This window comes from Tateyamaria sp. syn59 (assembly GCF_007995245.1).
Taxonomy (GTDB): domain Bacteria; phylum Pseudomonadota; class Alphaproteobacteria; order Rhodobacterales; family Rhodobacteraceae; genus Tateyamaria.
In genome coordinates, this window is sequence record NZ_VCBA01000017.1 from 1 (window position 1) to 55,768 (window position 55,768).

Annotated in this window: 34 protein-coding genes; 15 read left to right on the forward strand and 19 right to left on the reverse strand. The window is 61.1% G+C overall.

Annotated features, from left to right (window positions below; all coding sequences use genetic code 11):
- Together FD715_RS20090 and FD715_RS20095 are read left to right on the forward strand one after the other, a co-directional pair.
- Window positions 1–618, forward strand: a 618-nt coding sequence (locus FD715_RS20090) for a sugar transferase (protein WP_370455430.1), incomplete at its 5' end; no start/stop codon positions are given.
- 241 nt (window positions 619–859) lie between these two features.
- The gene (locus FD715_RS20095; RefSeq protein ID WP_189799573.1) at window positions 860–3,199 is read left to right on the forward strand and encodes a tetratricopeptide repeat protein; all 2,340 of its coding nucleotides are present in this window, start codon (window positions 860–862) and stop codon (window positions 3,197–3,199) included.
- A gap of 22 nt (window positions 3,200–3,221) precedes the next feature.
- Here the strand turns inward: FD715_RS20095 and FD715_RS20100 are convergent, their stop codons facing one another.
- From FD715_RS20100 to FD715_RS20120, 5 genes are all read right to left on the reverse strand, one after another.
- On the reverse strand, window positions 3,222–4,397 hold the full coding sequence (locus FD715_RS20100) for an ATP-binding protein (protein ID WP_147114275.1): 1,176 nt from the start codon (window positions 4,395–4,397) through the stop codon (window positions 3,222–3,224).
- A gap of 161 nt (window positions 4,398–4,558) precedes the next feature.
- The gene (locus FD715_RS20105; protein ID WP_147114278.1) at window positions 4,559–7,387 is read right to left on the reverse strand and encodes a hypothetical protein; all 2,829 of its coding nucleotides are present in this window, start codon (window positions 7,385–7,387) and stop codon (window positions 4,559–4,561) included.
- 389 nt (window positions 7,388–7,776) lie between these two features.
- A complete protein-coding gene (gene asnB, locus FD715_RS20110; RefSeq protein ID WP_147114280.1) occupies window positions 7,777–9,726 on the reverse strand; it encodes an asparagine synthase (glutamine-hydrolyzing) in 1,950 nt (649 codons plus the stop codon).
- A 1-nt stretch (window position 9,727) separates the two neighbouring features.
- Window positions 9,728–10,978, reverse strand: coding sequence for a glycosyltransferase family 4 protein (locus FD715_RS20115; RefSeq protein ID WP_147114283.1), 1,251 nt, complete (start codon window positions 10,976–10,978; stop codon window positions 9,728–9,730).
- 140 nt (window positions 10,979–11,118) lie between these two features.
- On the reverse strand, window positions 11,119–12,033 hold the full coding sequence (locus FD715_RS20120) for a glycosyltransferase family A protein (protein ID WP_147114286.1): 915 nt from the start codon (window positions 12,031–12,033) through the stop codon (window positions 11,119–11,121).
- 131 nt (window positions 12,034–12,164) lie between these two features.
- Between FD715_RS20120 and FD715_RS20125 the strand changes: the two genes are divergently transcribed.
- On the forward strand, window positions 12,165–12,884 hold the full coding sequence (locus FD715_RS20125) for a WecB/TagA/CpsF family glycosyltransferase (protein ID WP_147114289.1): 720 nt from the start codon (window positions 12,165–12,167) through the stop codon (window positions 12,882–12,884).
- Window positions 12,885–12,902: 18 nt separating this feature from the next.
- On the opposite strand, the gene FD715_RS20130 is transcribed toward FD715_RS20125, so the two are convergent.
- From FD715_RS20130 to FD715_RS20160, 7 genes are all read right to left on the reverse strand, one after another.
- On the reverse strand, window positions 12,903–13,709 hold the full coding sequence (locus FD715_RS20130; RefSeq protein ID WP_147114292.1) for an SDR family NAD(P)-dependent oxidoreductase: 807 nt from the start codon (window positions 13,707–13,709) through the stop codon (window positions 12,903–12,905).
- Window positions 13,693–15,306 carry a GMC oxidoreductase gene (locus FD715_RS20135; RefSeq protein WP_147114295.1) on the reverse strand — a complete coding sequence of 538 codons (1,614 nt, stop codon included), beginning with the start codon at window positions 15,304–15,306 and terminating at the stop codon, window positions 13,693–13,695. The genes FD715_RS20130 and FD715_RS20135 overlap by 17 nt, the downstream gene beginning before the upstream one ends.
- A 3-nt stretch (window positions 15,307–15,309) precedes the next feature.
- On the reverse strand, window positions 15,310–17,325 hold the full coding sequence (locus FD715_RS20140) for an acyltransferase family protein (RefSeq protein ID WP_147114298.1): 2,016 nt from the start codon (window positions 17,323–17,325) through the stop codon (window positions 15,310–15,312).
- 355 nt (window positions 17,326–17,680) lie between these two features.
- Entirely contained in the window at window positions 17,681–19,696 is a 2,016-nt protein-coding gene (locus tag FD715_RS20145) for a hypothetical protein (protein ID WP_147114300.1), read from the reverse strand.
- Between the two features lie 4 nt (window positions 19,697–19,700).
- Window positions 19,701–21,683, reverse strand: a complete 1,983-nt coding sequence (locus FD715_RS20150; protein WP_223275000.1) for a hypothetical protein — start codon at window positions 21,681–21,683, stop codon at window positions 19,701–19,703.
- Between the two features lie 367 nt (window positions 21,684–22,050).
- On the reverse strand, window positions 22,051–23,664 hold the full coding sequence (xrtD, locus tag FD715_RS20155; protein ID WP_147114307.1) for a VPLPA-CTERM-specific exosortase XrtD: 1,614 nt from the start codon (window positions 23,662–23,664) through the stop codon (window positions 22,051–22,053).
- A gap of 74 nt (window positions 23,665–23,738) precedes the next feature.
- Window positions 23,739–24,596, reverse strand: coding sequence for a class I SAM-dependent methyltransferase (locus FD715_RS20160; protein WP_147114311.1), 858 nt, complete (start codon window positions 24,594–24,596; stop codon window positions 23,739–23,741).
- A 607-nt stretch (window positions 24,597–25,203) separates the two neighbouring features.
- Here FD715_RS20160 and FD715_RS20165 point away from each other — a divergent pair.
- From FD715_RS20165 to FD715_RS20180, 4 genes are read left to right on the forward strand one after another with little or no spacing between them, the layout of a single operon-like run.
- Window positions 25,204–31,617 carry a type I polyketide synthase gene (locus FD715_RS20165; RefSeq protein ID WP_147114314.1) on the forward strand — a complete coding sequence of 2,138 codons (6,414 nt, stop codon included), beginning with the start codon at window positions 25,204–25,206 and terminating at the stop codon, window positions 31,615–31,617.
- Window positions 31,614–32,633: a glycosyltransferase family 2 protein gene (locus FD715_RS20170; RefSeq protein WP_147114317.1), complete on the forward strand. Its 1,020-nt coding sequence runs from the start codon at window positions 31,614–31,616 to the stop codon at window positions 32,631–32,633. The genes FD715_RS20165 and FD715_RS20170 overlap by 4 nt, the downstream gene beginning before the upstream one ends.
- Before the next feature lie 16 nt (window positions 32,634–32,649).
- Window positions 32,650–37,320: a MupA/Atu3671 family FMN-dependent luciferase-like monooxygenase gene (locus FD715_RS20175; RefSeq protein WP_147114319.1), complete on the forward strand. Its 4,671-nt coding sequence runs from the start codon at window positions 32,650–32,652 to the stop codon at window positions 37,318–37,320.
- Complete coding sequence (locus FD715_RS20180; protein ID WP_147114322.1) at window positions 37,317–37,970, forward strand: 4'-phosphopantetheinyl transferase; 654 nt, start codon at window positions 37,317–37,319, stop codon at window positions 37,968–37,970. The genes FD715_RS20175 and FD715_RS20180 overlap by 4 nt, the downstream gene beginning before the upstream one ends.
- A gap of 4 nt (window positions 37,971–37,974) precedes the next feature.
- On the opposite strand, the gene FD715_RS20185 is transcribed toward FD715_RS20180, so the two are convergent.
- Complete coding sequence (locus FD715_RS20185) at window positions 37,975–39,195, reverse strand: glycosyltransferase (RefSeq protein ID WP_147114325.1); 1,221 nt, start codon at window positions 39,193–39,195, stop codon at window positions 37,975–37,977.
- Between the two features lie 119 nt (window positions 39,196–39,314).
- Between FD715_RS20185 and FD715_RS20190 the strand changes: the two genes are divergently transcribed.
- Entirely contained in the window at window positions 39,315–40,259 is a 945-nt protein-coding gene (locus FD715_RS20190; RefSeq protein WP_147114328.1) for a hypothetical protein, read from the forward strand.
- Here FD715_RS20190 and FD715_RS20195 read toward each other — a convergent pair whose 3' ends face one another.
- From FD715_RS20195 to FD715_RS20210, 4 genes are read right to left on the reverse strand one after another with little or no spacing between them, the layout of a single operon-like run.
- The gene (locus FD715_RS20195; RefSeq protein WP_147114331.1) at window positions 40,260–41,624 is read right to left on the reverse strand and encodes an oligosaccharide flippase family protein; all 1,365 of its coding nucleotides are present in this window, start codon (window positions 41,622–41,624) and stop codon (window positions 40,260–40,262) included.
- 44 nt (window positions 41,625–41,668) lie between these two features.
- Window positions 41,669–42,457: a CpsD/CapB family tyrosine-protein kinase gene (locus tag FD715_RS20200; protein ID WP_147114334.1), complete on the reverse strand. Its 789-nt coding sequence runs from the start codon at window positions 42,455–42,457 to the stop codon at window positions 41,669–41,671.
- 39 nt (window positions 42,458–42,496) lie between these two features.
- A complete protein-coding gene (locus FD715_RS20205; protein WP_147114337.1) occupies window positions 42,497–44,035 on the reverse strand; it encodes a Wzz/FepE/Etk N-terminal domain-containing protein in 1,539 nt (512 codons plus the stop codon).
- Complete coding sequence (locus FD715_RS20210; protein WP_147114340.1) at window positions 44,032–44,931, reverse strand: ExeA family protein; 900 nt, start codon at window positions 44,929–44,931, stop codon at window positions 44,032–44,034. The genes FD715_RS20205 and FD715_RS20210 overlap by 4 nt, the downstream gene beginning before the upstream one ends.
- Before the next feature lie 499 nt (window positions 44,932–45,430).
- Here FD715_RS20210 and FD715_RS20215 point away from each other — a divergent pair, with 499 nt between their 5' ends.
- On the forward strand, window positions 45,431–47,038 hold the full coding sequence (locus FD715_RS20215) for an O-antigen ligase (RefSeq protein ID WP_147114342.1): 1,608 nt from the start codon (window positions 45,431–45,433) through the stop codon (window positions 47,036–47,038).
- A 1-nt stretch (window position 47,039) separates the two neighbouring features.
- The gene (locus FD715_RS20220; RefSeq protein ID WP_147114347.1) at window positions 47,040–48,005 is read left to right on the forward strand and encodes a glycosyltransferase family 2 protein; all 966 of its coding nucleotides are present in this window, start codon (window positions 47,040–47,042) and stop codon (window positions 48,003–48,005) included.
- A gap of 15 nt (window positions 48,006–48,020) precedes the next feature.
- On the opposite strand, the gene FD715_RS20225 is transcribed toward FD715_RS20220, so the two are convergent.
- On the reverse strand, window positions 48,021–48,713 hold the full coding sequence (locus tag FD715_RS20225; RefSeq protein ID WP_147114368.1) for a DnaA N-terminal domain-containing protein: 693 nt from the start codon (window positions 48,711–48,713) through the stop codon (window positions 48,021–48,023).
- A gap of 383 nt (window positions 48,714–49,096) precedes the next feature.
- On the opposite strand from FD715_RS20225, the gene FD715_RS20230 reads away from it, so the two are divergent.
- The 5 genes from FD715_RS20230 (at window position 49,097) to FD715_RS20250 (ending at window position 55,072) form a co-directional block, all read left to right on the forward strand.
- Window positions 49,097–50,407 carry an AAA family ATPase gene (locus tag FD715_RS20230; RefSeq protein WP_370455432.1) on the forward strand — a complete coding sequence of 437 codons (1,311 nt, stop codon included), beginning with the start codon at window positions 49,097–49,099 and terminating at the stop codon, window positions 50,405–50,407.
- On the forward strand, window positions 50,404–51,468 hold the full coding sequence (locus FD715_RS20235; RefSeq protein WP_147114354.1) for a ParB/RepB/Spo0J family partition protein: 1,065 nt from the start codon (window positions 50,404–50,406) through the stop codon (window positions 51,466–51,468). The genes FD715_RS20230 and FD715_RS20235 overlap by 4 nt, the downstream gene beginning before the upstream one ends.
- 373 nt (window positions 51,469–51,841) lie before the next feature.
- Window positions 51,842–52,501, forward strand: a complete 660-nt coding sequence (locus FD715_RS20240; RefSeq protein ID WP_223275001.1) for a polysaccharide biosynthesis/export family protein — start codon at window positions 51,842–51,844, stop codon at window positions 52,499–52,501.
- Window positions 52,464–53,885 (forward strand): hypothetical protein, encoded by a 1,422-nt coding sequence (locus tag FD715_RS20245; protein ID WP_147114360.1) that lies wholly within the window; start codon window positions 52,464–52,466, stop codon window positions 53,883–53,885. The genes FD715_RS20240 and FD715_RS20245 overlap by 38 nt, the downstream gene beginning before the upstream one ends.
- Before the next feature lie 482 nt (window positions 53,886–54,367).
- On the forward strand, window positions 54,368–55,072 hold the full coding sequence (locus FD715_RS20250; RefSeq protein ID WP_147114363.1) for a VPLPA-CTERM sorting domain-containing protein: 705 nt from the start codon (window positions 54,368–54,370) through the stop codon (window positions 55,070–55,072).
- A 468-nt stretch (window positions 55,073–55,540) separates the two neighbouring features.
- Here the strand turns inward: FD715_RS20250 and FD715_RS22865 are convergent.
- Window positions 55,541–55,768 (reverse strand): hypothetical protein (locus tag FD715_RS22865; protein ID WP_223275002.1); only part of this gene is annotated, 228 nt, incomplete at its 5' end.

A 55,768-nucleotide genomic window follows, 5' to 3' on the forward strand; every position in this document is an offset into this window, starting at 1 on the left:
GATCATCTTGACAGCTTCTATCACAAGTATGCAAAGCGGTGCCTGGACCTTGTGCTGGTGATCGCGGCCGCGCCCATTGTGCTGCCAGTGATGCTGATGATGATCCTGATGGTGTACCTGGACGGCGGCAAGCCGATCTACTCGCAGATGCGCCTGGGCCGGAACGGTCGAGCGTTTCGCATCTGGAAGATCCGGACGATGACTGTCGATGCGGACGCGCGTCTGAAGGATTACCTTGCTGCCAACCCGAAGGCCCGTGCCGAGTGGGACGCGACGCAAAAGCTGAAGAACGATCCGCGCATCACAAAGACCGGTTGGTTCCTGCGCAAATCCTCGATGGATGAGCTGCCGCAGCTGCTGAACGTGCTGACCGGTTCCATGTCGCTGATTGGACCGCGTCCCATGATGGTGTCGCAAAAGCGGCAGTATCCCGGCGTTGCCTACTACAAGCTGCGTCCCGGCATCACGGGCCCGTGGCAGGTGTCGGATCGCAACAACTGCAACTTTGCCGACCGCGTGCATTTCGATGATCAATATGCGCGCACGGTGTCGCTGCAAACGGATGTGAACTTGCTGGTCAAGACCGTCGCGGTCGTGCTGAAAGCCACCGGATACTAGGGCATGGCACCTTGTCCCGACATTGCCTCGTCTTGGGGTAAAGGGGGCGGTGCAGCCTGACTTGAACTGCCCAGCAATAACAATGTCAGTGTCGGCGCGGGAACGTGCCGGCGCTTTGTGTCAGTACGGATGTTATATGTTTAGATATGTGCGCAAATTCGGGGTTGCCGTTGGACTAAGCCTGGTCCTAGTAGCCTGCCAATCGGCGGAAGAAAAAGCCGAGAAATACCTGGCCTCAGCAATGGAATTGATAGACGCGGGGGACCCCGACCGCGCCGTGATCGAATTGCGCAACGTGTTTGCGTTGGTGCCCAATCATATCGAGGCGCGCGAAACGTTGGCGGCGTTGATGCTGGAGCAGAATGACGAGGCCGCTGCCTACGGTCATTACCTGCGCCTGGTCGAGCAGGTGCCAGACCACTGGACGGGCCGCACGATCCTGGCGGAAATCGCATTTGAGGCGCGCAACTGGGAAGAGTTCGTGCGTCATGGGAAGGAAGCGGTTGCGTTGGCGCCTGACCATCCACGCAGTCAGATCATCGACCTCGCGTTGCAGTATCAGAAGACCATCGAGGATCGCGACGGACCTGCGCGCGATGCTTTGCGTGACCGGGCCACTCTGCTGGCAGCCGACACGCCCGATAGCGGTGTGTTGCAGCAGGTTTTATTTGACGCGCACATGCGTGACCGCAGGTTTGACAAGGCGCTGGAGCAGTTGAACCACGTGATTGCCCGGCAGCCGGACAATCCCAGCCTCTATCGCAAGCGTCTGGATTTGCTGACCCAGCTTCAGGATTTCGCCGCGGTTGAGGCCGGGCTGAAGGAGATGATCGCGCGCTTTGTTGATGATGAGCGGCCGAAAGAGGACCTGATCCGCTTTTACCTGGCCCGTGACGAGGTCAACAAAGCCGAGGCGTTTTTCCGCGATATTGCCGATCCGACCGATCCGAACCCGCGCTTTTTCCTGGGCCTGGTGCAGTTCCTGGCCGAGATACGGGGGAAAGAGGCCGCGCGTGCGGAGTTGATGGCTGCCGTTGATGTCGCGCCGGAGCCGGAGCAATTGCGCATGCGGCTGGCGATCATGGATTTCGAAGCGGGTGCGCAGGACAAGGCCGTTGCTGATTTGCGCGGGCTTTTGAACGGTGACGCGCCGGGTACTGCGCAGAATGCGATCCGCGTGACCCTGGCCCAGATGCTGGTGGCATTGGGAGATGTCGCCGGTGCGCAAGCGCTGGTCGATGATGTGCTGGCCGCGGACGAGATGGATGTCGAGGCCCTCAAGATGCGGGCCGAATGGCAGATTGCGGCAGATGAGACAGACAGTGCGATTGCGATCTTGCGGTTGGTGCTGGACCATGCGCCGGGTGACATCAGGGCGATGCACCTGATGTCTGACGCTTATGCGCGGGCGGGCAATCACAGCCTGTCGCGCGATTTCATGGCCCTTGCCGTCGATGCGTCGGACAATGCGCCGGACCCGTCACTGCGGTATGCGCGGGTGCTGGCCGCTGATGAGCGTTACCTGGCGGCGGAAGAGGTCGTGATTGCCGCCCTGCGCCGGGACCGGCGGAATGCTGATATTCTGGTTCTGCTTGGTGAGATTTACCTCGCGTCCGAGGATTATTCCCGCGCGGATCAGGTGATTGCGCGGCTGCGGACCATTGGAACCGACCGGACGCTGACCGTGGCCAACGCGCTTGAAGCGCGGCTGTTGGGCAATCGCGAAGGGGTGGAACGCGCGCTCGGGTTTCTGGAAGAGTTGGCTGCGCGCGAGGATGCCGGGGTGACCACGCAGATCACGCTGTTGCGCGCACGCCTCAGCTCGGGTCAGACGGCGCGGGCGTTGCAGCAGGCCGAAGCCTTAGTCACCGAAAACCCCGATAATCCGTCGCTCAAGTTCATTCTGGCTGCGTCGCATGCCGCGTCCGGTGCGCCGGGTGTGGCTGAAATGGTGCTGGCCGATCTGTTGGAGGAAGACCCGAACCGGATGCGCGTGTGGGCGCAGCTTTACCGTATGCAGCGCGTTCAGGGCAAAAGCGCAGAGGCCACGCAGACCCTGTTGGACGGGCTTGCCATTGATCCCGACAACCGGGCGCTGCTGTGGGCGCAGGCCGTGGAATTTGAACGCGCGGGCGATATCGAGGGGGCCATTGCCAATTATGAGCGTCTGTATGATGCGGATTCTGGCGACCTGATCGCGGCGAACAATCTGGGCAGCCTGTTGGCGAATTACCGGGATGACGATGCGTCGATTGAGCGTGCATGGACCGTTGCACGCCGGTTGCGCGAGACGGCTGAGCCGACCTTTCAGGATACGTATGGATATGTCGCTTTTCGCCGAGGCGAGTTCGAGGAGGCGCTGAGCTATCTTGAGCCTGCGGCTGCAGCGCTGCGCGATGATCCCATCGTGCAGTTTCATCTGGGCCGGGTCTATGGCGCGTTGGATCAGCGCGAGCAGGCGATTGCGCAGTACAATCGCGTGCTTGAGATGGCCGGGGAAAACGACACGCGCCCCGAGTTTCAGACCGCTCGATCCGAGATTGCGCGTATCCAGAATCTTCCTGTGTCGGTCGAAAACTGACCATTTGCGCGGGGCAGGGGGGTTAGCTGTCAGTGTCGTGGCTGCGCAGCTGTGCCATGGCGGACGCCAGTGGCATGGCCTTGACGCCGCCCTGTCCCGGCACTTCGCGGGCGTCGGCATAGACCAGAATGCGTTCGGCGGCGCCTAGGTCGTCCGCTGCGATGTGAAAGCCGCGGGTGACCTTGGGGCTGGTCGTGCGTTTGATTTCGATGGCCCAGAGTGCGCCGCTGGGCAGCGTCAGGATCAGATCAATTTCCGCGCCTGCGGAGGAGCGGTAGAAGCTCGCCTCCGTCCCGCGCGGGGCTGCGGCGATCAGGTTTTCGATGCAGAACCCCTCCCACGAGCCGCCGACGACAGGGTGACCCAGGAGCGCTTCGGTCCGGTCGATGCCCAGCAGGGCATGGGTCAGACCTGCGTCGCGGATATAGACCTTGGGCGATTTGACCAGACGCTTGCCCTCGTTCGCATGCCAGGGCGGCAGGCGGCGGACCAGCATCAGATCGACGAGCAGATCGAGGTAGCGGGCGACGCTTTGCCCCGACACACCCAGACCGGCGGCAAGCCGTGCGGCATTCAAGAGCCCACCCTGTTCGTGGGCCAGCATGGTCCAGAAGCGACGCAGGGTTTCCGACGGGATTCGCAGGCCGAAACTGGGGATGTCCCGTTCAAGGTAGGTGCGGATGAAATCCGTGCGCCAAGCGAGGCTGATGGTGTTGGTGTCTGCCAGATAGCTGTCAGGAAACCCGCCGCGCAGCCACAGGGTGGACAGGCTGTCTGCGCCGGTTTCATCGAGGGTGAAGGGCGTGAGTTCGTGGTAACTGACCCGCCCGGCCAGTGATTCCGCGCTTTGTTGCAGCAGCGTGTTCGAGGCCGACCCAAGCAACAGGAACTGGCCTGTCCGATGGCCCGCCCGCCTGCGTCGGTCGATCTGGCCGCGCAGGGCGCCGAACAGCCCGGGCATCAACTGCACTTCGTCGATGATGACAAGCCGCCCCATCTGTTCGTCAAGGTAGAGGTCCGGTTCTTCCAGAACCTGCCGGTCCGCGGATCGCTCGAGATCGAGATAGACGGCATCGCGCGTGTCTGCGATGTCTTGGGCGAGGGTGGTTTTGCCCACCTGACGGGGGCCGAGCAAGACAACGCCCGCTTGCGAGGCGAGCGTTTTTTGCAGGGACGTGTGGTGGAAGCGATCGATCATACCTTGCATATGTGCTACGTGATGGAGCATATGCAAGGTTAATTCTGTGCTTTTGACGTGCCAAGACACGATGCGCAGCAGCCCGTCAGGCTGCGACGCGTGAGGGATAATGCTACGAGCGGGTCAAAGCCGCCCGTAACAGTCAGATGGTGCGCCGGGTTTTACAGTACGAAGAATTCGTCTTCGAACTGGGCGAAGGCCTGCGGTTGGCTCTCTTCGCTTTCAAATGCGACCGCAGCGGGCGCGCCTGCTTCGAAAACAAACGCATCTGCGCCGCCGCCGTCCACGCCGACCGCATGGTGAAATCCTTCGTCCCCTTCACAGAAGATCGGCAGGAAGGATTCGGAATCGTCCGGCTGTTCCAGTCCAATCGTCTCGATCGAGACGCCTGATCCGCCGCCAAGGTTGAGCCAAACCTCGTCGCTTTGGTAATCGACGGTAACTGTGGCGCTGCGCGCGCCCACGCCGATCACTTCGAAGCTGCCGACCAGACCGGTCACCTGGTCTGCTGACATCAACAGATAAGCGCCGTCGCTGATATAGGCCTGCGTCAGGTCGATGGTCAGGTGCAGATAGCCAAGGTCGATCTGGGATGTCACATCGGGGTTGTCCCCGAAGGCGCCAGATCGGAATTCTGAAATGCGTCCCAGACCGGTTTGGTCGCTGGCGAATGTCAGGCAAGCACCCGTATCAAAGCGGATTATACCAGTGTCGCCCGCATCGCCGTCAAAGCCCACGAGGGCATCGGCCCCTTCAATATGCAGATGGTAGTCGCTGCCGACCGCAAACAGACCGCCATCAGCGCTCAGGATCGCTTGCCCGCTTTCAACCACGACATCGACATTGCCCACGACGGCGCCGGTATTAGCAAATCTGCCACCGTCCTGCGTGATGCTAAGCGTGCCGGCCCCATTGTACCCGTGCATCCAGAACTGACCGGCATTCGTGATGTCGACCTGACCGCCCCATGTGTCGGACGTGGTCTGGCCGATGACGTTGAGCCGCCCGTTCGAGACATCGAGCCGACCGCCATCGCCAAAATCGAGGCCCAGAATGGTATGCGTGCCGCCGTAGGTGACGTGGTTGCCGCCCAAATTCACAAGGTCATTGGCGACGCTTCCGGCGATGTCGTTGGTGTCCCAGTTCATCCGGTTGTCCCAGCGCACGCCGTCGCCCAGTTCATTGGGCACGAACTGCACTTCGCGCGGATCTGTGCGGAGCACTTCGAGGATGCCGAACGCCTGCTGGAAGTAGGCGTTGAGCGTTTCGGCCTCAATCTCGGTCTGGCCGATCCAGGCGACGAGATCGTCGATGTCGGCGTTCGGATCGTTCAGCATGATCTTGGCGAGGTTGTCCGCCGTGGTCTGGTCCAGCACGCTCCGGTCCAGACCTTCGATGTTCTGGTTTTCGCCTTCTTCGATGCCGCGATCGACGTGCCAGGACCCATACCAGCGGTACACCATGGTGTCGTCGTAGTAGGGCGAATGTTCGTGGACGAGCCCACCCTCGTTGATCGAACGCTCTGCCAGTTCCTGCGGGTCGTTGGGGTCGGCCAGGTGCGCCACGATGTTGCCGATCAGGGTCGTGTCGTTGCCGCCGTTATAGATGCCCATGGCATGGTAGCCCTGGCCCTCGGCCACGCTGCGGTAGCCTGCGGCCGTAATGACGTTGCCCGCGACGAGCGAGAAGTTTCCGATGGGGCCTTCGCCCCAATACTCACCGCCGCGGAAGATCAGGCCGCCGCCGCTGTCCATCAGCAGGTTGTCTTCGATGAAACCGCCGCTGCGCAGCTGTGCCGCCATCGACGCGGCCGCCGCTGAGATGTTGTCGCGGAAGGTGAGGTCCAGCACGTCATGCTGGACATAGATGCTGTGGGAATAGGTGCTGGGCGGTTGTGGCCGGTCGCCGCGACCGTTGTAGTCGTACCCTTCGTCCCAGCCGATGCCGGTGAACCGCGTTCCTTCGACCAGAAGCCCTTGAACATCCGAGAAGTAAGACCCCGAGAAGCGTTCGAGGTGGGGGCTCCAGCTGCTGCCGTAGCGGGGGGCGTCGGGCCCGGTATCGAGCATGTTGGAGTCGCGCAGCGTGAAGCTGTCTGCGCCTTCGACCACGATCCAGCCCATGTCGGTCGCGGTCACCGAGTCGACGATGATGTTGCCGCTGCCCTCGGTCGAGCCGCGGAACAGCAGTTCCTGGGTGATATTCAGGTCGTGGATCACGATGTTCGAGAATGTTTCACCGTTGTATCCGGCGACCCAGTGATTGTTCGCCAGAACCGGCTGTGCGCCGTCGCCGTAAGAGGTGATCACGACCGGGTGCAGAGGGCTTTCGCCCTGGATGCCCGCCGGCATAAGCCCATTGTCGGCGATCTGGTCGTAGACATATCCGCTTTCGAGGCGCAGCCAATGCGAGCTGGGCGTCGCTTCTTCTCCGGTCGCGAAGTTGCGGCCTGTGAGCTCCTGCCAGAGCAGCATGCCAGCATCCTGGGCCAGCGCATTGTTTTCGTCCGAGCCGTATTCGGGATTGTTCGCCAGCCATTCACCGGTAATCTGCCAGGTCTGCAGACCCTCCTGCGCGGCGATGTCCGCGATGGTCAGAGCATCGGCGGACGCCGAAACATAGACCTCGCGGTGGTTTTGGCCGGTTTCGATGACCAGCTCACCCTGCGCGTCCGTTTCCAACATGTAGTGGTTGGAGCCCGTGCCCCACCCACCTTGTTGCGAGGGGGGCGTGACGTCGATGTTGAAGGTCTGTTGCGAGACGTTGCCGTTCTCATCCGTGATCTCGACGGTGAAGTCGAGCGGGCCAGTATGGTCGGAATGCGTCATGACCAACGCAAGCGAATTGTCGGGGTTGACGGTCAGCGTGCCGAAGTCGGGGCGGTCGACAATGCTGATCTCGCGGACGGTCGCAAAGTCTTCGATTTGCAAAGTGGTGGTGCGCGCGCCGGACACCTGCGCGATTTCAGAGGTATTCAGTGTGGTGGGCATTAGTACGTCTTCCGTTCGGTCGTGGTCGGTGGCGGGCCACCGGCAATAGGTCTCTGTCGGCTGTCCCGATGGTGGGAAGCCGTGGTTCTCTGTGCGCAAACGGGCGCGTACATGCCCTGCGCGTTACCTCACATCGATGGGTACAAACTCGATCACCTGCGTTAATTACTTATGAAACGTGCAGGAATTGGCCCATGTCTAAGGCCGTTTTATGGCAAGTCGTTAAACTGACAACCCATCCGGGGAAAATACTGCACCGTGTGGTAAAACTGCGCAGAAAGCTGCCAAACGAATCTCGGGCGGGCGCGAGACTTCGCTTTGAATAGACGCAAACGTATGCGTTCAGTGGCGCTAAGCGTATCTGCGCCGACGTCTCGGCGGCGAAACGCTTAGCTTTTCTGCTGCTCGAGCCATGCTTGGACCATCAGGACGTTCCACAGCTGTGGGCCCCAGTTGAATCGCTCGGACAGGTGCTGTTGCCATAGCTTTTCGATCACATCGGCGTTGAAATAGCCCTCGCGGCGCAAGCGTGTGGGATCCAGAAGGGCAGCGGCCCAGTCCTTGAGACTGTCGCGCAGCCACAGCCCGATGGGCACTTCGAAGCCCATTTTGGGCCGTTCTATTAGGTCCTTGGGCACGTGGCGGTAGAGCACCTGGCGCAGCGCCCATTTCGTGGTGTCGCCGCGCAGCTTCTGGTCTTCGGGCAGGCCGAGCGCAAATTCCACCACGCGGTGATCAAGCAGTGGGGCGCGGCTTTCCAGCGCGACGGCCATGGTAGCGCGGTCCACCTTGGCCAGGATATCGTCCACCATGTAGGTCAGCATATCGAGCTGCAACATGCGTTCGATGTCACTGAGCGACCCCTGGGGCGGCAAGTGTTCGGCCAGCAGGGACGGGGGGTGCGAGGCGCCCGGCACCGCGGCCTCGGGGAACCGCCAGACCGACATCATGGCGCGGTGCAGCGTTTCGAGGTCGGGTTGGCGCGCATAATTGGCAAGGCGGTGCAGGCGCTGGCCGATGGGTTCCTTGCCCTGCGGCGTGGGGATCAGACCCTGCAGCGCGGCGGTCAGAGCGCCTGCGGGGATGGCCCGAATGGCCTGCGCGCCGAGGTTGCGCAAGGGTTGCGGCATGGATTTCAACCGCGCGCGCAACTTGCCCGCATGGGCATAGCGCCCGTAGCCGCAGAACAATTCGTCCCCGCCATCGCCGGACAGCGACACGGTCACATGCTCGCGCGCGAGTTTCGAGACGAGGTAGGTGGGGATTTGCGAGCTGTCGGCGAAAGGTTCGTCATACATCGTGGGCAAGAGCGGCACCACGTCGCGCAATTCCTTGTCCGTGACGTAAAGGTCGGTGTGGTGGGTGCCCAGGTGATCGGCGACCGATTGTGCAAACTCGGCCTCGTTATAGCGTGCTTCGTGAAATCCGATGGAAAAGGTGTGGACGGGCCGGTCGGACAGCTTTTGCATGATGCCGACGATGGTCGAGCTGTCGATGCCGCCTGACAGGAAGGCACCAAGCGGCACGTCGGACATCATCTGTTGGCTGATCGCGTCGGTCAGCAGTGCTTCCAGCTCGTCCACGACCTGATCGTCGCTGCGGCGCGGGGGCTTGGGTGCGGCGGCAATCTCTGCGCCGTTCCAGTAGAATTCCGTCTCGACCGTGCCCGTCGACGCCTGAATGGTGACCATTTCGCCGGGGCGGACCTTGCCGATGCCGCGATAGATCGAGCGGTTTTCGCCCACATTGCCGTGGCGGAGCGCTTCAACGATGCTGTCGCGCGCAATCTCTCCCTCGAAGGACGGATGGGTCCGCAGCGCTTTGAGTTCTGATCCGAAGAGAAGGGTGCGTGCATCGCCGGTACCTTGCCAGCCGTAATAGAGCGGCTTTTCCCCCATGCGGTCGCGGAACAGGTACAATGTCCGTGTGTCCCGATCCCAAAGCGAGATTGCGAACATGCCAATGGCCCGGTCCAGCGTGTCGCGCAGGCCCCAGACATCAATTCCGGCCAACAGTGTTTCGGTGTCCGAGGTGCCGCGCCACTCAGGGGCTTTGCCCGTCTCTTCGAGCGTGCGGCGCAGGACCTGGTGGTTGTAGATCTCGCCGTTGTAGCACAGCACCCAACGGCCCGAGGCGGACGTCATCGGCTGGGCGCCTGCCGGGCTGAGGTCAACGATGGCGAGGCGCAGGTGGCCGAGCGCCACGCCCACATCTGCGTCCGTCCAATGATCCTGGCTGTCCGGTCCACGGTGGGCAATGGCCTGCATCATCGGCAATATCACCTCGTCCCGCGCAAGGCCGGGGGAGGTCGTGCAGAGGTATCCGGTGATGCCGCACATATCAGGAGGATCTCTTTATCGGGTCGGGGCGTATCTTGCCGTCATGTGTGCCCGCAAAAAGCGCCCCTATCCGGGCGGCTTCGTGGCGCACATCGAACTCGGCGCGGACTTTTTCGCGGCCGCGCGCGCCCATGTCGGCGCGCCGGTCTGCGTCGTCGGCCATGTCGTGGATCCGGGCGGTCAGCGCCTTGGCATCGCTGGCGGGTACGATGAAGCCCGATACGCCGTCTTCGACCAGTTCGCCCACACCGGCGAGTTGGGTGCAGATCACCGGTTTGCCTGCCGCGAGTGCCTCCATCAACACGACGGGCAACCCTTCGGCAAAGGAGGGCAGGACAAGTGCGTCTGCTGCGGCCAGCGCGTCCGCCACGCCCTGTTGGCTTTGAAAGCCCAAGAACCGGACGGCATCACCGAGCGGGGCGGCCATGGCTTCGAGATGCGCCCGGTCGTCGCCATCGCCGACCAGTGTCAGGGTCAGGTCGGGGCGCGTGGCGTGGGCGGCGGCGAAGGCGTCCATCAGCACGCGCAGGCCCTTGATTGGGGTCAGGCGGCCCACGAAGACGAGGTTCGTGCCGGTGGTTTCGGTCGTCTGCGCCGCCTCGTAGCGTTCAGGGATCACGCCGCAATGTATGATGTGCAGCTTGTCCCAATGCGCCGGGTCGGAAAAGTACATGGCCTGCGAGCGGCAGAAGTGGCTGATGCAGGCGACAAAACTGGCCTGTGCCGTCTTTTCGCGCAGGGACCACGTGTGCGGTTCGTAGATTTCGGCGGGGCCATGCAGCGTGTAGCTGAAGGGAATGCCTGACAGCGCTGAGGTCAGCATCGCCACATTGGCAGGCGGGTCCGCAAAGTGGACATGCAGGTGCTGCACACCTTGGCTGCGAAGGTGGCGGGACAGCACGAGCCCTTCAAGAAAATAGGCGATCTGTTTGAGCGCCCCTTTCATTCCGGGCGGTGCCGTGCGGGCGGCGACGCCGAGAGCTTTGAAAAAGCGGGCTGGTGTCGCCAGCGCCGAGCCAAGCGCCTGCAGCATCCGAACGGGGTTCTTGCCCGCTTCGATGATGTAGAAGGTGCTGTCGTGCGCGGCGTGCTCTTCAGGTCCGATCAGGTGCGTGGCGGCAGGCCGCCGGACCGAAGCTGTGACGATCTCAAATCCCAGTTCGCGCAAAGCGGTAACTTCGCGCAGGATGAACGTGTGGGATGCAGCCGGAAAGAGCGATGTCAGATAGGCCACGCGCGGCAAGTCGGACATTTACATCAACTTCCTTAATCAAACAGAGGTGTTATGGCGAAAGCGTGGTGGTGAGTAAACCGCGGGCCGTGACTGGAACGTAGACAATTCGAAGCAATGGTTGTTTCGCGGGCACAGTCCGCATCCGCCCATGCGACCGGTCAAACGCCGAGAACATCGCGGCGTTGCTGCAAGGCCCATTCCGCCGCTTCCGCCTTGCCGCTGCGCAGGGCACGCATCTGATAGGCGCGGATAAAGGCGGTCATGTCCCGGTCGCCGAAGCGTTTTTCGCCCTGAAGCCACGCCTTCATATAGCCGTAGATGGAGAACAGCGTGCCCGTCACATAGGGCCGCTGCCGAACCGAGCGGTAAAGCGAGCTAAGCGTGAAGAACAGCGGATGCGCGCCCAGATGGAACTGCCCTTTGCCGTGGCGGATGCGGCCGCGATAGATGCTTTTCTGGCTGGACCCCATGGGACGCAGATGAATGAACTGCAGGTCAGGGTCATTCCAGCTGATGGCGCGCCAGCCGAACCAACGTGCGCGGTGGCAATCGTATCCGTCCCAGCCCACTTCCGCCACGAAACCGCCGATCTCTTCAAAACAGGTGCGGCGGTAAAACTTGGTCATGCCGACCGAGGCCTCGTCACCACAGAGCTCGCTTTTGCGTTCATTCGTGATGGGATGCATGTAATATGCCTTGCCCGACGCGGTCCCGAGACGCGGGTCGGCTGCCATGCGCTCGAGCAGAATTTCGAAGTAGCGGGGCGGCAGGTCGAGATCGACATCGAGTTTGCACAGGTATTCGTAGTCCGCGACGTCAACCGCCGCGAGGCCGGTATTGAATGCCTCGATCACGCCACCGCCCACGCGCCGTTCGCCCTTGGGCCGGTTCACGACCTTGATGTAGGGCATCGAAGGCAGATATTTTTCGATGATCTCTGCGCTGTTGTCGGTGGAGCCATCGTCGACGATGATCCACTGCGCCGGCGGCACCGTCTGGTCCCGGATCGAGATCAGCGTTTTTTCGATATAGGCCCCCTCGTTCTTGCAGGGGGAGATCAGAATATACGTCATGGACACCGTTTATCGCGAAGGTAATTTCTTTAGCGTGAATACACGTTTGGTTTGCTACAAGATTGCAGAGGCAAAACAAAATCTATTCGACCGGTGCCGAACAAATTCTTGAAAGACTGTGATTTCACAACATGACGTCAGTAGAAGCAGACCTTTTGAAGGTCATCCATAAAACGGAGCAGGATTCGCTGGACTGGTCGCTGGACCAGTTGCATCCGGGGCAGGGTCCGCAGCGGTTGATGTTCCTGAACGCCCATGGGGTGAATTGCGCGGCACGGAATGATGCCTTTCGCCAGCAAGTACTGCAAAGCGACTTTCTGCTGCGGGATGGTGTGGGCCTTGCCATCGGTATGAAACGGCTGGGGCTGCGGGAGACTGAAAACCTGAACGGCACTGATCTGATCCCCAAGGTGCTGGCGCGTCACCGCGCCGCGCGGCTTGCGGTTTGGGGTTCATCCGAAGAGGCGCTGGACAAGCTGGGCGTGCGGCTGCGCGAAGAGGGGCATGACGCGCTTGTCTCGCTGGAACACGGGTTTCATGATGACTCGTTTTATGTCGAAAAGTATCGCGCGCTTCAGCCTGACATTCTGGTGCTGTGCATGGGTATGCCGCGGCAGGAGCTGTTGGCAGGTCAATTGGCAGGCGAGGCAGGGAATGGTCTGATCATCTGTGGTGGTGGCTGGGCCAATTTTCATTCCGGCCACATCCCGCGTGCGCCCCTGTGGGTGCAGCGCCTGCGGTTGGAGTGGCTGCACCGGTTGAGCCGTGAACCGCTGCGTTTGGGGCGGCGGTACACGGTTGATGTCCTGAGGTACTTCCAGCACATCCGGCGCCTGTCAAAACATGGCTGACACCTTGGGCCGTGAGGGTCAGAGGCTGGGGATGCGGCGTGGTTTTGGTGTGCGTCCGGTGACCTTGTTGAACAGACGTCGCTTGAGGGACAGAACGGGCAGCTGTTCGCAATCCTTGTCGAAGGTCACGCCGTTCAGGCTTTGGTCGTGCCAAAGGGCAAGCCCCACGCCCCACGTGGCTGCCAGCGCTGGGTCCGTGCCGTCGGGCAATCCCATCTCGGTCCTGAGTGCGCCGGGTACCCAATCGTTGATGATGATGTCGTGGAACCTGTCGCCCAGATCCCGGACCATGGCCTGTGTCAGAATGCGGCAGGCGCCTTTGGACACCGAATAGGCGGACGCCATATAGGTCGGATCGTTGCCCGCGAACGTCGCTACGTTGATGATCCGGCCATGGCCGCGCGGCACCATACGCTCCAGCGCCAGCATGGCACAGGTCATGGTACCGCCGAGGTTGATGTCCATCACCTGCCGGAAGCTTTCCGGGGTTTCATCGAGGAAGTCGCGGTGCGGATAGACGGCCGCGTTGTTGAACAGGATATCCACAGGCCCAAGATCGGCGTCGATCCGGTCGAACGCTGCGCGCAGGGCATCCACGTCGCCGACATCCGCAAGGACGGGTGTAATAGCGCCGGGCAGGTCTGCCGTTTCGGTCGCGAGCGCTTCGATGTCCGCCAGTTTGCGGCCAATGGCGGCCACCCGCAGACCTTGTGCGGCCAGTCCTGCGGCAAGGTGGTGGCCCAGTCCGCGCCCGGCACCCGTGACGATGGCGACCTCGGGGGCCGGGGAGGTGTCTGGCGCGATGCCGCTATTCGGCTGCGACATCTTTGGCATCCTTCTGCTTGGCCGCCTTTGCGATCAGGTCCCCCACGCGCAGGGCATTCGCTGCGATGGTCAGGCTTGGGTTGACACCCATGGAACTTGGCATGAACGACCCGTCGGCCACATAGAGATTGTCCAGATCATGGGTCCGGCAATCAGGGCGCAAGACCGATGTTGCGGGGTCGGTGCCAAAGCGCAGCGTGCCGAGCGGGTGGCCGAAATTGAGGACGGGCTGGAGCGACACCAGAAACGACAGGTGTTTGCGGAACGCTTTTCGGATCGCCCGGCGGAAGGCTTTGCGCCGCTCCAGCAATTCCGGGTGATACTCGTATTCGAAGGTCAGCACCTCGGGATCGTCGCTGTTCAGCACCACGCGATTTTCGGGGTAGGGCAAGTCTTCCATGATGCCGACGAAAACGGCGGCTTTGCCGAAGAGGCGGCTGGCCACAAGGGCTGGTATCCGGATCAGGCCGCGCAGGCGACGAAAGCGGCGCAGGAACGACTGATCGAAGATCTGCCCGAGGAAATACACGATATTGCCGTAACTGACGTCGAGCCCGAGCGACTGCACCAGACCGAAGCGTTTGCCCTGCGCGGTGTAGAGGTCACGAAGTGAGACCGCCTTGCCAAAGGGCCCGGTCCGGGCTGATTTGGTTTTGGGCCACAGCACAAACAGTTCGTTGATATGGAACATGAGACCGCGCCCGACCCAATCGCTGGAATTCGCGCAACCTTTTTCGGAATGGCCCTGGGATGCGAGCATGAGCCGGGCGGAACCCAATGACCCCGCACACAAGGCATATCGCGTGCCTTGCAGTGTTGCCGTCTCGTCGTGGGCATGGACAAGCAGGCCGGTGACCGTCGCCCCGTCATTCAGGATTTCGCGCACCTCGCAATTGTCCAGAAGGGCGGCGCGCCCGCTGGACAGGGCAGGCACCACGCCAGCCGACCGTCCGTCCATCTTGCAATTCCATCGGCACTTCCGGTCAAAGCACTGCCGACATGTGTCGGCATGTTTGACAGCGACGTGCAGACGGTAGGGGTGCAGGTTGCTGTTCTCCATCTCCTGCATGAGCGCGAGGTCGGCATCCGATGCCGTGATGGGTGGCTTCAGCCCTTTGGGATCGGGTTCCGGCGACAGGGGATCTGGCGTTCCGCTCAGATGCAGAAGGGCCGTGGCCTCGTCAAAATAGGGTTGCAGTGCATCAAAGCCGACGGGCCATCCTCCGGTCGGGTGAGGCAGGTCCGGGCTGTCGTCGATGTCGTGGCGTTCGGGTCGTTCCAGGGCTGCAGCATAGAAGATGGACGAGCCGCCAACGCCGCTGCCATAGGGCCCGAAGAACTGGGTTGTGACGCCGCTGAGGCGCATCTCGGCCGGCTTTGGCCAAATGCCACGGAGCTGGCGCGCTTCCGGTGTCACGGGGCTGTCGCGCCCGGTCTGGCTGTCGGTATCATAACCGGCAGGCCCTTTTTCGACGAAGAGTACGCGCAAACCGTGATCGGTCAGGCGTCGCCCCAGCAGCCCGCCGCCCATACCGGCCCCGATGATAATGACATCCCAGAACTGCGACTGCGCATCGGAGAGGGAAATCGTCTGCATGCCCTACTGTCCTACAAGAACAGGCTGGAAAACATCCCGCAAAAGGAGGGCACCGGTATTGGTGACGTGATTGTTGTCAAAGTAGTAGGGAGTGCCGTCAAACACCGCAGAGCAATGGGTGTCAGAACACAGCCGGGACCAAAGATCGAGGACCGTAATGCCCGGCGACTGTTCGATCAGGCTCAGGGCCGCACTGACGGTCGCAAACCTGTCTTGCAACGCGTCGCGTGTGACCTGGCCGGTTGTGGCCAGAAGCGTCGCTGTGTCTGTTCGATTGAACGCAAGGGCCCGGGCGGCGTCACGTGTGGAGTAGTCAAAGATTTCCGGCACCTGTTCGAGCACGAAAAGCTGTTCGACCTTTGGCGCAAGGGTTGCCACAGTATGTTCCAGAGCTTGGGTGAACAAATCCTGCTGGGTTTGATCCGGTGCCAGCGGACCGTCGGGCCGTGCTTCCAGCGTGATCCAGTTGTGGCTGTCTGCGCCGGTTCCGGTGCCTTCGGCGTAATAGCTCCAGCGACCGATCATCAACAGCCGTTCGATCGACGGCGTTGCGGCGAGCCCCTCGGCCACGACATCCACGGACCGCGCGCAGAACGCCTCTTGCGCGGGGGTCGAGACCAGTTCGTCTTTTAGGACACCCAGCAGGGGCGGGCAGCCCGCGTGCCAGATCAGCAGCCCGGGCGCATCGGCCTCGGACGCGGCGAGGTCCACGCCTTCCTTGAAGGCGCGGGCGTGGCTGTCGCCCCAGACCAGAAATTGCGGCGGGCCGTCCGGGCCGATTGGGCAAATCTCGATCCCGGCCCAGGCGCCGTCCTGTGGCTGTGTGCAACGTGACCAGTCCTGGATAAAACCGCGTGTGGCGGCGATGAAAGGGCGCGCTTCGCTGGGGAAGCGGCCCGGCAGACCTTCGGAAAATGCAAAAGATAGTGCCCCGGCAACCAACGCCGTGGCCGCCGCGCCGTAGCTCGTCACGAGGTGCCAACCGGGCAGGGCCCCCCGACGAAACGGGGTTTCGACATATTTCAGGGATAGCCACGACACGGCGATGGCGGCCCCCAGCAAGACCGGAATTTGCCAGAGTGTCGGCGCGGCCCCCTGATAGTTGTGGAGCAGCGTCACCATCGGCCAATGCCACAGGTACAGCGAATATGAGATGAGGCCGAAGAACAGCGCGGGTCGGCTGCACAGCGTACGATTGACGAGGTTGTCGTCCTGACCGTTCAGGATGATCAGCACCGCGCCTGCGACCGGCACAAGCGCGTAGAGCCCCGGAAAATGATCACCGGCCTCGAACAGGAAAACGGCCCCCGCAATCAGCGCGATCCCAACCCAGCTGAGTGCGGCATGCACCCGCCATGTCAGCCCCCGACGGTATCCGACAATGGCGAGGCACACACCGGCCAGCAATTCCCAGGCGCGGAACGGGAACAGGTAAAAGGCGGCGGGGGGCGAGATCGTCATCATCCACAGGCACCCCAGCAGGGACAGAACGCCAAGGATGATCAAAACAACTGGCAAATGCGCGCGCCAGCGGGCCAGCCCGATCAGCAGTAGCGGCAAGACGATATAAAACTGCTCTTCGACTGCAAGCGACCAGGTGTGCAGCAGGGGTTTCAGTTCGCTGGCCTGATCGAAATAGCCTGCGTCATTGAAGTAATGCACGTTTGCCAGATAGACGGTCGCGGCAACGAGTTCCTGACCAAACTCCCGAAAGTCGAAAGGCAGCAGGACAAACCACGCCCCGATCAACGTCACAAACGCCATCAACAGGTAGGCGGGGGCCAGTCGCCGAATGCGCCGCACAAAGAACGCACCAAGTTTGATCGTGCCGGTGGTGTCGAGTTCCGCCCAAAGGATGGAGCCAATCAGAAAACCGGAGATAACAAAAAACACGTCAACGCCCACAAAGCCGCCGTCCAGACCGCTGACGCCAAAATGGTACAGTACGACCGGCAGCACCGCGACCGCACGCAAGCCGTCGATCTCAGGCCGATAGCGCGTGTGTGGCGTGTGGCTCATGTGCTGACGTCCATGTCAAAGGTGCAGCGTTTCATGTGTTTGTGTCTGAATTCATTGAAGTATCATCATGGGTTAGCATGTTCGCATACTAAAACAAGCGCCCTGACAAAATGGAGTTAAGAGTTCTTGAAAAGCGCGGCTTTTCGGTCGCATTCGCGGATGTCGTTCTGGATGCGGTGGTTGCTTGGCAAGTTGCAGAGCAGATGCCGATAGAAGTTCACCTCATTGATCTCAAAAAATCATGTAATGTGAATTATGTATAAAAAATGGCAGAGACGATATCGCCTCTGCCACCTTGTTTCGATTGACGTCCCGACCACAACATCGTCACCGACGCGGTGCGGTCTATCAAGGCTTAACCAACCTCGGTTGCCCCGAACGAAGCCGGTTCCGGTCGAAGGTCACCCCTGAAATCGGTATGCGCATTTGGCTCGGTCAGGGCCTCGCCAAGTGCTGGCGAATTCAATGCGGGCATCCAGATCGTTGCCATATCGGTCGGGTGGGCAAACTGCGTAGCCAAAGGTGTCGACGAGTTGCGATACCCGAGGTAGCGCGGTTCGAAAGCGCGTATCGCCGTCATCGGCGCGTACCGCCGCCCTTGTGCGCCCAATGCAGGTGCGTGGATCAGATTGTTGCGTGGGGTCACGCTGCTGAAACCAATCGAATCCCGCACCTCGGCCGCCACGATATCCGTTAGGTTCACCAGGGTATTGTTGTAGAACAGAACCGGCGTTCTTTCGTTTGCAGGGTTGCCCTGCCCGCCGCCTTCCATCCACAGGAACCCGCCCTGAATACCGGCGTTGAACCCGCCAATAGATCCGCTGTTATGCGAGACCGGGGCGAAGATCGCCATGTTGTTCCGGATCGTGCTTCCGCCGTGGCTGACTTCGAAAATCGCGCGGGACTGAAACCCGGCGATCAGGATGCAGCCTTCGACGAGCGCATTAACGAGATTGCGTGCCGTGCCCGCATTCTGGCTGTTGATCGACAGCGGGGTCCACGCCGCTTCCATCGCACAGGATTGCACGTTCAACCGCGCGCCCGCATGTCGGGCTGATGTATTCCAGCGCACGCAGGGCTGCGTCGCCGAAATCCCACCCCACCGCGCCCAGCCATTGAGCGAGAAGAGATCACAGGCACTGATGACGGATCGCCACGGGTCGGTAATCCGGATCGGCGCGTTCGGCTCATTGGTCCGATCACCGCCAGCCTGTGCATTCGGGTTTTGCGCAATCCGGCAGCCTGTGATGGCATGGCTCGATTGCGACGCTTCAAGAATGCCGTACCCACCCCATTCGGTGATCGTACAGTCATTGTATGTCGCCACACGGTTCGTGACCCCCCGCCCTGACGGCCAGTCGCTGCCATAAAGCGTGATCCCCCAACCGGTAAAGTTACAGGCATCGAAGGTGACGCTTGTCGGACCTGATCCACCGCTTGCCACTTGATAGAAGGTCAGGCGCACACCGCTCTCATTGATCGCGTTCCATTGGCCGCGAAAATCAATGTCCGAGAACACGGTCCCGCTCGAGGCAGACGCGGAATTGCCAACGGAGTTGTCGTAAAAGACATTCGCTTCCTGGCCGGCAAACCCTGTCGCTTGCACCACCGGCTTTGCCGCATCAGACGGTCCCGTGCTGGGACGCGCTTGCATCCTGAGGCTCACGCTGGCCGCACCAGAAGGCTGGTATAGCGAGATGTCGGATGGCGAGATGGTGTAATCCTGCCCGCGTTCCAGCACGATCCGACTGGCGCGCCTGGCATTTGCCATGACATTCCACGCATCCCGAATACTGGTGAACTGCAATGCGCCGCCTGGGGCATTCGCAAACGAACCCGAGGGATCGACAAACAGTGTGGCGGTACCCCTGTAAAAGCTGTCAGGGTCTCCAACCGTGACCGTCGCGACACCCTGTCCCCACTTGCCAGAGGACGGCTCAAGCACAGCGACCCGGACGGTAAAGGTGTCCGCCGAACGATAGGTGTGCGCACCCAGCGGGCCTCGCATATAGCGGCTCGATGTCCGGTTGCCACCGTCCGCGGTGTCCATGTCGGCAACCTTGGTCGGCGCCTCGAACGTGTAGTCCTCACCGAAATCCCAGAAGATGACCTTGTCATGGTAGCTAGGATCGTATTGGCCAACCGGCAGCGTATCCGTGTCAAAGCCGTTCAGAGTGACGTCAAACATCATGCCTTCGGGGGCCACTTGATGCTCTGAGCGCTGAATGTTGATCTCAACACTCGTCCCAGGTGCGGCGGGGCGATCCCAAACGGTTTCGCCGTTTGCCACCTGTCCCCACGCGTTGACTGTGACGCCGCCAATGGTCACCGTCGATCCTGCCGAAAAACCGGAAAATGCAATATTGGGCATGGTCTTAAACTCCGTCGAAGGCAACTGTGGTCATGGATGCACCATGCTGCCACGATGGCGCACCGCCATCTATCTGCAAGGCACTGGTGAACGGCCCGACCGAGACGTCTTCCGCGCTGGCGCAGGTGCTACCGAAAAAGGCCGTGAGGCGTGTTCCAACAGCATCCGTTCCAATCCAGTCCTCATTCCCGTTCATCCTGTCCGAATAGCCTGCACACAAGGACAGGACGAGGTTTTGAGAAACAGAAGGCGCAACAGATGTGGACAGGCGCTCAGCCGTTCTGGTTTGCGCGCCGTCGGCAGCCACGCGCGTGCCACCCGAAACGATCGCGCCCACAAAGATGTGGCCGTTTGAGCGTGACGCCCCAAGATCGACGGCAATAGCAGCGTCTTCCGAACCGTTGCTGGTCAAAACCAGTTCATACAGATACCCGCTTGTCTTGTTTCCGTTCGCTCCTGCCGCGGCACTCGCAATCCGCGTCATCACCTGGCCATCAACAGTCAAGGCAACCGGGGCTGACGCGCTGTCTGTGCCGTAGTGGATCACAACCGTGTCGCCCGCAGAACCGGCCGACAGGTCCATCGTTGCGGATGCCCTCGACGTGTTGTCATAGTTCGCAGCCGCCGGAGGCAGCGTGAAGGTGGGTGTCGCAGCCTGAACAGGCAGTGCATCAGCGATCGCGACCTCGTTTGAGTTGGCCTCTGCCATGTTGGCGCCTTGCGTCCCTCGCGCAGCGATCGAAAGGGTGGTTCCAGCATCCGCCGCATCAATCAAAAGCGTTGGATTGTTCGGATCCCGCGTATCGACATCATTTGTGGCGTCGGTCGTATAGGAGACCGCAAGGTCGCCTTGTTCCGGATCATAAGCAAACAGCGCCGGAACAATGGCCAGTCTGTCACCTGCAGCGGTATTCTCGTCACCGACCAGAACAGGCGGCACCAGAGGAACCGCGCCCGCTTCTAGTGCGGCCGCTGTCACGTTATACGTGCCGTCGTAACGGTTTTCCGCATCGTCGATGATAAAGCTGCGTCCGTCATTGCCCTCGATCTCCAGCGTTCCATCGTCACTCAAAACGACATTGAACGTGGCTGGCAACGCTGAAATCTCAATGCCGTTCGTCACGCTTTCCGCAGTTCCCGCACCTTGCGATGCGGTCGCGGTTACAACCAGTGTCGTTTCCGCATCCGCCGGATCCACCAGGACGGTGGGTGCAGAAGGATCGCTCGCATCAACAACGCTCGCACCATTGGTGGTGTACTGCACCGAAATGGTCCCAAGTGCCGGGTCACAGGCAAACAGAGCCGGTACAATGGTAAGCGTTTGACCCGCTTCGGGTGTCGTGGTCACACGCAGAACTGCCTCATCAAGCGCAACCGGACCGGAGATCAGATCGGCGGCCGAGTATGTGCCGTCGTAGACGTCATTCGGGTCATCCAGATCGAAGATGCGCCCGTCATTGCCCACAATCTCCAAAAGACCGCCTTCTGTCAGCCGCACGGCAAAAACGTCCTGTTGAACGCGAACAGTGACCGGATTTGAAACGACACTATTCGCGCCATTCGGTCCCGTCACAGTCTCGATCAGTTGTAGGCTTTGGTCTGCATCTTCCGCGACGGGGCTGTATTCAGGGCCTGTCGCACGGGAAATATCAACGCCATTGCGTTGCCAGCGATAGCTGCGTGTCGGGGCTTCGCCATCATCTTGGCACGCCCAAAGGCCGGGCACAGCAATGCGCAGCGGCTCGTTCTCGGCGGTCTGTTCAATCTGCGGCGCCAGAACACTCACTGGCGCGTCTGACAGAAGGTCACTTTGCAGTGGGTAAAGACCTTGGTGCGTGGCTGGCGCGAAAACGCCCGCAACTACGATGCCTGCGTCGGCCGTCATTGGCAGAAGAAAATCGGGTTCAACTGTTTCAAAGACTTGGACATTCAGGGTTCCGGGGGACGGTGCCTGGCTAAAGCCAAGCCCGATTGCCATTGGACTCATTGAAAGTCTCCGTAATGTTTGATGCTTTTTGAGGATCGCGAACAAGACGCGTGCGATTGGAGTGGCCCAGCCGGGCGGCGACAAACGCTATTTTGTCGCGTCGCAGCGCCGCCTGTTACACCGACAAGATTTCGTTCATTTGCAGAACTCCGCACGGGTTTCAGACGACGACGCAACAGCCAGGCTGGCCAGCGTCTTATTCGCGCCGATGTGCGCTGCAACTGGTTTGCCCAGTGCCCTTGCGTATCATCGACGCCCCCAAAAAGACTAAAGTTGTATTAACATGATCCTACACAACCGTACGTTGCATACGCCTGTTGCAGCGCCGAGAGAGTGACGCTTACTTTTTCACAGCAGTAGTAAATGTTTAGGTTGTCTTACCGCTCGGAACGAAACGAGGCAGCGGTCCTTGAAGGTTGTTCAGAACGTCCTGCAAGCGACCCTCAGCCGCGTGTTCGGGTTCACCGTCCAACAAGGGTGTCATCAGCCGGACAAGCGCCCCGTCCGTTCGGCCGGTTCGAATACCATCGACCATCAGCCAGTATTTGGCCTCGAAATCCCAGGCGATGCGACGGCCCTTCTGTTCGAACCAATAGTAAACCATCATCTTCTGCTCGCCCTTCTGAATGATGGCTTTGTTGATTTCAAAAGGGGCATCGCTGCCAATTTCGGCCGCAACGTCGCTTCGCTCCAACCAGGCAATTTCCCAGCCACCGCCCGGCAAGCAAATCTCGGGGCTGTGGACACCGCCCTGTGATTGGTCCGCGTACCACGCCATGAACACCGCAACACCCGCGTCCGCCTGTGGTTGCGCCAAGTCTATGTGCAGGTAGTCGTCGGCCTGCAGGGTCTCTTCCACCTCGGGCGCCAGAAACCGTTGCGGTCCAGACCGGCGCCAGTCTCCAAGCTGCGAAGGGAACAGCGCAAAGCTGTCACGCGGTGGAACCGCACGCTCACGCTCCGGTACGCTTTGAAATGCCAGAAAGACCGCCAAAACAGCAACCGTCGACCCAATGAGCGCGGCAGAGGGCTGGACCAAGCGCAGCCGCATAAGCTGCTGTCCCAATCCTTCAGTGTCGAGGTCAAGCGCTTGCGTCAGGCCCGTCTTGCTCCGGTTCAACATCAGCAAAACCTGCGCCAACAGGAACAAAAGCAGGATACAGGACAGGAAAATCACCCAGCCCTCAAAGAAGTGGGTGAAGCCATCCAGCCACTCGACGCCGTAATAACTGACAATGATACCGGCCAAAGCAATGCGCAGCGAATTCATCAGCACGGTGATCGGTGCCGCCGCAAGTAGCAGCACCGCCTTGTGCCACATCGGCCCTTTGTAGAGGATCGCGAAGATGTAGGAGAAACTGAGGATCGGAAAAAGGTAACGCAGGCCCGAACAGGCTTCGGCCACGTGCAGCTTCATGATCCCCAGATCAATGATGTTCCCGTCCAGAAACACCGGAATGGAGAGCAGTTTCAGGAACACAACGCCCAGCTCAGACGAAATCAGCTGAAGCCACGTGGTCATCTTGTAGTACAGCACGCCGGGCAACGGCAGCATGTAAACAAGGTGCAGCACGGCAGGCCAAAAATGCTTGCCCGTAGACCAGCCAAAGCTGACCAAAAGCAGGCCACCCACCCAAAGTATCAGGGCGTAGGCCACGATATCGTCGATGTTTGCAAGCTGCCCCAGCGTGCCCAAGGCGATCGAGGCAAGGATGACAATCACGCCCGGCCAACGATCACGCACCAGGCCATGGTTCTCCGGCACCGACTTGAGCTGGCGCAGGAACAACAGCGCCGACAATACGGGTATCAGCGGCCCATGGCTGTACTCCGGCAACTGCCAGGCCGCCAACAACGCCCGCGTTCCATCCCAAAAGAACACAAGCGCACCAAGCGTCGCGATCAAAATCCAGAAGACACCCCAGCTGACAAAGCCGTGCTGCCGCTCACGGCTCGGATCCTGTTCCTCAACCAGCGCCATTCAAGTCAACCTTCGCAGGCGAATGGCGCAGCACCACACCATGTAGGGCCGTAGTGGTAACGCCTTAAACGCTGTCATTGCACGACATCTTGCGCTTCGGGCTTCTTCCACGTGGTCCGCAGGATGTTGGTCAGCAACTCCTCATCCCGGTACGCAGCTAGCGCACCGTCGGCCCGCAGCTTGTCCAGCTCCGTTTTCATAGCGTCAGGCGTCGGCAGTCGTACATTGTCGGAACCGTTCCACGTGCTCTCGAAGCTCTCGAGATACTCGTTCAAACGCACCTTGTTCACATAGCAGTTCGGCTTGACCAAATGCTCGGTTTCGGGACGCAGATGGGCCCAATACGGAAATCCGTTCCGGTCGCCCGCATAAATCCGTGGATCATGCGCACCGCTGTCGCTGGTATAGAGATGCGTGTGGATATGCGCGACGCCACCCGGACGCAGCACACGGGCCACTTCCTTCATCACAGCGACAGGGTTAGGCAGGTGTTCGAACACGTTATGCGAAACAACAACGTCAAAGCTGTTGTCCGGAAAGTCCATGTTCTCCGCATCCATCACACGAAATTCGATGTCCACTTGCGTGACGCCGATCATGTTGCGCATCGTCTTGTCGTATTTGCGCGACAGGCCCGTCACGTTCTTGATGGCGTTCTTGGCGGCGCGCGAAATGCCCCTGTCCCGCAAATCGTCCCGAAAGTCTTTCAAGACCTTGCCGGATGGCGCCGGCTCAATATCAATGCCGACATACCGGTTGCGGGCACCCAACAGATATCTGAACGCAGACCGCTGACCCGAACCGACCTCAAGCACATCACAACCCTCGACGGGCCGTCGCAACATGGTGGCGATGTTGCTTTCGGTTTCACGTGCCGCTGTCACCGCATCGGCAACCGTCCCACTGACGTCCTGGAAGTTGCTTTTGTACAAGGACCATAGTTCGTTCAACGAAGCTGATTTCAGATATGTCGCCAAAACTCAGACCTCCCGGCGTCGGGACAAACGATTGTTCAAAAGCAATGCACTGCATCCAAATATGAGCGACGCGTCTCGCGCCCGGACAGAATGCAGTTTTCCCGCATCAGACGCCCGGAGACGCGGCACCGCACAATGCCGCACGAACATCCCAATGATTTTGTAAAAAGCAAGGTTATTATGAGGCATTTGCAACCTTGGGGATCAATATTTGTTGAAAAACATGCGGAGTGTACGCGCAACGCACCCCCAATCTATTTGTGTCGCGCCACCATATCGCTGGCCTCTCCACACGCGTGACGCGAATACGCGCGCGGCAGGCGCAGACAGGTCACACCTGGCGCAAAATGTGAACCCATTGTGCAAAGTATCAAAGATATCAGGCCCACACGGTATACACATGCACCGGTAAGCATGATGCAGCTAGAAACTGGACAACCGGGTCAGAATGCATAATGTTCAATGTGGTTTTCTGGACTTCTAATTTTGGCACGTGTGCGGCCCATTTTTGGCGTATTCCTTGGGTAAATTGTAATCAACCGTAGTTCGAGTTCACCTATTCATGACTGACATAGCAATCATAGGCATGGCCGCGCATCTGCCAGGGGCAGATGATATCGAGGCGTATTGGTCCAATCTCAAGAACGGGATTGAGTCCATCAGGCACTACTCGCGAGAGGACCTTCTTGCCGCAGGCGAAGCACCGCATCTGGTGGAACGGCCCGACTATGTGCCAGCGGCGGCACCTCTCGATGGGTTTGAAACCTTCGATCCCGACTTCTTCGGTCTTTCGCCCAAGGAAGCGGCGATCATGGACCCCCAGCATCGTCAATTCCTGGAAGTGGCATGGGAAGCGCTTGAGAACGCGGGGCGCCCCCCGTCCAGGGCCGATGGCCCAATCGGCGTCTATGCGGGCTGCGGCATGGGCAGCTATTTCTATTTCAACATCTGCTCAAACCGCGATCTGGTCGACGATGTGGGCATGTTTCTGCTGCGTCACACCGGCAACGACAAGGATTTCCTGGCCACCCGCGTCAGCCACATCTTTGACCTCAAGGGCCCCAGTATCAACGTACAGACCGCCTGCTCCACCTCACTGGTTGCGACGCACTATGCCGTTCAGGCGCTCCTCGCAGATGATTGCGATACGGCCATCGCGGGCGGCGTGACCATCGAGCTGCCCCAACATCGCGGTTACCTCTACAAAGAGGGCGAAGTGCTGTCGCCGGACGGCCATTGCCATGCCTTCGATCATCGGGCGCAAGGAACGGTATTCGGCTCGGGTGCGGGCGCGGTGGTCTTGCGCCGCCTCGAAGACGCGGTGCGTGATGGCGATCACATCTGGGCCGTCATCAAAGGGTCGGCCATCAACAATGACGGCGCGGCCAAGGCGGGTTACCTCGCCCCTTCCGTCGACGGACAGGCCGAAGCGATTGCCGAAGCACACCTGATGTCCGGCATCACCGCCGACACCATCGACTATATCGAGTGTCACGGCACCGGAACCTATCTCGGCGACCCGATTGAAGTCGCCGCCATGACCCAAGCCTTCGAAGAGACAACGGACGAAACCGGATTCTGCCGCATCGGATCGGTCAAGACCAATATCGGCCATCTCGACACAGCCGCCGGGGTTGCGAGTTTGATCAAGGCGTCGCTGTCGCTGCACAAAGGCCAAATTCCGCCCTCGCTCGGGTACGAGGCGCCAAACCCCGCAATTGATTTCGAACACTCGCCCTTCCGCGTCAACGACACGCTCAGTGATTGGGTCAGCCACAAGGGTCCGCGCCGGGCTGGTGTGAATTCGCTCGGCGTCGGTGGTACAAACGCGCATGTGGTTCTCGAAGAAGCACCAGAACGCGCGCCATCGGAGGAGTCCGACTGGCCGTTCCAGATGTTGGTGATGTCGGCACGGTCCAAGGCCGCGCTCGACGGCAACGCACAAAAACTCGCGGCGCATCTACAGACACGCACCGATCAGGACCTGGCCGACGTGGCCTGGACACTCAAAGAGGGTCGGCACGCCTTTGAACACCGCCGGATCGTCGTGGCCGAAACGCATGAAGAGGCCGCACAAAAGCTCGAAACCAACGACCCGCGACAAGTCTTCACCCATACGGCTCTGGACACGCCCGATGCGGTGTTCATGTTCCCCGGCGGCGGGGCGCAATATGCCGGGATGGCGCGTGATCTCTATGAAACCGAGCCGGTCTTTGCCGAATGGATGAACAAGGGGCTTGAGATCCTCGCCCCCAAACTCGACTATGACATTCGCGCGCTCTGGCTGCCGGAACCGGGGACCGAGGCAGACGCCGACGCCAAGCTGACCCAGCCCTCCGTGCAGCTGCCGCTGATCATGATTTGCGAGTACGCGCTGGCGCAGCTCTGGATGAGCTGGGGCGTGCAGCCCACCGCATTGGTCGGCCACTCCATGGGCGAAAACACCGCCGCCTGCGTGGCCGGTGTTATAAGCTTTGAGGATTGTATCGGGCTTGTGCATCTGCGCGGACGGCTCTTTGACACCGTCCCAGCTGGTGGCATGCTGTCCGTCGCCTTGCCCGCAGACGCCCTGCAGCCCCTTCTGGGCAACGATCTGGATCTCGGCGCGGTCAACGCGCCCAATCTGTCAGTCGCAACCGGCCCTCAGGCCGCCCTTGATGCCTTGGAAAAAGAGCTCGCGGAACGCGATGTCGATTGCCAACGCATCCCCATCGACATCGCCGCACACTCGCGCATGCTGGAACCCATCCTGCAGGAATTTGGCGACTATCTGCGTTCCATCGACCTGAATGCGCCGCAAATTCCCTTTACCTCCAACCGCTCGGGCCAGATGATTACCGAGGCCGAGGCCACATCGCCGGACTATTGGGTGGGCCACCTGCGCGGAACCGTACATTTCGCCGACTGCATTGGCACGCTGGCACAAAAGAACCGCATCTTTATCGAGGTGGGGCCGGGCAAGGCACTGTCATCGCTGTGCGGGCAGCATTCGGATGTCGAGACCAACCAGGTTATCTCGTCCCTGCGGCATCCCAACGACACGGCCGCCGATGACGCCTACTTCATGGCGATGCTCGGCCGCGTCTGGGCGTTGGGCGGCGACATCGACTGGACCCAGGTCTGGGGTGAAACCCGGCGCGTGACGCTGCCGCTGCCCACCTATGCGTTCCAGCGGGCACCCTACTACATCGAACCATCACAAGCGCCGGTTGAAGACAGCGTTGAATGGCTGATGCGCAACGACGATCCCGACAGTTGGGGCTGGCGTCCCGCGTGGCGCCCCGCGTATGCCGGGTGCGACATCGATGTGACGGGCGACTTGTCCGGCATTACCCCGGAACGCTGGCTGGTGTTTGCGGATGACGCAGGCCTGTGCGATGCCGTGACGGATCGACTGGTCGCCGCCGGTCACGACATCCTGACCGTACGCGCTGGGGACACGTTTGCGCGCGATGGCGACACCGGCTACATCCTGTCGCCGGAACGCGGGCGCGACAGCTATGATGCGCTGATCAGTGACCTGATGGAGCGGGAATTCCTGCCCACACGGGTGCTGCACGGCTGGCTGGCGACGACCAAGGAAACGTTTCGGCCGGGTTCCAGCTTCTTCCACCGCAATCTGGAACAAGGCTTCTTCAGCCTCCTGTTCCTGGCCCAAGCCATGGGTGACGAAGGGTGGAGCCATCCCATTCACATGACCGCACTCACCTCCGGTGCGGTGCAGGTGACCGGCGAGGCGCTGCAATACCCTGAAAAGGCAACGCTTGCAGGCCCCGCACGTGTGATCGGGCGCGAGTTCCCACAAATCACTGTCGGCACACTCGATCTGGATCTTCCACAATCAAAGGGACGCACGACCTCTGACCTGACCAGCTTTGCGCACCCGGTGCTCGAAGAACTGCTATCGCCGCCAACCGAAACCGCCGCAGCCCTGCGCGGAGCGAAACGCTACGAAATGTCATGGCGGCCGCAGCCACTCGACGCTGTCGAGACCGGCCAGACGCAGTTGAAAGACCAGGGCGTCGTCCTGATCACCGGCGGTTTTGGCGGCATCGGGCTGACGCTGGCCGAACGTATGATCAAGACGGCGGGCAGCCGCATTGTTCTGATGTCACGCGGCGGTCTGCCCCCGCGCGAGGATTGGGACAAGGTGCTGGCCAACACCGCACCGGGTGACGCCCTGCCCCGCCGGATCAAGGCGGTGCGGGCACTCGAAGCGGCGGGAGGCGACGTCCTGTGCCTCGCCGGTGACGTCTCCAACGTCGAGGATATGCGCGCCCTGCGCACCGAGGTTGAGGCGCAAATGGGTCCCGTATCCGGCATCATCCACGCCGCTGGCGTGATTGCCGACGGTCTGATCCAGACCAAGACCATGACCGAGATCGAGGATGTCTTTGCTCCCAAACTGCACGGCACACGCGTGATAGAAGAGGTCTGGCCCGATGGCGATCTGAACTGGATGGTGCTGTTTTCCTCCAGCTCCACCGCAACCGCGCCCGCGGGTCAGGTCGACTACGTCGCCGCCAACGAATACCTGAACGCCTATGCCAAGGCACGCGCCGGGGACAAAACCCGCGTGCAGGCCATCGGTTGGGGCATCTGGGCGGATGCAGGCATGGCGGCGGATGCCATGGCGGCACGCACCGGCGCCAGTGAAGAGGCCCCTGTGTTACCAGCAGGCATGCCGCTGCTGGACCAAAAGACATTCGATGCCGCAGGTCACCGCATTTTCACCGCTGATTACACGGTCGCAGACCGCTGGGTGCTGCACGATCACCGGACCGCGGCGGGCGATGCCCTGATGCCCGGCACCGGCTATCTCGATCTGGCGGCACAAGCGCTGCGCGCCCAGGGCGAGACCGGTCCATTCGAAATCCGCGATCTCTATTTCCTGCGCCCGCTGGCCGTCAGCGAAAGCGAAACCCGCGACGTCACCCTGCGTCTGCCGCGCAGCGAGACGGGATATGACTTCGAGGTGCAAAGCGGACCTGACGGGTCAGTTGAGATGAACGCGCAGGCCCACCTGTCGCTCTTGCCAATGCGCGCACCCGCACCGATTGACGTCGCCGGGATCGCTGCGCGCTGCGCCACACCCGTGCGCGCGCCCGAGGGCGGCGCGCTCAAAGCCGCGCAAGAGGCGCTTTTGCAATTCGGGCCGCGCTGGCGCGTCTTGCAATCCATGGCCCTCGGCGCTGGCGAAGGCCTGGCCGAGTTGTCACTCCCAGAAACCGCGCAAGGCGATCTCGAGGCGGGCTACCGCTTGCATCCCGGTCTGATGGACATCGCCACCGGTTGGGCCATGGGCCTCATCGAAGGGTATGACCCCCAAGCCTACCTTTGGGTGCCGGTCAACTACCGCTCGGTCAAAGTCTTCCGCGATGTGCCTGAACGCATCGTGTCTTGGGTGCGCAATGCAGGTGAAAACCGCGCAACAAGCGAAATTGCCAGCTTTGACGTGACCCTTGCCACGCCCGAAGGCGAAGTCTGTGTCGAAATCCGGGGCTTCTCCATCCGGCGCATGGAAACCTCTGTCGGATTTGCCGCAACAGAAGAGACGCCCGCCCCGACCGGTCCAGAAACGGTCCAACCGCTGTCGCCCGCCGAAGAACGGCTGCGGCACAATCTGGGTCAGGGCATCCGGGCCGAAGAAGGCGCCGACCTCTTCCTGCGTGCGCTGGCGCTCAAGACGCCGCAAGTGATCCTATCCTCTCTCGACATCCCCGCCATGATCACACAGGCCGGACAGGTCGAGGATACCAAATCAGGCGGCGGCCAGACCTTCGAACGCCCGCAACTCGACAGCGAATATGCCGAGCCCGAGGGCGCAATTGAAACCACACTCGCCGGGTTCTGGGCCGAACTTCTGGGCGTGGACCAGATCGGCGCCAACGACAGTTTCTTTGATCTGGGCGGGCACTCCCTCATCGCGGTGCGGCTCTTTGCGCAGATCCGCAAGACGTGGAACGTGGATTTCCCGATCTCCGTCCTGTTCGAGGCCCCAACCATCCGCAAAGTCGCCGCTTTGATTGCCGAACGCGGCGTGTCGGACGAGAGCGGCGAAGCCCCGGTTGGCGACCAAAGCGACGCGACACCCACACGCCGCTTCACCCATCTGGTGCCGATGCACTCGGGCGAAGGGGGGCCGCGCGCGCCGTTCTTCCTGGTCGCTGGCATGTTCGGCAATGTGCTGAACCTGCGCCATCTGGCGCATCTGTTGGGCACTGACAGACCCTTCTACGGCCTGCAGGCTCGCGGTCTCTATGGCAATGAGGAACCTCACCGCACCATCGAAGAAGCGGCAAGCGACTACATCGCCGAAATGCGCCAGGTTCAGCCCGAAGGGCCCTACATGCTCGGCGGTTTCTCCGGCGGCGGGATCACCGCTTTTGAGATCGCACGACAACTTGAGGCACAAGGCGAGGAAATTGGCGCCGTCATCCTGCTTGACACACCCCTGCCACAGCGCCCGCCGCTGACGCGCCGCGACCGGGTGATGATCAACTGGCTCAACCTCAAGTCCGAGGGCTCGTCCTATGTCACAACATGGGCCAAGAACCGCATCGCATGGGAGCTACAGAAGCGCCGTGGTGGCAGTGACGAACCCGCCGAAGAAGGTCAGCAGTTCCACGACGCCGCTATCGAGGCCGCATTTCTGGAAAGCGTCGGCCGGTATGAAGTGACCCCGTGGGACGGCCCCCTGACACTGTTCCGCCCACCCCTGCTCGCCGAATGGGAGGTGGCACCGGGCCGTCTGGTCGACAAAGACCGGCACTACATGTACCCCGACAATGACTGGACACGGTTCGTGCCTGGGCTCGCCATCTACGAAGTGCCGGGCGACCACGACTCCATGGTGCTTGAACCCAACGTGCGGGTGCTGGCAACGCGCATGAAGAAGGTTCTGGAGGCTGCTGAACTTGAACTGGCGCAGCGTCCCGCACCGGGCGGTCCATCATTCCGGGAGGCTGCGGAATGACCGCAGCGCAACCGACCGTTCTTACGATCATCCTGAACTACAAAACCGCCGACATGACACTGCAGTCGGTCGAAGCGGCGCTTGCAGCCATGGACGGCATCGCGGGCGGTATCCTGATTGTCGACAACAACAGCCAGGACGGATCATTCGAAACGCTTTCGGCACATGTGTCCAAACAAGGTTGGGATACAGGCGACCGTGTGCGGGTGATCCAATCGGGCCGCAACGGCGGCTTTGGTGCGGGCAACAACGTCGGCATCCGCACAGGGTTGCCCGGAAACGCACGGCCCGATTACGTCTACATCCTGAATTCCGACGCCTTTCCTGCACCAGATGCGATCCGCGTGTTGCTGAACCACCTGGAGGCCATACCCGGCACAGGCTTTGCCGGCAGCTACATCCACGGCCCTGAGGGCGACACACACCTGACCAGCTTCCGTTTCCCCTCCATCGCCAGCGAGTTCGAAGGCGCGATCCGCTTCGGTCCTATCAGTCGCCTTCTGAAAAACAGCAAAGTTCCGATCGAGACGCCGACCGATACGATGACGGTTGATTGGCTGGCGGGCGCTTCGGTCATGATGCGCCAATCGGTGTTGGACGAAATCGGCCTCTTTGACGAAACCTTCTTCCTCTATTTCGAAGAAACCGAACTGTGCCTGCGTGCCGCGCGGGCGGGGCACAAAACGGATTATCTGCCTGCCAGCAAGGTGGCGCATATCGGTTCCGCCTCCACCGGCATGAAGGAATGGAAACGCACGCCCGACTACTGGTTCGACAGCCGTTGGTACTATTTCTCCAAAAGCCATGGCCGCGCCTATGCTGCGCTTGCCACGCTTGCACATCTGGTGGGCGGCGGCCTTCACTGGTTGCGCTGCGCGGTAACCCCCAAAACACGCGGCGTCTCACCGGGTTTTCTAACCACTTTACTCACCCACGATTTTCGCGCGCTCCTGACAGGGCACCGCGCCTTCACGGTGCCTGACCCGTCAATCCCCGCGCCACAACCCAAAGTCTAGTTCAGGGATTTTCCCCATGTTGTCATTCAGTACCATTCTTATCGGCCACGAAAGCCTTGTCATCCAATGTGGTGAGCTTCTGCGCGATGCAGGGCACCGCATCTCAGCTGTGGTCACCCGCAACAACGATGTCAAAAACTGGGCAGCAGATGCCGCGCTGCCGGTCGTCGCCCCGGCCAAGGGGCTGGCCGACCGGCTTTCCGGCATGGACTGCGATTGGCTCTTGTCCATCGCCAATCTCGACATCCTGCCCGACGCTGTCCTGACCCTGCCAAAGCGCGGTGCCGTGAACTTCCACGACGGCCCCCTGCCCGCCTATGCGGGGCTCAACGCGCCGGTCTGGGCAGCGCTTTCGGGCGAGACCACGCACGGCATCAGCTGGCACCTGATCGAAGGCGGCGTGGACGAAGGCGACGTGCTGGCCAGCGCCACGATCAACATTGCACCCGAAGACACGGCCCTGACCCTGAACACCAAATGCTACGGCGCGGCCATCGAAAGCTTTCCTGCGCTCATGGCCGAGCTTGCCAAGCCGGAGCCGAACCGACGCAAACAAGACCTGAGCCAGCGCAGCTATTTCGCCCGCGACGCGCGGCCCAATGCGGTTCTCGACTTCAACCAGCCCGCTACAGATCTGGTGCGGATGATCCGGGCCCTTGATCACGGCGAATACTGGAACCCGCTCGTGCTGCCCTCGTTTGAGGCGGGCGGCAAACTGTGGCTCGCGCGCGCGGCACATGTGTCCGAGAGCACATCTGGCGCCGCACCGGGTGCGGTCCTGATCGCAGATGGCGACCAACTGGGCATCGCGACAGGTCAAGGCGACCTCGTTCTGACCCGCATCACGGACACATATGGCCGCGCAGTCACGCCGGGCGAGATCACCCGCACCGGTGCCATCCTGCAAAGCCCGTCCTCCGACAAACAGGCCGAGCTGCAGGCCACTCTGGCCCCGCTCGCCAAAACCGATCCAACATGGCGCCGCGCGCTCGAAGATATTGCGCGCACGGACCTGCCCTTGATCGGGTCACCCGATGGCCCCGCTCAACCCCTCGCGCGCGACATCACCGCCCCTGAGGGCGTCACACCGGACCAGATCCGCGCAGCCTTTGCCCTCCTGATGTCACGCGTGACAGATGACGGGCGGGCGGACTTTGCCCTGTCGATGCCGGGCAACCACGCCTATCTCAGCGACTGGGTCCCCCTTCAGATTACGGCTGATGACAGCTTCGCAGCCATGACAACGGCGCTGTCCCAAGCCATCGACGCCGCCCGCACGCGGGGGCAGTTTGCGGCCGACCTCATCGCCCGGCTTCCTGACAGCGATGCTGCCCTGCCAGCCCTGGCCTTCAGCGACACGGCAGAGGCTGGCCTGATCGGCCCCTCCGCCCTGACACTCGCCGTCACCGAAACCGGCACAACACTCTACGCAGACAAGGCCCGTATCGACGAAACCGCCCTTGATCTTTACGCCGCACGGCTCACACATCTGCTGGCACATCTGGACCGCACAGACACGACCGCCGATCTGCCGATCCTGCCCGAGGCCGAGCGGCAACTCACCCTGGTCGACTGGAACGCCACCGACACAAGCTATAACCCCGACCAATGCGTCCACCAGGCCTTCGAAGCGCAGGTCGCACGCACACCTGACGCCCAAGCGCTCGCTTTCGAAGGGGAAAGCCTCAGCTACACTGACCTGAACAAAGCGGCGAACCAATTGGCCCACAAGCTTGTCGGCATGGGCGTAAAGCCCGGTGTCACCGTGGGCCTGCACCTGCCACGATCCTCAGGTCTGGTCATCGCAGCCCTCGCGATCATGAAGGCAGGGGGCGCGTACCTGCCCATGGACCCCGCCTACCCCGCGGATCGCACGGCCCTCTATCTCGAGGACAGCCAGGCAGGCGTGGTCATCACCAACGCCGAGCTTGCCGCGGCCCTGCCCTCCAGCTCCGCCCAGATCCTCGATATTACCACATCCGTCGCCGACCAGCCCCACACCAACCCGACCAGCACCGTCACCGGCGCCGATCTGGCCTACATGATCTACACCTCCGGCTCGACCGGGCGGCCCAAGGGTGTGATGGTGGAACACCGCAACGTCGCCAACTTCTTCGTCGGCATGGATGACCGGATCGACCACAGCACCGGCAGCGTGTGGCTGGCGGTCACTTCGCTCAGCTTTGACATCTCGGTGCTGGAGCTTTTCTGGACACTGGCACGCGGCTTCAAGCTGGTGCTGTCAGGTGACGAAAACCGGGCCCTCGTCGCGGGCGACAGCGATACGGGCGGAGGCGGCGTGCCCGGCGGTATGGAATTCAGCCTCTACTACTGGGGCAATGACGACGGGCGGGGGCGCGACAAGTACCGCACGCTGCTCGAAGGCGCGAAATTCGCCGACCAGAACGGGTTCGTCGCGGTCTGGACGCCGGAACGGCACTTCCACGCCTTTGGCGGCCCCTACCCGAACCCCTCGGTGACCGGCGCCGCCGTGGCAGGTGCCACGCAGAACATCGGCGTGCGCGCGGGATCCTGCGTGGCGCCACTGCACCACACCGCCCGCATCGCCGAAGAATGGGCCGTCATCGACAACCTGACAAACGGCAAGGCGGGCCTCGCGATTGCCAGCGGCTGGCAGCCCGATGACTTTGTGCTGCGACCCGAAAACACGCCGCCGGAAAACAAGCCCGCCATGTTCCGCCAGATCGCCGATCTGCGCAAATTGTGGGCCGGGGAACCTGTGGCCTTCCCGCGCAAGGACGGCCAGTTGCACGACGTCGTCACCCAACCGCGCCCCATATCAAAAACGCCAAACCTATGGGTCACCACCGCAGGCAATCCCGAAACTTGGAAAGAGGCCGGGCGCAACGGCTGTCACGTGCTCACACACCTGCTGGGCCAGTCGGTCGGTGAGGTCGGGGAAAAGATCAAGCTTTACCACCAGGCGCTGCGCGAAGCGGGCCACGACCCCGCCCGCTTCAAAGTCACGCTGATGTTGCACACCTACCTCGCCGCAACGCGCGACGAAGCCCGCGAAGTCGCACGCGAACCCATGAAGGATTACCTGCGCTCGGCCGCCGGTCTGATCAAGCAATACGCCTGGGCCTTCCCCGCCTTCAAACGGCCCGAGGGCGTGGACAACGCCTTCCAACTCGATCTCGGCTCCCTGACCGAAGAAGAGCTTGAAGGGATCCTCGATTTCGCGTTCGAACGCTATTTCAACGACAGCGGCCTCTTCGGCACGGTCGAAGACGCCATCGCGCGCGTGGTCGAGGTTAAGGACATCGGCGTGACCGAGATTGCCTGCCTCATCGACTACGGCATCGACGTGGACACCATCCTCGACGGGCTGCACCCGCTGGCCGAGGTCCTGCGCAAGACCAACGCAGGCAGCGGCCCCGCCGCCGATGATTTCTCGATTGCCGCCCAGATTACGCGCCACAAGGTCACGCATTTGCAATGCACACCGTCCATGGCACGGATGCTGGTGATGAACGAAGAGGCAAGCACCGCTCTCAGCGCCGTCAAGCACCTGATGCTCGGCGGTGAGGCACTGCCCGGCGCACTGGTCAGCGATCTGAACGCGCTGACGGACGCGCATATCGAAAACATGTACGGCCCGACCGAGACGACAATCTGGTCCACCACCCGCACCGCACGCGCGGATGCCGGCGTGGTCGGCATCGGCACGCCCATCGCCAACACACAGGTCTACATCCTCAACGACAAACACGAACCGCAACCCATCGGCGTGGCGGGCGAACTTTATATCGGCGGCGACGGCGTCACGCGCGGCTATTGGCAACGCGCGGATCTGACGGCAGAGCGTTTTGTGCCTGACCCGTTCGCGGCCAAGGACGGCGCCCGGATGTACGCCACCGGCGATCTGGCCCGCTGGCTGCCAGGCGGAGAACTGGACTTCCTCGGGCGCGCCGACTTCCAGGTCAAACTGCGCGGCTACCGCATCGAACTGGGCGAGATCGAAACGGCCATCGACGGTCTGGACGGTGTCCGCCAGTCGGTGGTGGTCGTTCGCGAAGACATCCCCGGCGTCCAGCAACTCGTGGCCTACTTGCTCGCAGATGGCAGCCCCGAGGAACCGGCGCTCAAAGCAGCACTGGCCGAGGCACTGCCCGCCCACATGATCCCGGGCCGCTTCGTAACACTCGACAGCTTCCCGCTGACCCCCAACAAAAAGGTCGACCGCAAGGCGCTGCCAGCCCCCGCCGCGCCAACACGGCCCAAGCCGGTGACGCCTGCCGCTACGGACAACGCGCCAGTGACCGCCGCGAACGACGCTTCGGGCTTCGACGGGGACGTCACTGCCGCGATCAGTGGCATCTGGACATCCATACTGGGTGTGTCCGACATCTCGGCGCGCGACAGCTTCTTTGATCTGGGCGGGCACTCGCTGCTCGCTGTGCAGGCCCATCGCGAGATCAAGGCGCAGCTAGGGGTGAACAAACTCTCAATCACGGACATCTTCCGCTTCCCGGTTCTGGGCGATCTTGCAAAAGCGGTTGAGGGCAAGCTCGAGGCGCCAGCGCCGAAACCGGCGGTAGCCTCTGCACCCGCAGAACCGGTGAAAGTGCCCGAACCCGTCGGAGCAGAGGCCGCACCAGCATCCCGCGCTGACGCCATGGCCCAACGCCGGGCCATGCGCGCCGCGCGTCGCAAAGGCAGATGATCGACCTCGCGCGGCTGGCAGAGGTCGCCGCGCAACATGTCCCAAACGGCTTCGGCGTCGGCGCGGCGGACCCGTCCGCCCCCGCTACAGCCCTGCTGCCCCCGGAGCGCGCCGCAACTACCGGCATGATCGACACGCGCCTGCGCGAGTTTTCCGCCGGCCGCGCCGCCGCCCGTCAGGCGATGGCCACCCTTGGCCTGCCCCCGGCTGCCATCCCCATGCAAGGCAACCGCGCACCCCACTGGCCCGCAGGCCTCTTCGGATCCATCACACACACCTCGCACGCCGCCCTCGCTATTGTCGCCCGCAGCACCGCAGCGCAGTCCATCGGCATCGACCTCGAAGAGGCGACGCCCCTGCCCCAAGACCTCTGGGACGTGGTGCTGACACCCGCCGAACGCGCGCGCACCCGCGACGGCGCAATTGCAAAACGCATCTTCTCGGCCAAGGAGGCGGCGTACAAAGCGCAGTTTCCCATCACAGAGCAGCCGCTGGAATTCACCGACATGACCATCAAATTTGAGGGATCGCACATGCGGGTCCACAGCACGCACCCGGCGGTCAAACCCCTGCTGCCAAAGCTACATGCGCAGTCGATTGAAACCGGCCTCGGGGTTTACCTGTCGTTGGTGTTCATTTCGGCTGAGTGACGCGCTACAGGCAGGCCTTTATGATCTCGCTGCGGTGTTCAAAAACACTGTCCTCGTCAAACGGCTCACCATCCCGGGCCGCACGTTTGATGAGATCCGCCAGCGCGGCCCTGTCCTGATCCAGCGCCACCACGGCCTCCGCCAGCGCCGCCACATCATCGAGCGGCACCAACCGACCACCCTGATGCACCGCGATCAGGTCGCGCGGGTATGACCCGTCGTAGCCCACAATAGGCGTGGCAGACACCAGCGCCTCGATCAGGCAGCGCGGCGATTCCGGTGTCTTGTGGCAAAACAGAAAGACATGCGCGTCCCGCAGGTGCCGCAAAACCGTAGCGCGGTCATCGACAAATCCGGCAAAATGCACCTTCGCCTCAATCCCCGCAGCGGCGACCAGCGCCTTCATCTCGGCCAGGTCCGGTCCATCGCCCAGCCAGGTCGCCTGAAAGTCCACGCCTTGCGCATTCAGACGATCCAGCACGCCCACCCAATCCTGCGGTCCCTTCATGGCGCTGGCGCGACCGGTATAGACGATGTTCAGCGGTCCATCTGCAACACCCGCAACTTTCGCCTGCACCTGATCCTGCGCAATATGATCGGCCTTGTTGAGGTGGATGTCATGGACAAGCCGCGGCTGCCCGCAATAGGGCGCGTAGGTGTCAAAGGTTTCCTTGCCGTGAAACAGACCCAGCGTGGCGCGGCGGATGATGAACTTTTCCCACCACCACATCAGCCGATGCTCCAACCGCGCCCGCACGCGGCGACGCCACAGATCGCTGCTGGACGCAGTGCGGCGCACAACCTCGGATTCCACCCGGTCCGTCCAGACTGCAAAGGGCAATCCGGCGCGGTGCGCCTGCCACGCGGCCACGGACCCCCAATCACCCGTCAGGCCCCCAATGGCAAAACTGAGGTAGTCGGCCTTGGCAATCTCGTCCCGGATCACGTCACGACAGGCGCGATAATGGCGCAGGAACTGATCCGGACGATACGCCATGGGAAGCGGCACAAGGCGAATACGCGCCATATCCAGATCGGTGTCGCTGATCGGGACCCAGCCATCGGGCAAGGCACCAGACGCCAACGGGTTCATGCAGACAACTTCGTCAAAATGCTCGGCCCACAACCGCAGCCCATTGCAGGCCTGGCTTTCGAGGTGCAGCCCGGCATCCGTCTCCACCAGCGGCACAGGCGCATAAATCAACAATTTCCCAGATTTCGTCATAAAATAATACGTTCCGCGACCGTAAATCAAAACGCAGCCCGTTTACCGGACTTGCAATAACTCATTGAGCAATCACATATCTAAAGAAGCCATTATTGTCACCAAAGCACATTGTTTCCATGATCTTCCACCGCCTGAAACGCAAATCCGCCACACTGCTTTTTCTCTTTTTGTCGGCCTGTGGCCTCACAAGCAGATGCGGCGTGCCCGACCCGCTGGCAGAGGCGGACTTCAACGCGCTTTACGAAACGCCGCTTACCCCAGCCGCCTCTGGCCTGAGCGTCTATCACCTCGGTCACAGCCTCGTGGGGCGCGACATGCCGGTCATGCTGGAACAGCTTGGCGGCGCTGACCACAGCTTCAACAGCCAGCTGGGCTGGGGGTCGATGCTGCGCGAACACTGGGAACCGGACATGCCGGTCAAAGGGTTCGAACAGGAAAACCAGCACGTGCAATTCCGCGACCCGCACGAGGCACTGGCAGAAGGGTCCTATGACGCCGTTGTCCTAACCGAGTCGGTCGAGATCCGGGACAGCATCAAATACCACGATCCTCAGGAATACCTGCGCAAATGGGCGAACGCGACGTGGGACGGCAATTCGCAAACCCGCGTGTACCTTTATGAGACCTGGCACAACCTCGACGACGCAGAAGGGTGGCTAACCCGCCTGGATCTGGACCTCGACCGGTATTGGGAGACCGAGATCCTGCGCCGCACCCTCGCCCATGACGATGTCGCACAGCCCATCTATGTCATCCCGGGCGGGCAGGTCATGGCCGCCTTTGCGCGCCAGTTGCAGGACGCGGGCGGCATCGGGCCGGTCAAAACGCACGAGGATCTGTTTTTCGACACGATCCACTTCAACGACTACGGCGCCTACCTGATGGCCCTGACGCATTATGCGGTGCTGTACGGGCGCAGCCCGGTGGGCCTGCCCCATACCTTGCTGAAATCCGATGGCACGCCTGCCGATGATCCGGGACCGGAGCTTGCCGCGGCCATGCAGGAGACGGTCTGGCAGGTCGTGACCGGCTACGCCCCAAGCGGGGTGCGCGGCGACTGATCACTGGATCGCCAGCACCCGCAGCAACGCATCCTGGTTGATCCAGAACACAAACGCGCCGCAGATGATCGTCAGCGCCATAAAGAACCCGTCATGCAGCGGATCCTCGGCCCGGTAGGGCCGGATCATGCGATAAAGCACCGGATAACTTATGATCGCTGCCAGCGGTTGCGCCGCCAATGCGCCAATCAGGCCGTAGTGGATCACGCCTAGCGCCAGAAGCGCGGTCTGCAGAACCGCGCGCAACGCCTGATAGGCCGTGAACACACCCGACTTGCCAGCGGACAAAAGCACAAAGGCATGGCCCCGAATGATCAGGCTGGGCATCAGCGACACACTCATCACCACAAGAATCGGCCCCGCCGCCCAATACTCCGTCGTGTACAGCAACTCGATCAGCCACACGCCCAACAGCGCCAGCCCGAACTGGATCGCAAAAAGAAAACCGGTCAGCCCGAACCGCGCTTTGGAGAGTGCTTTGCGGTTTGCCTCGGACTCCGCCGGGGGGCGTGCCGAATACAGCGGATAGACCACCCGAACCGCCAGATTTCCCATCAGCATCAAGGGCACGGACCCAAAGAAATACGCGATGTTGTAAAAGCCCAGATTGGCGAGCGTAAAGAACTTTGACAGCAACATGCGGTCGCCGTTCTCGATGATGAAAGTCAGCCCCGAACTGACAAACAGGTACTTGCCGAAATGAAACAGCTCGAGAAAGGCCGCCTTTTCCAGCTGCAAACGGTTCGGGTGGCCCGGCAGCACAAGATGCGACAGAACGGCGTGCAACGCCTGTTGCAGCATCATACCGATCACCAAAGCCCAGACCGTTTCCCAGATCCACGCCACGACGACCATCACCGCAATCGCCACGACCTGACACCCCAGATCGAGGAACGTGACCCGCCCCAAGTGGATGTTGCGCGACGCGGTGCCGATCTTGGTCGACCGCATCTCCATGATGAAAACGGTAAAGGCGAGGCCGAACATCAGCTCGTACAGGATCGGCTCTTCATAGAATTGCGCCACCGGGCCCGCAATCACGCAGCAGATCAGCCCCAGCAACACGCCGCGCATCACCTGCAATGTCCAGGCCGTGTTCAGGAAAACCGGGTCATTTCCCCGCTTGGACTGCACGATGCTGGCGCTTAGCCCGATGTCCGAAAACATCTGCATACCGGCCAGAAACAGCGACAGGATAGCCATCAGGCCAAAGGCTTCGGGGAACAATAGCCGCGTCAGGATCAGGTTCGACAGAAGGCGCAGGAACTGCCCGCCCCCAAAGCCAAGGAAAGTCAGGACAGACCCACGCATGACGCGCGCGCCCATCCCGTCGTCAGACAATCGCCGCCGGATGACACCAATCATGCCGAAGGGGCTCTCGTCAGGCCGCAAAACATGTCCATAACGCCCTATTCCGCCTTGACCGCACTCGGATGGCAGCCGTTCACGACAACCCCCAGGACGTTCGTGCTCTCCGCGACTTCCCGTTCACATATGTCCAGCTGGCTGAACCGCGTCTTCTCGGCAAGTGCGACGATCAGCGCGCAATCGGTGTTCTTCAGAAATGCACGCGCGTGATCACCGCCCAAGATGGCAGGCAGGTCGAAAATCATCACGTCGGGTTTGTACATCTCCTGAACGCCGTCCAGAAACGCGCCGATCTCATCCGACAGGATCAGCTTGTTCGGATCGGCCTCGACCTGAGGCGAGATGACGACACCAACATGTTCCCTGATCCGCTTGGCATGGTCCGACAGCGGCACCCGGCCCGTCAGTACGGATTTCAGGCTGTGGCGACTTTCAAGACCCAGGAATGTGTGGATCGACGGATCACCAAGATCGAAATCAAACAGCATCGTGCGCAGGTTGTTCGTGCGCCCCAACCCCATGGCCAGATTGCACGCAATCGTCGTCTTGCCGCTTGAGGATTCAGGCGATGTGATCGCCAGCCGCGTCCACCCATTTTGCTGCATCTGCAGCAGTGTCTTTGTCCGCAGCACGTCAAAAGACTGCGCACTCGTGTCCGGCGCCTGCGACACGATCCGGTGCTTGCGCAGGGTCGCATCGGACAGATGCACCATCTCCAGGTCGTCCCACGCACCGGGCGACACGGGCTGCGTCGGGGACTTCGGGCGAACCCTGCCCGTATCCGACCGTTGGGACCGCGCCCTTGCCAAAGCGGCCTGCAGTTTTTCCATACGAATTACGCTCCATTGCAGCCGTCACGCTGCGCCGTCCTAAACCAATCCCAAACGGGTCAAAATCTTGTTCGCAACAATCTCGAGGGGCATCACTTCAGTGTGCACGTAATACAATCCTGCGGGCACCAGCGCGATGACCGCCAGCATCGCCACCACCTTCAGCAGACGGCGCCGGATCCGCTCGCTCCGCGTGTCCAGATGAGGGACCACACCAATGGGCACGATGTTGAACCGCGACTGCAGCTCGTTCGGATGTCGGATTTTCTGATTGAGCAGCTCGAACAGAACAAAAAGACCAATGGCCAGCATCATGCCGCCCCCGACCCCGGCGGCCGCAATCTTCATGCGCGGCGGCCCCGACGGCACCTGCGGCACAACGGCCCCTTCGATCAGGCTGATACGCTGGCCCTGGGCATTCACCTCCACCCGCTCGGCCATCCGCGCCTGGTTCAGATTGTTGACTGACGTGTTATAGCGCGTGCGAATGCTCTCCAGATCGCGCTCCAACCGTTCCAGCGTGATCGAGTTGGTCGCCGTCGCCGCCAGCGCACGCGCCAGCTTTTCCAGCTCGGCGTTGATGCGCACGATCTCGAGGTCGATTTCCTGAATGCGCTGGTCCATCTCCGTCAGTTGCAGATCGAGGAATGACGGCTCCGCGTTTTCCGCATCCGCCTCGTCCCGCGGCCCGGCCCCGGCAATGCTGCGCTCCAACTGTTCAATCTGACCGATGATCTGGATCAGACGGGGGTTCGTCTCTGAATAAATCGTGCGCGCTTCGGCCAGCTCCAGTTCCAGGTCTTGCAAGCGCCGTTCTTCGGGCGACAGCTCGCGACGCACGGTCGACCCCAGCCGCCCGGTCGCCTCGAACACCGCGATCATCTCGCTGCGGTTGCTCACAATCGACGCGCGGTCCTGCTCAAGGCGGCTCAACCGCTCCTGCAGGGTGGATTGGCGATCCTGCCGGTACAGCAAGTCCTCGGGCAAGGCCTCCACATTCGCGTTCTTGAACGCGATGATCCGATTGGATTGCGCGTCGATCTCATCGGCCAGCCGGTCGGTCTCCTGAGCAAAGAAGGACACGGTGTTTTCAACCCGTTCCCGGCGGAAAAAGCTGTTGGCCTCTAAAACGAGCGTCACATAGTCGTTGACGACCTCCGCGGCGGTGGACCCATCCGACGCGCTGAACGAAATCGACATCAGCGTGGCCTGGTTGTTCCCGCTCGACCGTCGAATGCTGGTGCTCTCGCGCATCGCCTCGACAATCCGGTCCGGCGTCATCGCCTCGATGTCCTCGAACACCTCGTATTTCTGCGCAATGTCCAGCAGGTTCGCCCGCGTCATCAACTGCTCTTCGATGACCTGCAACTGCTCGCCCGCTTCGGTTTCTACGGTATTGCGGCCCAGTTCGATCGTGATCTTGGGCGCCTCGACCTGCAGCCGCGCCATCGACGAATAGACCGGCGGCAAGGTGAAGGCGGCAAACACCGCCAGCCCCGAACACAGCAGGACAATCAGCATCATCAGCGGCATACGCCGTAACAGCAGCATCCAGTAGAAACGCAACGGCAGGGTCATTCGGCTGCCTCCTCGGTGCGCTGGCTTGGCATGGGAACAGCGTATCGGTTGGACAGAAACAGGGGCCGAACCGGCGCGGTCAAAATCACACCATCAGCCAGCAACTCCTCGATCAGCGCGCCATCTACCACCGACTTGTCGGCGCTGACGGCATAGACCAACGCCAGGTCGCACATCTTGTTGATCTCGCGGGGGATACCGCCACTGATCTGGTGGATTAATGTCACCGCTTCTTCGGTGAACTCTTCGCCACTGCCGCCAACGTGCTGCAAACGGGACTGCACATAGGACCCGGTGGTACACCGATCCATCGGTTCCAGATGATAGCTGACCGACACCCGTTGCGCGAACTGGCGCAACTCGGGCTGCGAAATCATCTCGCGCAGCTCCGGCTGACCCAGCAGGACCAGCTGCAACAGCTCATCCTTGCCCGAATTGACATTGGTGAGCATCCGCAGCTCTTCCAGCGTTTCCGATGACAGGTTCTGCGCCTCGTCGATGATCAGCAGCACGGAATGACCCGCCGCATATTGCCCGATCACGAAATCCACAAATTGCTGGTGCAGGGCCACGTAATCCGCCGTCGGCTCGGCCTGCTGGTCAAACGCATTCAACACCCAGCGCAAAAGCTCACCCCGACCGCCCTGCGCATTGGAAATCAGCCCGACAACGACGTCACCATCAATCTGCGCGATCAACGCCTGAAGCAGCGTGGTCTTCCCCGCGCCCACCTCACCGGTCAGCACGGTGATCGGCGCCTGGGTGATCAACCCGTATTCCAGAACGGAAAAGGCACGGGTGTGCCCTTTGGACCAGTAAATGAAATCCGGATCCGGCAGAAGCGCGAAGGGGCGTTCCCGGAACTGGAAATGCTGTAGATAAAGGTCCGTTTTCAAGGAACTATCCGAATGCTCTGAACTAAACAGTATTTTGTAGTTGGCTCTTACAGGCTGTACGACTGTATCACCTAACATCATTTTGCGACAAGGTTTATCGCGGCCACAAAACCGTGCGCAGCCCCCGGATTGTTGCGCGAATTGCGCCTTTGGCTGCCCCATTTCAATCTGGCATGACATTCCCGCGTGCCGCAGATCTGATCTGTCATCGAAAGCGATGTGAATCACCGCACAGCCAGACCCATGTAACCGCTCAGCCATAACGTCAAAGGCCAGCGCACATTGCGTGCCCCCGGCTCATCCACCAGAATGACAGGCCGCCCTGCCCTTGGCAGACGGGCCACAATGACCGTAAACTGAAGCCGCGCGGCAATTGAACGCCCGCAGATTGCAGAAATCGTGCAATAAGCCCTTTTGAAAACCGTCTGAATCACAGAAAAAACAGAATTTTAATGAGTATGGTGTCGATGCAGCATGACGTAGACCGCGGAGCGGGGACATGATACCTCCCGTTTTTGCGCTGCTCAGCTGGCCCGTTCTGGTCAGCCTGATCTGCCGTGGACGCGGCCTGCAAATCACCATTCTGGTGACGATCCTTGGCGGCTACCTGTTCCTGCCGGAACTCCACGCCATCGACCTGCCCGCGCTTTACGAACTCAACAAGGTGTCGATCCCCGCCTACACAGCCCTCGTCGTTGCCATTGTCGCCATCTCGCGCGCATCGAACACGGGCCGTGGCGGTAACACGGCCCCGGATCCCACTGCGTCACAATGGCTTGATGGCTGGATCCCCCGCATGCGCCTGCCGCTCCTGTTGATCGGGCTGACGATGGTCGGCGCCGTGATGACAGTGGTCACCAACCGCGACCCGATCATCGAACTCGACATCTACAACTGGCCCCGCGGCATCGTGGGCGAGGATATCTTCATCACCGGCCTGCGCATGCAGGACGCGGGCGCCAGCATCCTGGTCGTCATCGTATCGCTGATCCCAATGCTGCTCGCACGCAAGTTCTTTGCCCACCCCGAGGGACAGAAACTGCTGCTGACGGCCTTTTGCATCGGCGGCCTCATCTACGTCCCCCTCGCGATCTTCGAGGCGCGGATGTCCCCGCAGCTTAACCAGTGGACATACGGCTTTTTTGCACATCTGTGGTCCCAGCACGTGCGCGGCGACGGGTTCAGGCCCATCGTCTTTCTCAGCCACGGCCTGATGGTCGCCCTGTTCATGTCCACGGCCATGATCATCTCGGCAGGTCTCGCACGGGTCCACACCGGACGCCTGCGCACCCGCTTCCTCATGGCCACGGGCGTCCTCTTCATTGGCCTGCTCATCACCAAATCCCTAGGTGCGCTGGTCATTGCACTGTTTCTGTGCCCCATCCTCCTCTTCGCACCGCGCTGGGTGCTCCTGCTGATCACCTCCGTCATCGTCGGCATCGCACTGCTCTACCCGATTGTGCGCGGCACGTCCCTGATCCCGATGGAAACGGTGCTCCAACTCGCCGCACAGGTAAATCCAGAGCGTGCCGCCTCCCTCCTCTACCGCCTCAACTTCGAAGAACAGCTGCTCGCCCGCGCGCAGGAGCGCCCGCTGTTCGGCTGGGGCAGCTGGGGGCGCGATCTGTACCTCGGCAACGGCGAATTCGCGGTGCCCGACGGCGAATGGACCCTCGTGCTCAGCCGCTCCGGCTGGTTCGGCTTCATCGGGCGGTTTGGGCTCATGTTCATCCCGGTCATCCTCCTGCTCTGGCGCTGGCGCCGGGACGGGATCGGCATGGAAACAGCCGTGATCGCCACCGCACTGACGGCGGCGGCCATCGACCTGATCCCCAACTCCGGTATGACACCGGACAAATGGCTGCTAGCCGGCGCACTCTGGGGTCGGCTCGAACTCGGCCGCGTCACGGCCACCGCGACCGAAGAAGTGCCCGACCCCCCTGCCCTGCGCCTGCGCCCCGGCTACGCACGCCCCGCCGCACCCATCGCCCATGCCCGCGCAGACGCGTCCAGCGCAACGGACGACCCCTCTCCGCGCTACACCCGGCAGTCGCAACGCATCACGCGCGGCAGCAAGGCACCCACCGCAAAGCTCTACAGACGGTAACATGTCCCTCGGTGTCATCATCATCGGTCGCAACGAAGGCGACCGCCTTGTCCGCGGCCTCGCCTCTGTCCAAAGCGCCGCACGGATCATCTATGTCGACAGCGGCTCTACCGACGGCTCGCAGGCAGCAGCCGAACAGGCAGGCGCCGAGGTTGTCGCCCTCGATATGTCCCAACCCTTCACCGCCGCCCGCGCTCGCAATGCCGGGCTGGATCACATGCGCAGCAACGGCGCGGCACCCGAATTTGTCCAGTTCATGGACGGCGACTGCGAACTGCAACCCGGCTGGTTCGACACCGCCCGCGCCTTCCTAGCCGCCCACACGGATGTCGGCATCGTTTTCGGCCGCCGCCGCGAACGGTTCCCCGACGCCACGATCTACAACCGGCTCTGCGACTGGGAATGGGACGTCCCCATTGGCGAAGCACGCGCGTGCGGCGGTGACGCCCTGATGCGCATGGCCGCACTCGCGGCGATTGACGGCTACAACCCCACCCTGATCGCCGGGGAAGAGCCGGAGATGTGCGTGCGTATGCGCGCCGCTGGCTGGAAAGTCTGGCGCCTCGATGCCGAGATGACATGGCACGACGCGGCGATGACCCGCTTTGGCCAGTTCTGGTCCCGCGCCCGCCGCGCCGGTCACGCCTGGGCTCAAGGGGCTTTTATGCACGGCGCCCCACCGGAACGCCACTGCGTGGCCGATGTGCGCCGCATCCTGACCTGGGGCCTCGCCGTGCCTGCGGCAATTCTGGCCCTCGCGCTCCTACTCAGCCCATGGGCGCTGGCCCTTTTCTCCGTGTACCCGCTGCGGGCGGCGCGCATGGCGCGGCGCAGCGGCGGCGCGCGCACCGATTGGGAACGGGCGAGCCTGATCGTGACAGGCCAGTTTGCAGAGGCCATCGGCGCGCTCGAATTCTATTTGCGCCGTCTCGCCGGGCGCCCGCGCGGACTGATAGAGTACAAATAGCCGCGCCCTGCCCCGTCAGACAAAGATCAACGCGCGCATCGTCCCAAACTCCGCCTCCACAGCAGACCGCAACTGCCGCGCCAAATGTGTCTCTATATAACGCTCCACGAACCGGCTCGGCGCTTTCAGGGTCAACGTGCCATCCACGAAACCCTCGAACTCCAGCCGGTCAAACCACGCTGCGAAAACAGCCGTGTCCGCCCGCGCCAAATCCTCTCGTACCCGGTCCCACGGCGCGTTGCTCTCCGCCTCTGCCGGGGTCACCCTCGCATTCACATAGTCCTGAAGCGAGATGACCTTCACCGCCGCGTTGCCAACCCGCTCCCGCATCCGCTGTTCAAAATCCGGTCCGATCAACGCCCAACCCGGTTCTGACAACTCAAGGATACGCGCAATGTTCAATCGGTACACGGCCACCCTGCCCCGCACACCTGGTCGCGTGCAGACCAGGATCTCCAGCCCCGTCAGCCGTTTGATCTCGCGCTTCACAGTGCGCTCGTTGACCGACCACATCCGCGCCATCTCGCGCTGCCCTACACACAGCTCATCCCGCTTCCAGTTGTAGCGTGCAGTGAGCAGGCTTATCAGCCTTGTCATTGACGTCATCATGACGCCCGGACTGGCCAGACCAACCACGGACAATCCGGCCAAGAGGTCGTACTTGAAAGACGCCGCACCGGGACCGGTCAAGCGTGTTGCATTCTGCATGGGGGCGCTTGTCATGCTGCTCACTGCCTCTGTGTCCGCCCTCTTTGGGACGATTCGAACTGTGCAATGATTAGTGCTGAATTCCCGTTTTCTGTCAAGGCGGATGGAAAAGCGGGATTTCGCATAACGGCCTCCAAAAACTATCATAAATGAGGTTCTATTGGTATTAGGTGACATCAAGTGACACCCAAAGAGCCGTCCCGTGTCACCTTAATGTAGGAATTCGGGCCCGCGTGACACCAAAATATGGTGCATGACCGCGAATATGGGCATCACCCGGTGATCAAAAGCCCGCTCAGGCTCTATTTCGGCCGTTTTTTGTTTTGCGGTATTGCAAAAATCGCGTTATTCCGAAACCCGAGCAGAAAAACACGAGGTCCACCGTGCCAAACCACTCCGATCTGTTGCGCATGAACGAGCGCAGCCTTGCCCAGCAAGCAGCCGTGCGCAAGGCGACCTTCTCTCCGGGCGAGGTGAAAACGCTGCGCACCTTTTCGATCTGGGAGATCAGCCAGTTCATGTTCGACGTCCCGGCCGATACTCTGCGCAAGAAGCTGTCGGACGATCCTTCCCTGCCTCAGGGCGAAACCCAGGATGACGGACGCCAGCGCTGGTTCTCGCTTGAGGACATCAACGAACTTCGGCGCCGCCTGCGCTTTCGTGGCCGCTCGCTCTTGCCCACTCGCCCCGCCGGACGGGCTATGCGCGTCGCGGTCTCGAACTTCAAGGGAGGCGTCGGCAAGACAGTCGTCGCACAGCACCTTGCCCATGCCGCAGCCCTCGATGGCTACCGCGTGTTGCTGGTCGATTTTGACCCACAGGCAACGCTGACCCATTCCATGGGACTCACGGATGTGCGCGAATGGAATACCGTCTGGGGTGTGATGTGCCGCGATCTCTGCAAGGAAGCGGACCGCATCATGGCAGGATACGACGACCCCGACGACTGCCCCTTCCCCTCTTCCGAAGAGCTGCCGCAGGATGTGCAGTCCATCGGCGCGCAGCGGGTGCAGGACTTCATCCAGTCGACATGCTGGTCGACCATCGACATCATCCCGTCCTGCGCCAACGCCGCCTTCGTTGAATTCGCCTCCGCCCAATACCGCGCGCTGCACAAGGCGTGGAGCTTCTTTGGCTGCGTCGCTCGCTACCTCGATGAGCTGCCGGACGACCAGTACGATATCATCCTCTTCGACTGCCCTCCGGCCATCGGATACCAGTCTCTAAATGCGGCTTTTGCCGCCGACATTCTCTACATCCCGTCCGGTCCCGGCTATTGGGAATACGACAGCACAACCAGTTATCTGGGCCAGCTTGGCGACGCGATGGCCGACATTTCCGAAGGCTTTGCCGCGCACGCAACGGACGCTGGGATAACCTTGCCGAAAGAGTTTGCTGACATCCGCATGCTCATGACCCGGTTCGAGGCGACCAACCCTTTGCATATCGCGATGATGGACGCGTTTCGCAACGTGTTCGGGTCAAGCGTGTGCCAGCACGCCATCGAAATGACGCGTGCAGTTGAGCAGTCGGGACGATTCCAGATGTCGGTCTACGAACAGGACTATCGTCAAATGACACGCGAGACATGGAAGCGTGCACGGCAAAGTTTTGACCGCGCCTACGAGGAGTTTCGCGGCACGGTCCTGACGGCCTGGCCTGGCACGTGCAGCACGCGGGAGGCAGCGGAATGAGTGGCTCGAACAAATTCGGTTTCGCACCGGTCGATACAGAAACAGCAACCCCCAAGCGCACGCGTACGCCGGGCCCCATGGGCGCAGCGGTCCGCGATACGGCCGAGACGCTGGCCGACACGACCGAAGCCAAGGTTGAGCAGCGGCGCCGCAATGCGGAAGACGCGCGCAAGTTTCGCGACGCACAAGAAGGTGGCCTGCTGCTGGTGGAGTTACCCGTGGGTAACGTCCTGACCGACGACCTGCCGCGCGACCGGCTGGTGCTGGATGAGGTCGCGGTGTCCGAAGAGATGGACGAGCTGAAAAGCTCGATCCGTGCGCGGGGTCAGAAGGAACCCATCGAGGTCTACGAAACCGCGCCGGGGCAATACCAGCTCAAGAAGGGGTGGCGGCGCCTGACCGCGCTGCGGCAATTGCTGTCTGAGACCGGAGACGAGCGGTTCGCGCAGGTGATTGCGCGGGTGGAAACCGGCGACGGTGATCGGCTGCTGCGCTATGTCGACATGGTCGAGGAAAACGTCGTGCGGGAGGATCTGACCTTTGCTGAAATGGCGCAGGTTGCGATCACCGCGGCGCAAGATTCCAACGTGCCCGAGACAGATCCGGCGGAGCTGGTGTCGAGGCTTTACAGCGCGCTGATCAAGACCAAGCGGTCCTACATCCGCAGCTTTGTCTTTCTGCTCACGGCGCTGGGTGATGATCTGAAGTGGCCCAAGGCGGTGCCCCGGAACCTGGGTGTCGGTGTTGCGCGGGCCATCAAGTCGGAACAGCAGATCGTGCCGTTGCGGTCGGAGTTGAGCGCGTGCAGCAGTCCTGAGGATCAGACGCGTATTCTGACCGAGTTTCTGGCCAGTGATAAAAAGCCGGAGGAGGGGGCGACCGCCAAGCCCGAGCCACGGCAAAAGCTGGAGTTCTTTATCGGCAAGACGAAGGTCACGGCGCGGGATGGTGAGTTGCGGATCGTCAGCGGTAGCGACTTTGCCAATACGTCTCGGCAAACATTGGAGGAGGCCGTGAAGGCATTCGAGGGTGTGCTGAACGGTACCCCGCGGATCAGGTAGGGTTACCCACGGGTAACCGGTAACCCGCTATCACAGTCTGCAGGCCGCCACTGAAAGACCATAAGCAAGGTTTGTGCGCCCGTGTTTTGGCGCGTTTGGTACCTGATGAAGTCTGGTGTGTCTTGTAATATTATGTTAAATAATTGGCAGGCAAAATCACGGGTTGCATAAGCCGTTCGTGGTGTTTGGCGCGTTCAAATCGTAGCGCTGCGCGCGATGTCGGTAGAAGTGCAAAGGTTGCCGAAAAGGGCAGGGGACACTCTCACCAAAGCCCTTGCGTGTTTACGACATTGCATCTTGAACAGCGTGTCAAAAAGAGAACATAACGCACCAAAACCTGTGTAAGCGCGGCAAAATTTCTTTGCGGTGCGCGATGATGACCCTAGGACAGGGCCATCGAGCACAACTTCCAACAGGGGCAAATCCTGTGATGCGTATCGTTGTAAGTCTATTTACTGCCCTCGCCGTTCTGGTGACGACGTGGTCGTTTGCCGAGGCGCAGAGCAACTACCGCGTGCGCACCGGCGACACGCTGGAAATTCAAGTCCTCGAAGATCCGAGCCTGAACAGATCGGTACGGGTGCTGCCCGACGGACGGTTCAGCTTTCCGTTTGCGGGGACACTCCGGGCCGCAGGTCTGACCATCCCGCAGATCGAGCGCAACATTCGCGTTGGCATTGCCGACAACTTTGCCAACGAACCGAACGTGTTTGTGTTCGTGGTGCCGGAAGAGCGCGAAGAGCTGGATCCGGAGACTATCAACATTTACCTGCTGGGCGAGTTCAACACGCCGGGCCTGGCCGAAATGCCGCCGGGCACAACCATTCTGCAAGCCTTGTCGATGGGCGGTGGGATGACGCGGTTTGCCGCGGTCAAGCGCGTTCAGCTGCGGCGTACAGATACGAAAACGGGCGTTCAAACGGTCCGGAAAATAAACTTTAAGGCCCTGTCGAACGGGGCGGCTTTGAGCAATGATATAGTGCTGAAGGACGGGGATGTTATTCTTGTACCAGAAAGGCGCTTGTTCGAGTAAGCGGCGCAAACCGGCGGGGACAGGCACGCCATTCTATTGGGTTCGACTGCTTGGGGCGGGTGCTATTGGTGCGTCGGCCCTGTCGCTGACCGGACAGGCGCAAGAAGCGCCCGAAGGTGCGCAGCGGATCACGCTGGATGTGCGCACCGGCCTTGAATGGTCTGACAACCCCGACCTTGTTGTGGATGGCGACAGTCGTGTCGTCAGCCGGACGCGGCTGGACTTTGCCCTCGAACGGCGGACCGACATCGACAGGCTGACCTTTGGCGCGGCTGGTGATGTCGTTCTGGGCGAAGACACTGATGACGTGATCGAGAACCCGGAACTGCGGTTGCGGTGGGACCGGGATGTTGGTCGGTCGCGCCTTGGTGCGGGGCTGACACTCGAAAGTGTCGAGTTGGACAGCACGAGCTTTTCAGATGGGGTCAGCGCAGACAGCGTGGACTTCAGCACGTTTGATGGCGGAACGCGGCGCCTGACTGGAATTGACGTCGACGGCGCGTGGGGTGTGGATGCCCCGTTTGGTGGCAGCTACAGCCTGTCGCACGATCGCATTACATATAGTGGCACCGATGACCCTACGTTGCTGGACGCGGATTCGGTGGATTTCCGGTTTGCCCTGACCGGTGCGCTGGATCGGACGACGACGCTGGGGCTGATCGGCTCCTTCACCGAATTCGACGAGGACGGGGCAGGGGAGCTGGACACGCGGTCCGTGCGGCTGGGGGGTGAGTTGCGGTCGGAGATTACGCAAACCCTGAGCGGCCGGTTGGCCCTTGGCTGGCAGGAAGCCGAGGAGTCGGGCGCGGATACTGCGCGTTCGGAGGGTGTGTTTGTTGACGGCGATCTGACCTGGGCCCTGCCAAACGGGACCGCAGGTATTGTCTGGGACAGCCCCATCGAGGTGGACCGGCGGCGGACGACCGTTCGGTTCCAGCGCAGTCTTGAAATGCCGCGTGGCGATTTCGGCTATTCCATCGGTGCATCGCGCGCGTCTGGTCTTGGCACCCGACCGCTCTTTGGCCTGAACTGGGAATACGAGATGCCGCGCGCTAGATTCATCGCGGACCTGTCCCAGACGCCTGCAACGACCCGTGACAATGTGCAGACCATCAACTCGGTGCTGAGCCTGAACTTTAACCAGCAGCTGACGACCCGCGGCAATCTGGACGTCTTGTTTACGGTCCGGGATGGGGACGAAGACGGCGAGGGCGCCGTCGACAACCGACGGCTGGGGCTGGACGTGACCTATCGCCATGACCTGGCCCAGGACTGGGATCTGGTCGGGCAGTTTTCCGCGGTGCGCGTGAGCGAGGACGATGCGCAGGATCGCAGCTCCAACACGATCTTTATCGGGTTGGAAAAGCGATTTGGCTGGAACTGATGCCGGTAGCGTGACCGGTGGCGAAATGCCCGTCCCGATGGGAGACCATGCGCAGCCGTAAGGGGTGCAACGGCGGATCACGGGGTAGGGGGGCTAAGCCCTTGTGGGAACGTCATTTTGACGCGGATGTTTGCCGATCTGAACAGTCGCTTTTGCCGCCCATTGGCGAGAATCTGACCATTCCTAAGCGGATGTACGCCCATCTTGGTGCGATTCGATTCGGTTTGGGACGCTGTTCCGTTTGATTCTTCGACCCATGCGAGAAGCGTTTCTATTGTGGGTAGTATTTCCGAATTTCAACCCGATGTTAGCGTCATTCAAAAGGTCTATAATTCAATGATTTCAACCTGCGGTCGGTTTACAAGGTTGATTTACATGAACAAACTGAGTTAACGAGATGTTAAGCAAATTTTTGCCGATCCTACGTGACGCAATTTCAGTGCTTTTGATGGTGTAATGTTTACGACGGTACGGATAAGAACATGACTTTTAAGACGACCTTTCACTCAGCGTATTTGGCGGCGGCCCTGACTGCAGCGGCCAGCGTGGCAAGTGCCACGACGATCAATTTTGATTCTTATGAGAACTACACGCGCGGGTCGAACTACTACACCAGTACGGACGGACAGGTTTCGGTCGGCGTGGACGGTGTGCACGTGTCGAGCGACGGCACGATTGTAAACTCGCGGAACTTTTGGACGGCCAGCTGGGAAGGCCCGAACAACAGCGGTGGCCTTGGCGTCTATGACTGCCGTCTGGCCAACCTGTGCATCGACAACACCAAGATCGATGGCAGCGGGCCCGATGAATTCGCGCTGATGGATTTCGGCAATCTGATCGTTGAGATCACATCGGTGACGTTCTCGTACTGGGACAGCACGGATACATTCGCGTTCGGCGTCTATGAGGACACCAGCCTGCCGGCACAGGCCCTGATCTATGAAGAGGATCTGGGTGAAGGCGACGAGAACCCGTACACGTTCAATTTCGCCCCGGGCACAATTGTCGGGTCGATCATCGGATTTGGCGCCGACAGCTGGCGTGACAGTTTCCGGTTGAACAGCATCACGTTCGACATTGTGGGCGCGGTTCCGCTGCCTGCTGGTGGTCTGCTGCTGTTGACCGGCCTGGGTGGCCTGGCAGTGATGCGCCGCCGCAAGAAGGCTGGCGCGCCTGTGGCTGCGTAAGGCAAACTGATTAAGGTGTCTGCGGGCATGCCCGCGGGAGTGTGTTGAAGACGAGTGAAGGTGCCGCGTTTTTGAAAGCGGTGTGGTTACTGGAATTGAAGAAAGTTTTTAGTCCCTCTTGGACACTGACAATTGAAACGACTTCGACCGTATCGGCCTAAGTGCCTCAATCGGTTGTTCAGCACTAAATGGCCTTTCGACTGCTTACATATATGTGGTCGGAAGGCCGCCGTTTAAGGCGCAGCGGCGCAGATCCTATTCTGTGCAATTGCGCCAGAGCGAATTGAAACCCCGAGTCAGGGGAGAGTAAAGTATTGTTCTAAATAAGAAATTTTTGTGACGAAGATGATTCGGGTGCTGTGACACCGGCGCATCAAAAGATTAAGGAAAGGTATTCCTTACTTCCCGAAAGAAGAGAATTGGGGCAATCAGGGGTAGAAGCAGTTGGATCGGAAACAAACCTTTTCTTCAAATTTGAGTAAATTGGGCAATAACACGCTGATTTCTTCTTTGGTGGGTAGTTAAGAAATGATAAACATACGGTGAAGGGGCGCTGAAAGGCGCAAAAATAAAGTGGATGGTAGTTAATTTTTTGCGCGCCAGGTTACTGCTAACTTGGCGGGGGGTATTCTTATGACAATTCAACCCGTTAATTTCGACGGACAGCTGGCTGTTCTTCAGGCTGATCAAAATGGC

Coding starts and splice junctions, on each gene's coding strand:
- FD715_RS20240 (WP_223275001.1), top strand. CDS start 51,842: ATGATGACCCTAGGACAGGGCCATCGAGCACAACTTCCAACAGGGGCA.
- FD715_RS20125 (WP_147114289.1), top strand. CDS start 12,165: ATGACGTCAGTAGAAGCAGACCTTTTGAAGGTCATCCATAAAACGGAG.
- FD715_RS20095 (WP_189799573.1), top strand. CDS start 860: ATGGAATTGATAGACGCGGGGGACCCCGACCGCGCCGTGATCGAATTG.
- FD715_RS20115 (WP_147114283.1), bottom strand. CDS start 10,978: ATGTCCGACTTGCCGCGCGTGGCCTATCTGACATCGCTCTTTCCGGCT.
- FD715_RS20130 (WP_147114292.1), bottom strand. CDS start 13,709: ATGTCGCAGCCGAATAGCGGCATCGCGCCAGACACCTCCCCGGCCCCC.
- FD715_RS20225 (WP_147114368.1), bottom strand. CDS start 48,713: ATGCAGAATGCAACACGCTTGACCGGTCCCGGTGCGGCGTCTTTCAAG.
- FD715_RS20220 (WP_147114347.1), top strand. CDS start 47,040: ATGTCCCTCGGTGTCATCATCATCGGTCGCAACGAAGGCGACCGCCTT.
- FD715_RS20200 (WP_147114334.1), bottom strand. CDS start 42,457: ATGGAAAAACTGCAGGCCGCTTTGGCAAGGGCGCGGTCCCAACGGTCG.
- FD715_RS20215 (WP_147114342.1), top strand. CDS start 45,431: ATGATACCTCCCGTTTTTGCGCTGCTCAGCTGGCCCGTTCTGGTCAGC.
- FD715_RS20190 (WP_147114328.1), top strand. CDS start 39,315: ATGATCTTCCACCGCCTGAAACGCAAATCCGCCACACTGCTTTTTCTC.
- FD715_RS20165 (WP_147114314.1), top strand. CDS start 25,204: ATGACTGACATAGCAATCATAGGCATGGCCGCGCATCTGCCAGGGGCA.
- FD715_RS20175 (WP_147114319.1), top strand. CDS start 32,650: ATGTTGTCATTCAGTACCATTCTTATCGGCCACGAAAGCCTTGTCATC.
- asnB (WP_147114280.1), bottom strand. CDS start 9,726: ATGTGCGGCATCACCGGATACCTCTGCACGACCTCCCCCGGCCTTGCG.
- FD715_RS20170 (WP_147114317.1), top strand. CDS start 31,614: ATGACCGCAGCGCAACCGACCGTTCTTACGATCATCCTGAACTACAAA.
- FD715_RS20100 (WP_147114275.1), bottom strand. CDS start 4,397: ATGATCGATCGCTTCCACCACACGTCCCTGCAAAAAACGCTCGCCTCG.
- FD715_RS20105 (WP_147114278.1), bottom strand. CDS start 7,387: ATGCCCACCACACTGAATACCTCTGAAATCGCGCAGGTGTCCGGCGCG.
- FD715_RS20145 (WP_147114300.1), bottom strand. CDS start 19,696: ATGCCCAATATTGCATTTTCCGGTTTTTCGGCAGGATCGACGGTGACC.
- FD715_RS20250 (WP_147114363.1), top strand. CDS start 54,368: ATGACTTTTAAGACGACCTTTCACTCAGCGTATTTGGCGGCGGCCCTG.
- FD715_RS20195 (WP_147114331.1), bottom strand. CDS start 41,624: ATGATTGGTGTCATCCGGCGGCGATTGTCTGACGACGGGATGGGCGCG.
- FD715_RS20205 (WP_147114337.1), bottom strand. CDS start 44,035: ATGACCCTGCCGTTGCGTTTCTACTGGATGCTGCTGTTACGGCGTATG.
- FD715_RS20150 (WP_223275000.1), bottom strand. CDS start 21,683: ATGAGTCCAATGGCAATCGGGCTTGGCTTTAGCCAGGCACCGTCCCCC.
- FD715_RS20140 (WP_147114298.1), bottom strand. CDS start 17,325: ATGAGCCACACGCCACACACGCGCTATCGGCCTGAGATCGACGGCTTG.
- FD715_RS20180 (WP_147114322.1), top strand. CDS start 37,317: ATGATCGACCTCGCGCGGCTGGCAGAGGTCGCCGCGCAACATGTCCCA.
- xrtD (WP_147114307.1), bottom strand. CDS start 23,664: ATGGCGCTGGTTGAGGAACAGGATCCGAGCCGTGAGCGGCAGCACGGC.
- FD715_RS20135 (WP_147114295.1), bottom strand. CDS start 15,306: ATGCAGACGATTTCCCTCTCCGATGCGCAGTCGCAGTTCTGGGATGTC.
- FD715_RS20120 (WP_147114286.1), bottom strand. CDS start 12,033: ATGACGTATATTCTGATCTCCCCCTGCAAGAACGAGGGGGCCTATATC.
- FD715_RS20235 (WP_147114354.1), top strand. CDS start 50,404: ATGAGTGGCTCGAACAAATTCGGTTTCGCACCGGTCGATACAGAAACA.
- FD715_RS20245 (WP_147114360.1), top strand. CDS start 52,464: ATGTTATTCTTGTACCAGAAAGGCGCTTGTTCGAGTAAGCGGCGCAAA.
- FD715_RS20185 (WP_147114325.1), bottom strand. CDS start 39,195: ATGACGAAATCTGGGAAATTGTTGATTTATGCGCCTGTGCCGCTGGTG.